Source organism: Paenibacillus agaridevorans (genome assembly GCF_003112455.1).
Taxonomy (GTDB): Bacteria; Bacillota; Bacilli; order Paenibacillales; family Paenibacillaceae; genus Pristimantibacillus; species Pristimantibacillus agaridevorans.
Genome location: NZ_BDQX01000286.1, coordinates 1 through 53,018, shown reverse-complemented (window position 1 = coordinate 53,018; position 53,018 = coordinate 1). Strand labels below are relative to the sequence as shown.

Below are 53,018 nucleotides of genomic sequence, written 5' to 3'. Positions count from 1 at the left end.
GCTTGTGTGATCTCGACGGGTAAGCTATTCATGCGACGTGAAAGCTGCGACTTGCTGATGCTTTGCACTTGAAACTCGGCCTGAAACTCTTCATCCGAGCGAATGGCACTCTCTATGGTACGAAGGGAGTCCCAGTTCAGCAATTGCGCGGTGATAAAAAGTTTGAGCAGATGAACCGTTTTGAGCTGTTTCCGATAATCCAGAAAAGGGGCAACAAAATCTTGCAAAGGTAAAAGAGAAAGACATTGACGAACGACCTGTTTATCCGCTACACTCATTACGGCTACTCCTTTGTATGGGTGTATGGATTGGTATCCTACCTCACTACAATGGAGTTTTATTTATGTCCCGTCCATGAAAAACGAACATAAAATTACAAATTTAGCTAATTTATGAAACTATATTTGAAGTGTAAGCTTTGATGCAACGCTAGTGGAAATCCTCCCTCTAATCAGCCCCAATCGCCGGACTCGGGGTAGTCTCACCCCGATTAAAGGGCACTTTTCCCTCTAATCCGGGCCATTAGCCTGATTCCCCCCCGATTATAGGGAGCTTTTCCCTCTATTTTGCTCTGCGGTATACGATTGGCCTCTCCTCGTACTCGCACTTGCACTTGCACTTGCACTTGCACTTGCACTCGTATTATCATCCGTTAAACCTGATATTTTATAAATGTTATACTAACAATGAAAAGCCTTCCGGCTCCAGCATCCGGAAGGCTCTTTGGTCTACACCAACTTATAAGTAACAAACTTCTTTGCGGCGATTGAACATGTAATCCGATTGTCCGCCGCATCAACCGCCCCCTGTTGCTCCTCAATGATATTGGTGATTATCGCACCCTTGATGGGTATCGGTGCAGACAGGATGACTTCCGAAGTTTGAGACTCCACATTGTATAACCGAATAATAGGTTGATTGCCGTCCTCCGACCATTTCTGAGCGGATAACATGACGTCGCCCGCCAGCTTGATCAGGCTGTCCTTGGTAGGGAGACGGGACTTCGACACGTTGGGATCCGGCAGCTTAAACAGTCCGCCATGCGATGTATCCTGCACCCAGGACCTTCCCTTGTTCCATTTGTCCTCATCGATCGGGAGCAGCTTCGTCAATAACCCTTGATGATAGAGCTCCGCCTCTTGATAAAGCCGGGTAGCGGATTCCTCCGCAAAAGGCCTCAATGCAAGCTCCAACCTATGTAGTCCGATGCACTGGGCTTTCGGCTGATAATCCTGCTCCATGTACACGGTCTCTCTCAGATGGATTGTTTCTACACTGCGAAGCAGCGTTACTCCAGCCGTTCTGCCCTCGTTCAGCATCTCATAATCATGCAGGCCTTTAGCAAAAATCGCCGAACCGCCGCTGTTGTACACAGGGGCAAACCACTTCCAAAACGGCTGCGAATTCGCATCCCGCTCCCATTCCTTTCCGCAGTCCCAGCTTCTCTTCACGACATCGAGCTGTCCGCCCGCCAGCACGTGCAGCGCCGCATCCTCCGACGGGAACAGCATTCGCAGACGATGATCCTTGACTCCGTTGTCTACCTGCACCCGTATGTCCAATCGTTCGGAAGCCGCGTCAAGCCTCAGCGTCACTTCGAAGACGCTAGGCGCCGTCTCCTCCGACATGCTCTCCTTCGAGGCATCCAGCCCGATAGGCAACTGCCAGACGAATCGGTAGACGGCTTCCTGATAAAGTGAATTGTCGGTTCTGGATACCCACTCGACGGGTCCGTCCCAAATCCGATCGCCTTCGCCGTCTTGCACCTTTTTAAACACGTACAAGTCCCCGCGGTCGCCGACGTTCTGTATTTGCCCTTGATTGCTGAGCCGGCGCCCCGACTTCTTGTGCAGCACATGGAACGTGCCATTGTCTTGCAGCTCGACCCTGAGCTGGTCGTTCTCCAGAATCGAAGGCAGCGGATTCGGGGCATCCTGCAGCCTTGCCGCCTCTTGATTCGACTGCCGCCGATCCGTGGCATCCTGCAGAACTGCCCCTTCCCGATGCTGGCGCACGCGATACGTCGCATACCCTAGCGCCGGCACGTGCGGCTGCCATTCGATTTCGCAGCGCTTTACGCCGATAACGCCGGGCAAATTAATGGGACTAATTACTTGCACGCGGCTTGGCGCTTCCGATACCAACCTATAGGGAATTCGCTGTCCGTTCTCGTCCTCGATGGAGAAGGACTCCACCTTCTCGTCTTCCAGGAAATAAACGGGCGTTCGGATGACCCTCGTGGCTTCCAACTGCGACGTATTGACGACGAGCAGCTTCTGGTCGTCCCGTTCGTACGCGTTGCCATCAACCTGCCTCGCGATGATCCCTAGCTTGCGGTCGATGATGGTTTCCGTCAGCTCCTTTACGCGCCGGAACCGGTCCATCATTTGATCGTGCACGGCGTCTTGGCTGCAGCCGCATATACTGTCGTGCGGGTGGTTCTCCATGTATAATTTCCAGACGTAACGGATGGCTTCCTTATCGTAAGAATCCAGGTCCAGCATGGCGCACCATGTCGACAGCGGCTCCAGCCACTTCTCGATTAAATCATGACATTCCAGATTCGCTTGCTTGATATAAATTCGGCTCGATAACGTGCCGGCAAGGATATTGTATTCGGGCGCTTCCCGAAGCTCGCCTTGCAGGACGGGATAAGTCCCTTCCGGCTGCTCTCCCATTTCCCGCTGTACGCTCTCTACATAATCCGGCAGCGTGCTATGCAAGACATCAATATCGTCGCCGTACAAGCTGCGCAGCCGCTTTAAAACCTCGGGGAGATTTTCCTGCGCCTCCAGATGATCGACTCCGTTCATCATGGGATAATGCGATGTCGGATTGATTTTCTCTTCGCGTTCCCTGATCATGTCGAAGACGGCTTGCAGCTGATCCGGATCGCTAGGCAAACGCTGCGCGCTGTTATACCAATAATAAAGCTGAAGCGCCGTTACCTCCGAGCCGTCAGGGGACTGCCATCGAAAGAACGGGCTGCCGTGCTTGCCGGCATCGTAGGCGCGGCCGAACACGCAGTTGTCGATGCCTATGTCCTTGAACAGTTGCGGCATCTGACCGATCAACCCGAAGTGATCCGGCAAATAACCGACCTTCATCTCTCCGCCCAGCCTGCGCGATGCGCTGATCCCTTCCATCAGACTGCGGATGGTAGACTCCGCGCTCGTCAAATACAAATCGTTCTGTTGATACCAGGGACCGATCAGAATTCGGCCTTCCCGAATCAACCGTTCCATACGCGGCTTCTGATGCGGACGCAGCGCGTAGTAATCTTCCAGCACGATCGTCTGCCCGTCGAGATGGAACGACTTGAATTCGGGATCGCGGTCGAGCAGGTCGAGCAGCTTGTCGATCAACTGGACCAAACGATATCGGAATTGTTCGAACGTCATGTACCATTCGCGGTCCCAATGCGTATGCGCGATGAAATGATAGGTTTTTTTCCGTGTCATGCCACTGTCCTCCATGGTTCGGAAACTCCGAATTAATGAACCGCTTCAATTGTAATGATCTGTTTGGGCTTAAAATGCAAGGTCGCGCCTCTGCCGTCCGACGCACCAATCTGAACGGGTTCCTTGCGGTTTTCCTCCAAATCCAGTACATAGGCTTCTTTGACAGGACGATCGAGCTGAAATGTCACAGAATGCTCGGATTCCGACGGGTTAAAGCCACGAAGAAGCGTTCCGTCGCGTCCTTCCGTCCTCTTAAGCGCGGACAGCACAATCGGGTTTTCCGGCGTATCGAGGCTGACAAAAGAGTGAACAAGCGGCATCGTTCCGGCATGCTTGCGCATCTGAACCGCGCGCGCCGGCAGATGATGCTCGGCGGATCGCTGCCAAGCTTCCCCGCTTTGCGCGCCGTCCCCCGCATGCGGGATAAGCGCCAGCCGGTACGTCAGCTCTCCCTGGCATTGCGCCTCCGGCGTCTTGAACATCGGACCTGCTCCGCCGCGGATGGTTCGCAGGTCCGGAGAACCCAGATAACCGACGGAACGGACAAGCGTGACGAGAATATCGCCGCTAGGCGTCACCTCGTATTCGGGAAGACCGTAAGGAGCAACCGCAAAGCCATACGATCCGCACGGACTCGTGACTCCCGCCAGACCTTGGTTTGGATGGACGCCGACGGCATCCTCAATCCAGCGATCATCGGAGGGCTGAGCAACCTTCGTTGACCGTCTAACCATATCGAAGGCAGAGGATGCCCATGATTGCGCGGCCCCAATGCCGGTCGCAATCTTCACGCGCAGGCGATGATCGCCGACCTGATTGTCGAAGCGCGCCGTCACGCCCACCCAGCGGTCGTGTTTGCCAAGGCTGAGCTCCGTCGTCAGGAGACATTCACGTCTGGTCGATAAACGCCGCTTGCGGTCGCTCTCCAGTCCGACAGGCAGCTGCCAGCTTTGCGCGATACGGAGAGCCCCCCTTGCCGGACCGTCTTCCGTCACGGAGATGGAAGCCTGCAGGCCCGCCGTAGAGAAGCGCTCGTCGAACAAAGGCGGCGAGAAGGTATAACCGTCGCCGATATCGCCTCCATCCTCGTATACGAGCACATTGTCGTACTGCCGTCCGCTTATCTTGTCAAGAAGCCGAACGCTTCCGTTCTGGCCGACCTCTACCCGAAGCCACTCATTCTCGAGCGCATGTCCATCCACTAACGTGCGTTCATCCAGGGAGGCCATCCGAACAGGCGTCGCGGTAAAGGTCCCGTAACCGAGAGCCGGCAGCTCATGGGGGACAAAGCGCACAGTCGCCTTGCGAACGAACGCCAGGCCGACCAGAATGCCCTTCTCCTCCGGCGCTACGGCGGCTTCCAGCAAGCCGAGATCCCGGACCTCGTCGTCGGGATGATTGCCGGCAATCAGCTCCCGCTTCATATCCACCCATTGCGAAGGCAGCACGCGGCCTTCGCTGTCGCGGATTTCGAAAAAACGAATATCCGCGTCGGCATCCGGAAGCATCAGCTCCACGGTCACCGTATCCTTGCGGCCGCGCTCCAGCGGGTTAAATACATGGAACACAATCGCCTCGTCCGGCAAGGCTGACGTATCGATTTCCGACGCGATATAACGGAGGGATTCATCCGTCAGCTGCCCCGCGATTTCCTGGGCCCATTCGAAGCGGGTCATCATCTGCCGATGCACTTCGTCGCGACTGCATCCGCATATGGAGTCGTGGGGATGGTTCTGGAGCAGGTATTTCCAGGACTGCGCGAGCAGCTTATCCGGATAAGCGCCTCCCATGCCGTGCCATATAGCCGAGAACGGCTCCGCCCATCGTTCCAGCTCAAACTGCACCTTCGCGTTGAACTGCTTGAGGGGCATTCTGGAGGATAACACATTGGCCAACAGAAAGTTGATCGAGCCGTCCACGGAGCGATTGGTATCCCTCAACTCGCCGACGGCCGTATACAACCCATCCGCTATGCTTTCCGTCTCCGCCTTCGCGGAGGCCAGAAACTGCTCCATCGTGCTGTGGATCAGCTTGTATCCCGGAAAGCGCGGCGCCAGCTTGTTTATGATTTCGCTCAAATCGTCCTGCGGCTCCATATGGTCCACGCCCACCATGACAAGAACCGACGAAGCTTTTGTCGGAGGCAGCAGATGCCCCTCAAACAGCTCCCGCAGCTGTCGTTCGGCTTTGTCTATGTCGGCGTGCAGGCGGAAAACGCTGTTATAACCGAGCGCATTCGGAAACCGGTAAGCAAACAGCGTCGTTCCGTCCGCGCCCTTCCACTTCAGCTCTGTGCCCGACTCCGGGACGACCTCTCCGAGCCCTCGCCAGAACACGGCCTCCTTCATGCCGAAACCGTCCAGAATTTGCGGCAATTGCGAGATATGGCCGAACATATCGGGCAAGTAGCCAAAGCGCTGGCTGCCTCCCATCTCCTCGGCGATCCGAATGCCCAATTGAAAATTCCGAATAAGCGATTCGCCGCTGACAAGCGATTCGTCAGGCTGCACATACCAGGGGCCCAGCTTGATCCTGCCCTCCGTTATATAACGCTTCAACTTTTCCCGGTCTTCCGGATGAATTTCCAGATAGTCGTCCAGCACGCTGCTTTGCCCATCCAGATGGAAGCTCGCGTATTCGGGGTCCCGCTCCAGAATCGCCAGCAGCTTGCCGACCAGCCGGGTAAGGCGAATGCGGAACTCCTGGTAAGGCAGATACCATTCCCGGTCCCAATGCGTATGCGGGACAATGTGTACGTTTATCATCGTTGCTCCTCCGATTGATATTGTTTTTTCATGCCGAAGAACGTATAAGGATCCAGAGGCTCCAGCGAAATTTCCGGCCGTTCCGCCGCAATCGTCTCCAGCAGCTCGACCAGAAACGACGGAGATGCCAGCACCGTGCGATAGACGATAAATTGCGGCTCTTCCGTGGCCGCCAGGCTGCCGTAGACGACATCCGCGGCTTCGCGTATCGTTCCATAGGGTCCAATGTTGTGAAAGAGCTGCTGGAACGGCGTTCCGTCCATCTCTCCCGGTCCTTGGTACTCCTGCGTAACGACGCCATCCGGCGAAAATTCGGCGTAGGCCCTCTGGACTTCCGTGTTGATGGAATCGTAGCCATTAAGCAAAAAGCCCGTTATCGTGAGGTCGAACCGCTCGTAATACCGCCGGTTATGCGCGATCCAGGCATCCATGCCCGAAGGCAGACCCGAATGAATTCTCGGCTCCAACAAGTGGGTCGGATTTAAGTAACCCGCCCCGGAATCGCCGGATACAAATACATCCCGGTCCGATTTCGTCCGGTAGACGTAATCGAAAACTTGCGGAACCCGCTCCGACAGGTTGGGATTGAAGCCCCAAGCAAGCGGAAGCTCCCCTCTTCGCGGGTCGTCCCACAGGACGCCGACATGGGCGTTCAGCCATGCCGCCGAATCGTAATCCCCCATATAGAACATGACGTAAACCTTTCCCCGCTCAGGCTTTCGTGCCGCCAAGGCCGATCTTGATTGCTCATACCTTTCCCTGAGCGGATAATGGCGGTGGATCGAAGCGTTCGCCATGCCGGACAAACCGTAAGCGTCCGCGTCCATGATCGCATTGTAGCAAGATAGGATTTCCGCATGCCGCCACTCCGTCTCGATCGCGCCGTGCTTGCCGGGCCAAAGGCTGGACTCCGTATATTTGACATACCAGGGGGTGAAGCCGCCGACTGTGAAGATGACGTTCCCGCCACTGTTGCGGTATTGGCTCAGCAAAATGTCCTTCATCGTTCGCAGGTCGGCGCCTGGCGGCTGGTCGGGATCATCGCCGGGCGTCTCGTCGTCCCATGGGCTGAGATCAAAGAAGAAGGCTTTGCGAGCGATATAATAGTCGTGATTGGAAAGCATCGTATTGTTCAAATCCGGATACCATTCCCCGTCCGGAATCCATCGATGGCCGTCCAGATAAAAGGCAAGCAGCGTCGGGTCGCACAATCCGGCGTCCAGGTAGTTCTCCTTGGCCCAAAGGTAGGCGTCGCACTTGGCGCTGCCCGTGCTAGGCGACCCGCTGCCCGGAATCGTGCCGGTTCCAGAGAATAGACCGACCAGGCTGCGTTTGACGGGAAGACGTCGATCCCCGGCAATAAATTGACTGTAGAACGATCCCGGCGACGGATCGTATCGTACCGGCAGCAGCCCTTCGACGCCGCAAATCGTAGCGGCTACATTCGATGTGGCCGGCACCTCGTCATCCCACAGCACGACGCCCTTCAACCAAGGCTCGAAGGCATCCAACAATTCATACCAGTCTTTCAGCTCGTGCCAGTCCTCTTCTGACAGAAACCCATCCGCGGATCGGTAATGCTTCAGCCAGTATTCGTCCGTCTCATCCATGAACGTCATATATAACCTGCAGCAATCCCGATTAACCAACCCCTGCAAGGCGGAAACAGCTTTCAATAAGTCGTATCTCAGCTTGCTGTTTTCGGGACCGGTGAAGGAATGGATATAAGCCGAGGCCTGAAAATGGTACATCGCGATCCTCCTCGTTGATTCCTTGCCGTTTGGAAACGGCAGCCCTTATGGGCATCTTTATTGTAGGATGATCGTCCGCAATTAGACATTGATTATCCTACACAAACCTTTCATTATCCTACGGCAACGCTTTCATTCCTTAAGGAAACGCAATTCATTGCAAGTTCCGCGAACTTTGTTGCAAGCGGATACAAACTGCGTAGAATTTTGAAACGTGTGCGTAGAATTCTGAATTTCGCAGCTGTCGCTCTCCTTTTATACTAGGGTCTATCAAGTTCATCTTTAAAAAATCAGCATTGACTCGGAAAGGAGGAATTTCATGGAATTAAAAGTCGTAGCAATCGGTCTCCGCATTCATGGAGAGTACGCGATTCAAGAAATACTGAAAGCCGACAATGTCCGACTGGTCGCCGTCATGGAGACGGAGGAACGCTGGCAGACCGTTGCGGATCGGTATGGGGTGCCGTTCTACCAGGATTATTCGCTGATGCTGGACGAGGTGGACTGCAATACGGCGATCGTCTGCTTGCCCAACGATCTCAAGACCGATGCCGTCATCGAATGTCTGAAGCGCGGCAAACATGTCATCTCGGACAAACCCGTCTCGATCACCGAAGAGGAGCTGGAGCTGCTGGAGCGGCAGATTGCGGTCTCGGACGCCGAGTTTTCGGTTCTACTGACCGAGCGGTTCAATCCGCTGTACGTGAAGGCCAAGGAATTGATCGATCAAGGAGCGATCGGCGATATCGCGGGCTGCATCATGATGCGTCCGCATGAATCGACGGCTCAGCGCGAGGAGCCCTGGATGTACGAGAACGCCCGCAACGGCGGCCTGATCGTGGATCTGATGATCCACGACATCGACCTGGCCTTGTGGATGAGCCGCGGCGAGGTACGCGAAGTGATGGCCCGTTCGCTGCATACCCGTTTTTTCGCGGACAAGCCGGATTACATCGACTTCGCTCAGGCGCTGTTCGTCCTGGAGGGAGGCGCCACGGTTCATATTGAGGCGGATTGGCTGACGCCGCGCAATACGTCATGGGATTGCAGAATGTTCGTCGTCGGTACGGACGGCACGATCGAAGTGCTGATCAAGACCGGCGAGGTGATCTTATGCACGCATGACCGGAATCACCGCAATGTGATGGAAGAGGTGCAAGAGTACGACAGCGTATGTCTGGACTTCGTTCGCAGAATCCGCGGCGAGCAGCCGCAGGTTCTATCCGCCGCGGACTGCATCGCGTCGGCAAGAGCCGTCTTGCTGGCGCGCAGATCCAGTCATTCGGGTCAATTGGAATCCGTTAGATAAAGCCTTACATTCGATCGTATCGGAGGGTGCTTTATGACAATGACAATGAACCGATTGCTTAAGCTGTTCCTAATATTTGCGCTCGTTATAACCGGCTTGATGACCTACCAGTCCAAGCAGGCCGACGCCGCTGCCTACCCGGTCATCTACACGTTCGATCTGCGGCAGATCTCGGGCTCGTTCAACACGGCCGAATCTTACGATATCAAGCTTTTTGTCACCACGCTGCAAGGGATTGTCAACCAAAAGGGGCCGCGGCTGTACGTCTACAATTCCTTTTACGTACAGACCCCGTCCATCACGTCCGTGCAATCGCTGCAGATCGACGAGAAGTGGCTGGAAACCTTTCGCAAGCCGGGACAGTGGTTGAGCGAATATACGGTAAGCCCGATTGCCACGCTCGAAGCGCTGGTCGATACGTTCCGGGCCGACCTGGGCGGACTTGTCGTCTGGGATCCCAAAGTCCATGCCACGGCCAACGTGGCAACGACCATCGCCGGCATCGAGCGGACGCCGGCCGTCATGGGAGGCGGGCGCCTCTACACCCGCTTGACCTCCGCGCCGAACGGCCTGACCGTCGCGCGCAATCTGGCCGGACAATTCAGCGGCGCCAATGCCAAGACGGACGCCTATGTGTGGGCAAAGCAGCAATATTTGGATACGGGACTTGCGAATGCAGGCGTGCTTGGCTACATCGAAGACGCGTACGCGATGCTGCCCGCCACTCACTCGCAGGAATACGTATCCGCAAGAGACATACTCGTCATGCGCAAGGGCTTCGTATTCGACCTGAGCCCTTGGGGCGACGAACGGCCTTTCGATGCCCCCAATCAGACGCTTGGCAAGGATCTGGAAACCTTCCTCGCCATCCTTCAGTCGGCGTACGCCTTGCATGGGAACAAAACCATGATCGAGGTTTACGGATTTTTCCCATGGTGGGACAAATATTCGACTTACGGCGGCAAAGGGTCCCATACGGAGTTCGAGGGCGAATGGAAGACGGTCGAGCTGCTCTCCAAGTACAACGCAGCCATCGTCAGCATCCTCGATACGATGGGCGACTCCAATATGTCCGTTCATTGGTGGTCGCCCGTCGCGACGAATTTAAAGCCGGCGAACGAGGCCGGCAGCCGTCCTATTCTCGCCAACAAAACCTATATCCTGTGGGGAATGGGCGATCACGACTCCTCGACCGTCCATTATCAATTCCCTTACGTGTGGAATGCGGACCCTGCCAGGGGCAAGACGCCGATTGCGTGGAATATCGTGCCTGCCACCCGAAACGCCGGGGACATCATGCAATTCCTCTACGATACGGCAACGCCGGGCGACTACCTGGTTGCGGGCGCCGGTGCGGGCGGGTATGCCAATCCGGACTTCATTAAGGATGTCTCCGTCTGGAAGGGTTGGAACGAGCAAATCTACCGCTCGACGGGCTATACGATGTCCGGATTCGTCCTGAACGGCAACGCCGGGGTCGTCTCTCCGTCCTCGGAGGAGGTATACCGCTGGTTCTCGAACGACCTGTCCCTGGTCTACAATCCCAATCTCAGCTCGCCCAAGCCGGATGTACGAAGCACGAACATGGTCGTGATGGGCGATAACGTGCCGATTGCCACCAACAACGTCAATGCGCAGGCCGCCCAAATTTACAGCGCGACGGCAGCGTTGACAAGCCCGGGAACGACGCCCAACTTCCTGTACATCAAGCCCGCTTTCACCTCAACCGAATATATCAGTCAGGTCATGAAGAAGATCAAGGCCGAACATCCGGAGTATAACTACGAAGCGGTTGATCCGTATACCTATGCTTCGCTGATCAGACAGAAGGTCAAGGGCAATGTGTCCAATGACGCCATTATCCTGGATCTCCAGCTTCCGGATCAGATGATCGCCGGCCAGAAGTATACGGCATCCGTCACCGTCCGCAATGTCGGCAGCGCCGCATGGACGGAGGCTAACCTGTTCAGATTATCCGCAACCGCGGACAATGCGCTCGTCTGGAGCGACTTTCCTGACGGCGGCTATTCCTTGGCTGCCGGCAATCAGCGTGTCTTTTTGGCATCGTCGGACAGCGTCGCGCCGCAGCAGACCAAGACGTTCACCTTTCAGGTGCAGGCGCCGACAACGCCCGGCAGCTACCTGTTCGGCACTTCGATGATTCGAGATGGCGTGGCCGCTTTCGGCGACAACCGCAAGAAGACGGTTCAGGTCATCCCGGTTCCGGCCAATGCGGCGCGCATCACAGCCGTCACCGTACCGTCAGTCATGAACGAGGAGCAAGTATCCGCGGTGTCCGTCACGGTAAAAAACATCGGCACCAGCACATGGACGGCCGCCAACAACTTCAGACTTGCCGCTATTCCGGACAGCAACCAGGTGCTGTGGAGCGGGTTCGGCAGCGGCGGCGGATACAGCAGCGGCGTCAATAATCAGCGCGTTTACCTAGGCGCCGCGGACAGCATCGCGCCAGGCGGGAGCAAGACGTTCAGCTTCTCCATCGCGGCGCCGCGAACGAGAGGCGTCTACAGCTTCGCGGTCCAGATGATCAAGGACGGCACCGCTCTCTTCGGCGATACGGGGGTATACGACATCCGTGTCACGCCGGGCGGCGCTTCCGCCAACGATGCGGTTAGCTTCCATGACAATATCCCCGAATACGTGGCGCCAGGCGACGTCGTCCCCGTCTCCGTCAGCTTCAGGAACACGGGAACGAACGACTGGACCCGCGCGGGCAACTACACGCTAAAGAGCGCCAGTACCAATCAATTGACCTGGAGCCGCTTCCCTTACGGCGGCACGAGCGTCAGCGCAAGCAATCAGAGCGTATACATGAGCTCGTCGGAGCGTATTAAGACCGAACAGGCGAAGACCTTCTCCTTCTTCGTGACCGCGCCGAGCACGCCGGGCAACTACACGCTTTCGATGCAGTTAAACAACGGCAGCGCAGGCTTCGGCACCGCGAAGACCTTCACCATTCGCGTCGCCGACCCAAGGGATGCGAAGTTCGCGGGGTGGGAAGTGCCGACCGTTATGGCGGCCGGCAGCAAGGCCGGTGTGAGCATCGATGTTCAGAATGCCGGGGCGAACGAGTGGACGGAAGCGAATATGTACAGGCTTTATGCCGGTCCAACCAATCAATTCGGCTGGAGCGACTTTGTCAGCGGCGGATACAGCCTGAGCGCGACCAATCAGCGCGCCTTTGTGCCCGGCTCGGAGACGATCGCAACCAGCCAGCGCAAGAGCTTTACATTCAGCATCCAGGCGCCGGCAACACCAGGTACCTACACCTTCAGCGCAGGCATGATTCAGGACGGAGTCGCGACCTTCGGCACCGTCAAGACCTGGACCATCAACGTGGTCGACGCTTACGAGCAACGAGTAAACGTAGGGGCATCTACGGCCTACAGTGATACTGCCGGACTCGTCTGGGCTGCCGATCAGTCTTACACGGGCGCCAATACATGGGGTTATACGACAACCACGACATCCGTTACCACAACGACGGATACGATATCGGGAACGAGCGACCAGGCGCTGTACCGCACTCAGCGTTTCGGTAGCGGAGGCAACGCGTTCGCTTACAAGTTCAACGTTCCGAACGGCACTTATAAAGTAAAGCTCGACTTCGCGGAGATCTACTACAATGCCGCCGGTATAAGGATATTCGACGTCGACATCGAAGGCGCAAACATGCTGTCGGGCTACGACAACTATACGGGAGCGCTCGGACATGACAAGGCACGCAGGTACGGCTTCGGCAACATTACCGTAACGGACGGAGTGCTGGACATCGACTTCAGCGCTCTAGCCGATGCGGCAGCCGTCAACGCCATCGAAGTGGTGCGCACGCGCTGATGATCAGGCCGACGTATTCTTTTCAACCACCATTCGTTTCAGCAGAAAGAGGGTAACTGGCAAGGAGATCGTATTTGATTAAGCAGCTATAGCCGTTGATCTTTGGAATAGCAAGTCAACGCTTCAAGCCCGTCAGGAATTGTCCTGACGGGCTTGTCGAGTTCTATGGGCGTCCGGACGCCAGACGGTGGGCCTTTCCGATCAAGACCCTATGGTTTCCAACTGTCAATTAACAAATAAATGCCTGTAAACAACAAAATGACATAGGTGAATATCCGAAAAAACCTCTGATTAACCCTGTTAAATAAAAGTTGACCCAGATACAGACCTAACCCTACAAGAGGTAGAGCCAGACCGCTTGATAGCCAGACGGTTTTACTTGTTCCGGCAAAAATGATTTGGATAAATAAACTCATTAAATAGATAAACAAATAAAAGGCCAGCGTCGTGCCTCTCAGCTTTTCTTTTGAAGTATCTGTTCCCGAAAAATACAGCAAAACGGGCGGTCCGGGCATGCCTATGCTTGCTGTCAGGGAACCTGATAATCCTCCGACAAACAAATCCTTGCCCTTATTTTGTTTGATACGAAACTTAAGTATTAATAACATGGTTAACAACAAGATAATGATGCTTATACCCATTTTCAATTTATTAATGTCTAAAAACAGAAAGGTAACGATCCCCAATGGTAGACCAATAACACTCCCCGCTATTAACCTCTTTAAAATGCCAAAATCTATATCCTTTTTTATTTTAGTTATTAGGGCCAACGATATAATGAGCGATAAAATCAAATTGATTTGAATCGCTTCCATTGGTTCGAACAAAAGAAGAAGAAATGGCGTGGCTAGAATAGAAAAGCCAAACCCCGTGCTGGTTTGCAATATGGAAGCCATCAAAATAATGATAATAAATAGAAGGATCGACATCTATTTATTGTAACAGTTTGCAATTCCGATTAAAAGAATCGCACAAAAAGCGAGGCTGCCCCGTAGATGGACAGCCTCGCCGATCAGGATCGTTTATTTGGAATCTTTGTACTGTTCTCCGCTTTCGCCTTCAAGCTTCGTATAAAAATGATTGCGGGAAGCTTCCTCAATCGCGCCATATGCCCAATGTTTGTGATCGACATCCTTCCAGGAAGGAGCAGGAACGTGAGTCAGCGGTCCGCGATTAAGAACCCGATTAATGATCGTTACGGCCTCCGCTCTGGTCAAATAACGATTCGGCTTGAAGTCGCCCTCTTCGTAACCGATCATGTATCCCGCATTCGACACGGCTGAGATTGCTTGATTTGCCCAATGTCCCGCGCCTACGTCATCGAAGCCGGATTGCGGTTCCGACGGCAATTCGAGCTCCAGCCATCTGGCAAGAATCATTGCCATCTCCGCTCTCGTAATGCCAGACTCCGGACGGAAGTTCCCTAACGTATCGCCAATCATCCACCCAAGCCCATTGAGCCGTTCAATGTTGAGCGACGCCCAGTGGCCTGCATTTACATCCGGATACAGCTGCTTAAACGAAGCCTCCGCTTCAAGCTCATTCACTCTAAACAGGATAGATGCCATCTCCGAGCGCTTAACGGATGCATTCGGTCTGAAAGTGCCGTCCGTATATCCTTTCATATAGGCGGAATGATGAGCGGACTCCGGTGTCTCCTCTTCAGCCTCTTCTTCCTCGTCAACTGGATTGACAGGGAAAATAATGACTGGAGCGCTCTTTAACTGAATAATCGTAAATGTACTGAACTTGTTGATTTCGATTTCCAGTCCGACCGGCACGCCATCCTTGTAGACGACAGTGCCTTGCTGAACAACCTTTTCCCCATCGCTGTGTTCAATGTAAATCCGCAGCGAATCAAGGAAGCTTGCTGCATTGCCAGTCGGCACTACAATACCGTTCTTGGCGAAAGGAATAAACAGCTTTGTATTGTAGTTGCTGTAGTTAGTCTCGATCTCCAGCGAGGAGCCGAGCACCTCAACTTGACGACCGCCTGCCGCAGTCCGAACGACAGATTCATTCGGAATTGCATCGTTGATTGCTTTCTGTTTGTCTGCATTTTTAACCGGTACAATACGGAAGAACAGATCCAGGAAGCTTTCATTCATTTGCGCCAGCATATCGTTGCCCATGCTCAGATGCGCAAAGTCGGTTTGAATTTCAAGCGAATTCCCGTGATCCGCCAACAAGGACATAGACTGCTGCGGAATTTCGATCGCGTATTCATCAGCCGGATCTGTATCTTCATTGACGTATATAACCGCCGGGTTGTCGGCGGTCAATGGATTGCCGGCAAACGTACCCGCGCTGGCTGCATCGAATATCGCCTTATCGATCTTGGATCCGTCGGACATTGTAATACGGTTAACGTCGACTTGCTGCTCTTGCTCTTGTTGTTCTCCGCCCTTGATATCGACTTGGCGTCCAACGGACTCGCTTATTTTGTCCAGGCTTTCGGATTTGACGATCAGCAGGAAGGTTCTGCTCTTCGTCATGCCGTTCTTGGAAATTTCGGCGGTCAGAATGACACTGACATCGTTAGCTTGACGGGCAACCGTCGCTTCAATCCGGTTGTTTAATGGCGAGTTGATCGCTATAACGTTCGGTTTGGCGGATTGCCATTGTACCTGCGTATCATGCGCTCCTACCGTTAGAACGAATACGTTGTTCGTCACGCTTTCCCAAGTATCCTGACCCTGGTACTCTACTGACAGGCGGCGCAATGCATTGTTAATCTGCTCCTCGGTCGTCAACAGCAAATCCACGATCAGCTTATCGCTTTCCAGCTTGCCTGACTCAATGATCGTAATTTGCAGCTCGTTTGTCTTAATCGGTCCCTTGACCGTAACCTCTCCGTTCGAACCCGAAGTGTTCGTCGCTCTGCCTGCTTCTTTGCCCTCGGCATCGTAGACGACGACCGTCGCGCCGTTCGGAACATCCTTGACGACGATCGTATCCTGTTGAACGCTGATACTTTCAATCTGTTCGTTCGTTGGTCTGGAGGATTGATCGCGCGCAATAAAGCTGTTTTTCTCGCTTTCCAGCTTATTCGGCTCCGTGACGCTGATCAAATATTGTACTCCCGCATCAAAGCCCGGATTCATTGCAATAACCAGATTTGTACTTCCGGATGTTGTGTTCTTCCTGGAAATAAGCAGCTTGCCCGTCGAGTCGTACACTCTGACGGTTGCTCCAGGGGCAACATCCTTAACGGTAATAACATCCTTGCTGGCGTTAACGATTGCCTGTTCCTCTCCAAGAGCAGTTGTCTGCTCCAATCCGGCAATGACCGATACAGTGCTGCTCTCCAGTTTGTCCTTCTCCTTAACGGACACCTTCACCGTATCGCCGCCGGCTATGCCCGGTGCTAGGATCGCAATCGTCAAGTCCGCGGAATCAAGGCTATCGTTGGTTATCGTGCCGATCAATTGATTGCCGGCATTATAAATATAAATCGTTGCGCCTGCGGGGACCGAAGCAACTTGGACCGTATCCTTCGTCGCATTGGTCGTAATACGATCAACCGTCAACGGGTCGGACATCACCAGAATGTCTACCTGAACAGCCAGACTTTCGAGCTTGTTCGGCTCCGTAATCGTTACATGAACCACTTCCGCTTCGCCAAATCCGTCGATAATCGTGACGGTTACCGTTCCCGCTGTATCGCTGTTGTTTGTCGCCGTGCCGATTTCGCCTTTGTCATCGTACACCGTCACCGTTGCACCCGGCGGAACGTTCGTCACCGTTACGGTATTGTTCGTCGCATTCGCCGCAACGTAGACTGGCTCAGCGCTTTGTTTGGCGGCTGCCTCTACGGTTGTTTTCGGGCTTTCCCCTCTGTTTCGTTCCGTAATCGTAACATCAACCTTTTGCTTGTCGCTCAGACCGCCGGGCAACGGAATCGTTACGACGACCGGACCCGCCTCGTCTTCTTCGTTCATTGCCGTGCCGATCGGATCGCCATTTGCAGCATACACCTTGATTACAGCCCCTGCCGGAACGTTCGTTACTGTCACCGTGTCGTCCGTCGCGTTGGCGGTTATTGCCGGTCCATCAAGCGCAACGCTTGGCAGGTAGTCCACAACCGCTTGCTGCGGCGAGCTCTCCAGATACCCGTCGATGACGATGCTGACTTGAATCTTATCGCCCAGACCTTCCAGGTTCTCCAGCGTCAACGGTCCCGCTGTTTCGCCTTGCGTAAGACGGCCCAACTCCTTGCCGTCCTTATCGTATACGATGATCGTCGCGCCAGACGGCACCTTCGTCACCGTTACCGTGCCTTCCATGCCATCCGCCTCGATGCTGGATTCGCTTGGCCATACCGCCTCGATTTGCATCTCCGCTTTGACCTTCTCGCTCTCCAGCTTATTCGGCTCCGTAATTGTTACATAGACGGAGTCCGACTCGTCATACTCTCCGCTGATTGTGACGGTTACCGGTCCAGCTGTATTACCGTTATTAGTAGCAGTGCCGATTTCGCCTTCTTCATCGTACACCGTCACCGTCGCTCCTGGCGGAACATTCGTTACCGTCACCGTATTGTCCGTCGCATTCGCCGTAATGGACGATTCCAACAGCGGCGGAACGCTTTGATCAGTGGTTGACGTAACGTTTGTTTTTTCGCTTTCCGTCTTGTCCGGCTCCGTAATCGTGACATCAACCGCTTGCCCGTCCGTCAGACCACCGGGCAACGGAATCGTTACAACGACCGAACCCGCTTCATCCTCTTCGTTCGCTGCCGTGCCGATCAACTCGCCATCCTCATCGTATACCTTGATTACAGCGCCCGCCGGTACGTTCGTCACCGTCACGGTGTCGTTCGTGGCATTGGCGGTTATCGCTGAATCCAGAAGGGCAGCGCTTTGCGTGTAGACCACGTTCGCTTGCTGCGGCGCGCTCTCCAACTGTCCTGCAATTACGATGCTGACTTGAATCTGATCGCCCATGCCTTGCAAGTTTTCCAGCGTCAACGGTCCCGCTGTTTCGCCTTGCTTAAGGCGGCCCAACTCCTTGCCGTCCTTATCGTATACAATGATCGTAGCTTCAGCCGGAACATCGCTCACCGTTACCGTGCCTTCGGTTCCGTCCGCCACGATACTGGAATCGTTTGGCCATACCGACTTCGTTTGCGTCGCAGCTTCGGTTTCCTCGCTCTCGGACATGTTCGGCTCCGTAATGGTTACTTTTACGATAGTCCCGTCGTTAAGGCCGCCACCGATCGTGACGATTACCGTTCCCGCTGTTTCGCCATTGTTTGTCGCTTTGCCGATTTCGTCGCCCTTGTCATCGTACACCGTCACCGTTGCACCTGGCGGAACGTTCGTCACCGTTACAGTATCCGTCGAGGCATTGGCAACGACAGTGACCGGCTTGGCGCTCTGCGTATACGCAGCGATTACCGCAATCGGCTCGCTTGCCGATTTGTCGCTGTCTTTCTTCGATACGAATACACTGTCTCCATCCGCAAGATCGATAGAAAGCTCGACAATAACCGTGCCAGAGGCATTGCCTGTATTTGTCGCAGTTCCAATTACTTTGGGTTGATCGTCATAGATGATAATCGTCGTGCCCGGAGCCAGATTCGTTACCTCAACCGTATTGTTGGTCACGTTCGCAGACACCTGATCCGCCGTTAGCGGTTCGCTCTGCTCATAAGTTACCAACTGAGAAGCTTTATTGCTCTCCAACTGCCCATCGATCAAGATACTGACATAAATCTCCTCGCCCATGTCTTGCAAGTTTTCCAGCGTCAACGGCCCCGCTTTTTCGCCTTGCTTAAGGCGGCCCAATTCCTTGCCGTCCTTGTCGTATACAATGATCGTCGCTTCAGCCGGAACATCGCTCACCGTTACCGTGCCTTCGGTGCCCTTTGCTACGATGCTGGTATCATTCGGCCATTCCGATTGAACCAGAACCACTGCTGTAGTCAGCTCGCTTTCGGACTTGTTCGGCTCCGTGATCGTTACTTTTACGTTAGTCTTATCGTTAAGGCCGTTTTCGATCTCTACGATAACCGTTCCCGCCGCAGCGCCGTTGTTTGTCGCCGTGCCAATGACCTCGTCATCTTCATCATACACCGTCACCGTCGCGCCTGCCGGAACGTTCGTCACCGTTACGGTGTCATCCGTCGCATTCGCCGCAACGTAGATTGGCGCAGCGCTTTGATCGAAATGCGCAATAACGCTCGTCTTCGCGCTTTCGAGCTCGCCCGCTACTTGCTGCGTGACGAACAGTTGTTGTTTATTGGCAAGATTCGTGTCGATTGCAACAACAACATCGCCTGCCGTGCCGCCTTCGTTAACCGCTTGGCCTAGCAGAACGCCATTCGCATCGTAGACGCGAACGATCGTTCCTGGAGCAATGTCCGCCGCCGTGACGGTATCCGTCGTCGCATTGGCGGCAAGCTGATCCGCCGCTAGCGATTGGCTCGGCACTTTGCCGTCGACGCCGACTTTATCGCTCTCGTATTTTTTTACTTCAATAATAGAAACCTCATAATGATCGCCGAGTTCGATTCCCGGAGGGAACATGTCGATGACCATGTCGCGCGTATTGGCTGTCCGGTTATAAATCGAGGCGATCTCATCGCCATCCTTGTCATACACGATGACCTTTGCACCGCTCGGCACATCCTCGACCGTAATGATGTTTGTCGCGCTATTCGCCGTAACATGGACCGGCTGATCGCTTGTTTCCAGACGGGTCGTTGCCGAAGTTCGATGGCTCTCGATTTCGTCATGGTTCTGAATCGTCGCTTCTACTTGCTGCAAGTCCAGCAGTCCGTCCGCAATCGTGACAGCCAGAGGGTTCGGGTCGGCAGCCGCAGCGGCTTCGCCGATTAACTCACCGGAAGCAGGATCATAGATACGAACCGTTGCTCCTGCTGGCACATCCGCTACATAGACCGTGTCCTTCGTCCCGTTGGATACAATCCGCCCAACTGCGAGCGCTCCGCTGCGCACCTTCGGCCTTATCGCCGTTTTGTCGCTCTCAAGCCGGATTCCGGTTTGATACGTAATGTAGATATTTTCTTCGCTGCTTAAGGAGAATGACAGATCCTCCGCTATGAGCTCGACGGTTCCGCCGGTCACTGACGTGATTTGCAGCGGCTCACTGTCGCTTTCGCTCCGGTAGATCGAAATTACCGCTCCTGCAGGCACTTTGCTCAGCGTTAATTGCTGATCCGTCGCATTGGCGACAATATCTTGCGCCAAAGGCGCAGTAGACTTGCCCACCAGTGTTACTTCAGTAGTTGTAAATATGCCGCTTGGACCTTCCGCCTTCACCGTAGAGGGACCCGACGTCCCGGAAGACGAAATGTATACCACGGCTTTGCCGTCAGCATCCGTTACAACCGACGACGGTTCGACGATTGCATCGTTCGTAGCCGTCACCGTAATCGGAATTTCATTTTGCCTCGTGCCGCCCACCGCTGTAATATCCAGCTTCCATCTGCCGTCCTCTTGCTCCGTCTTTGCGATCGTGTATCTTGTCGGCGCTTGCACATACGTATTATTGCGGACATCGATCGGGGCAAAATCGTTGGTGAAATACCATTTGGTAATATCGTGATTCTGATAAGCGCCGCCCGTTGCGGCCGTAAAACCTACATAAACGTCGCTGGAATTCAAAATCGATGTCAAATTTACATTTGTCTGAGTAAGATTCGCCGCTGTCGGCCTTGTATCGGAATTTTTGTTGACCCGCACTTCGATTTTCTTATTGAGGCCATCATAATCAACCCAGGCGTGAATCGTGCCGGATTTCATGTCCAATGTCGAAGTTGACAGCGACTGTACGTTACTTCCCCCCAGCACGCCGTTGTAATTGATTCCAATATGGTTGCTGCTGGGATCTCCCAGACCCGTTCCATTGTTCCACGTATCGAATTCGATGCCTACGCTTTGCTGAATGCCTTGGTAGCCCATTCCCCCGCCAGCCGCTCCCGCGGCGTTCGAGAAGGTTTGTACCGTAAACACGATACCGTCAGCCCAGCCCGGAGAAACTCCCCCGCCACCAGACAATTCAAACGTAAAATAAGAACTGAAGGAACGATTGTTTTTCAACGACACGCGCTCCATATTAAAGGCTGTTCCCCATTTTTGTTCAGCTGCGGGCGTCAATCTTAATCGGCCATTATTGTAGCTCGTAACGCCATTCGTTTTCAATCTGTCGTCATCGCTGAAAGAATCGTACTTAAACGTAATAAAATTGTCATCCGCCGCATAGACGCTGCTTCCGACTCCTGGAATTGCCACCTGAATGATTAATAGCAACGCCAACAACGATAATTGAAATCTTTTCAAGCTTAGCATGCATACCTTCCTCCCTGGCATCTAGTTAAACTGCTGATCCATAAACATATAAGTTTTTTCCAAACATTCGCTAATCGAGTATCTTTCGACACGAGTAAAATAGACTATGAATTATGTTATTTCGTCATAGAGCCTCCCTCTCGTAGGTAACATCTAATAGGATTGCATGCTCATCTGACAGCGAATTTCGACAATATCTACTAAAATAGTACCATTGCCCTCTGAACAAACGCTGAACAAGTTCTGTTCGTCACGCCATGGCTCCGAAAAGCACAAAATCGCCTGAAGTTGTTTCAAAAAAAACAAAAACATCCAGTCACTCACTGCCTAACGGACATAAATAACGTTATTCTTCGATTTTTTAGACTTTCGAAAATCTAAAGGACATGTACGACATTATTGGCATCATCACCGTGCAAATCGGCTCCATTACTACCCAATAGTGTTTTTCCCGTCCGTTAGATTTTGTTTGAGGTTAAAATCGGACAAATAGCGTCGCTGGTGTCTGTTAAATTTTTCAACCTGTTGTTCACAAGTCTTAGAGCCGCAAAAAAAAAAAAAGGAACCCCTCTTCCACTTTAAAGTGAAAATCGGGTTCCTTGTCGCGTTTATTTATTTGATTTGTAGTCTAGCGGGCTAATTCCGATATATTTTTTGAACACCTTGGAAAAGTACGTCCGATCCGAGTATCCCAGCTTTATGGCGACCATCTCCACCGACTCGCCCTGTTCAAACAATTGCTTGGCAATATCCATCTTGTACCTATGCACATATTCGGTAAAGTTAATGCCTGCAATCTTCTTGAAATAACGCGAAAAGTAGCTCGGATTCAGATACAGATGGTTGGCCACGGAAACCGAAGACACGTTCTCGGCCAAATGGGTGCTGATATATTCATTGATTTCGTGCAGTCTTGGCTCCTTCATGGTCTCCCCGCGATCTTGCATGCCGCCCAATTTGCCTACATGCTGCTTCGCAAGCTGGAGTGCCTCCCGAGAAGAAATAATATGCGGCAACAGCGCATGCAGATGCTCCTTTTCGTGTTGGATATTCCATTCGTAGTCCAACGACCGCAGCATTTGGGACAGATGATACACATATAATTGCGGCTTCAGCATGACCGTCCGGGCATAGTTCTCCATTCGCTCCAATACCGCTTCTAACGAACTCAGATCCTGCTTTTCATTGGCCTGCAGCAGTTCATCCTTATACCTTTTAAACTCTTGATCGTTGACTGTCCATATAGAGGGAGCATCATCGGACAAGTGGGATATGGTCCATGGTTTGTAATAAAGCGCCTGTTGGGCTTCCATTAATTGTTCATGAACCGTCTTGATTGCGCCGAGTCCATTTAGCTCGCCGCTAATGATGCCTCTCATCTCAATCTTTAGATAACTTTTGATTTTTTCGCGGAGCTTCTCCAAATAAGCTTCAAATTCCTTACGGATGTTAACGGCCAGGTTGGGCCTATAGTTCAAAATAAATACGAACTTGCCTGCTTGCTCCTGCGGAATAATAAGGACCGGCGCCCAATCGGCAGCCGTCTCTTCCGCAATGTTGTAGAAGGCATAGTGGATCAGATCCAGATCCTCATAGTGATAATGTTCCAGCAGAGAGGCGTAATCTACCGTTGCCGCAGCCAGCATAAAACGCGGCTGTTCCCAGCGCATTCCAATCTTCTGCAATAATTGCGACACCTTCTGTTCATCGAGCTTGCCGCTGAGCAGACGCCACAATTGTTTTTTGATTTGGTCCTTATGGTGTTCCAGTTCTTCCCTGAAGGACAACTGATCGATACGCTCCCGCGATTCGTCGGCCAATTTGGATGCTTTCTGCAAGCTGCCCATTAATTTCTCTGTCGTTAATTCATACTTGATCAAATAATCATCCGCTTGCAGGTGCATGGCGCTTCTGGCATAACCAAAATCCTCATGGCATGTGACAAAGATAAGCCTTACAGCGGGGTTGATCTCGCGGACACGAGTGGCCAGCTCGATTCCGTCTATTTGCGGCATCCCGATATCCGTAATGACGATATCGGGGTCCTTCTCGCGAAATAACTCCAGCGCCTTGACGCTGGAGAAAGCGGTTGCCACAACCTGCAAATGCAAGGACTCCCAATCGATCATCCGTTCCAAATAACGAAGCATCGGCACATCATCGTCTATAATCATCACTTTTCTCATTCGAATCCCCCCTTTTCGCCATCTTGCAATGGAATACGCATGGAAACCGTCAAACCTTTATCCGCATTTTCATAGACCCGAATGGAAGAAGATTCGCCGAAAGTCAGTTGCAGCCTGCGCAACACATTAGGCAATCCGATACGTTGGTTGGAAGCGGTCGGTTCCTTGTCCTTTTCCAGCGTGGAGTGCAAGTTTGCCAGCGCAGACGCAGGTATTCCTTTTCCATTATCTGCAACATCGATCACAAGGTCATCTCCCGAAGCATAGACCTCTACCCGGATCATCGGATCCGCAGGGAAATCGGGAAGTTTCGAGAAGCCGTGAATAATTGCATTTTCTACCATCGGCTGCAACATCAGTCTGGGCACCATGAACCCTTTCCATTCATCGGGAATGTTAATGTGAAACTGAAAGTCCATTTCGGTACGCATCTTCATGATCTGGGTGTAATCGACCAGCAGCCTGCACTCGTCTTCCAGCGTGCTCATTTCATTGACTCTCATATAAGCGCCCAGTAAGCTCATTAATGAGCCAATCTGCCCGCTATGAATCCGATCCCCGCCCAGCGCAAGGTTGCACTTGACTGAATTTAAAGTATTAAGCAGGAAATGCGGATGAATTTGCGCGAACAAGGCCTGCAGTTCGATCACTCTTTTTTCTTCCTGTTCCTGCTCGATGTTCAAGAGCAGACGATTGATTCTGTCCAGCATATTATTGAAAGCGATCCCGAGAACGGACAGCTCGTCCCTGCCTTTTACCGGGAAACGGACGACGCGATCGCCCTCGCCGAAATTCTCGGCCACCCGGCGAAGCTTGTCCAGCGGGCGATAGAGCTGCCTCCCGATAAAGATGGAGATGAATAAAAATAGAATCAAGCAAACGATGATTAATAGAATATGGATACGGAAAACGTAAGTCAGTTCCTTGGTAATTTCTTTGTAAGAGAACCGATAAATCAGCTCCCACCCCGTAATAGGCACTTTAGACCGAAGCTCTACCTGATTGTTTTGCGCAATCGCGGCCGTTCCCTCCATAACATGGGAGAAAACCTTTGCCCCGTTCTCATTGACCAGTTCGATTTGCCCAAAATTGACGGTTGACATCACTTCCTGGAAATAATGGTTCGGAATGCCGATAAACAGGGTTCCCAGCCGCTCGCCCGTATATAAATGATTGACGGGACGCATGGCCATATAAAAGGTATCCGATTTCCGCCAGTTGCTTACCTTAAGATCGTCGGCCATCATCCATTGCAAACGGTTGGGATTCGCGTTGGTAATCCAGTCGGAAACCTCTTTCTCGGCCACCCATGTTTTGAGCGAGCGAAAATCAAGCTCATTATTGTTTCCATAAACAATATAACCCTGCTGATTCAGATAAAAAATAGAGGCGTTCATCCCCGTCGTTTTGGAAAATACCAGATCGATATATTCCGAAATCGCCATCAAACTTTCGTAATCCTTTAAGGATTGCAGAACCGATACATCCTTGAAATTTTTCAGAGATTCCAGAAAGGCCGAGCTTTTGTTAAAGCTGACCAGATTGTTGGAGTAAATAACATCCTCGACCGATTTGGACAAATCGTGGGCAATCATATTGATCACATTATGCTGGGAGGCCTTTACCTTATCCAACGTAATATCTTTGATAACGATGTAGGCAAGCAAGCTCGCGCTGAAAAGGGGGAGCAGGATGAATAAAAGAAATGATAACTGGATGCGCAAATAAAACGAATATTTATGAAACCACTTCATCATGCCCTGCTCCTCCAATTTACGCTCATTATAATGTGACGACATGATACCCTTAAAACACATAATAAGGCAACCTTCAAAGGTTACCTTATTATACATTTTCTATAAGCAATCTTTATCACTTGGATTGTTTGATAATTTTGTTGGCTTCCTCTACCATCCATGCTTGCGCGTCCGCAGCCGATGTTTTATCCAGCAAGAACATGCTCAGGCCGTCCTCCAACACTTTCTTTAATTGGCTGGAATAAGCCGTGGAGAAAGTCGGATCGTAAGGGATATGGACACGGCTGTCGTATACCGTATTTTTGAGGGATTCCACATCGATCAGGTCCTCAAAGCCGCCTGCCATGCTGGAGATGACGAGTTCCGCATCTACGCTTTTGGAACCTGGGAAGTCGGTAATAACGTCCGTTTGTTGCGCCAGGAATTTGATAAAGTCATACGATTCCTTCTTGTGCTTGGAGTTGGCTCCGATCGCATTGTAATGGCCGCCTACATAGGAAGAACCGATTTCTACGCTTTCCGAAGAACGCGGCAACGGCGCAAACACCGTTTGGAAATCATGCGGATATTTTTCCTTGTCCTTGATCATGCCAACCAGGAAGGAGCCCGCCGGAACCATGGCAGCCTCGCCGTTCAGGTACTCGGATGCATAATGCAGCTTGGATGCAACGACATCCGAGAATGGCTTAACTGATTTGCTGTCTTCCAGCGCACGGCGCATATCGAAGAAGTCTGCAAACACTTTTTCGTCAAATACCGGCGTTTCGTCTTCTTTCAGGTAAGGATGCGGCAATTCGTTATAAGCCGGGAAGTTTGCATATTCGCCCCATGTGTGGAAATAGGTGCCGTATTGCGCGTCCTTGGTCATCTTTTGCGCATACTCGCTGAAGTCATCCCATGTCCAACCCCAAGTCGGAGCCTCGAGCCCAGCCGCATCCAGAGCTTGTTTGTTAATCGCTACAAGCCACGGCTGCGCCAAATCCTGAATGCCGTATACCTTGCCGTCATAGATCGGATTGATAAAGAACTCGTTCTCCGGTTTAATGCCGTCAGCGCCCAAATATTCGTCGATCGGAGCCAATATGCCGCGAGCTGCGCGTTCAATCAAGAAATCGACATGCGAGAAAGCGACAACGTCGATGGCATCGCCCGTACCTGCCATAATGTCAAGCTTCTGGTAAAAATCCGTGCTGCTTGCATTCGTAACCAGCTTTACGTATTCCACTTTGACGTTAGGATTCGCTTTCTCGAAGTTGGCGATTTTTTTCATCGTATTTTCTTCGGCCGTTCCATCTTCCCAGCTATAATACTTAATCGTAACGTCTTCCTTCTTTTCGGTTTCCTTGCCGCCCTGCTCGTTCGAAGCCGTTTGCTTAGGCGTTTCCGTAGCTGAGTTTCCGTTATTGTTTGGCGAGCTGCATCCTGCTACCAGTGCCAGGCTGAGCATGGCGGTCGCCAACACTTTTACCGTTTTCATTTTTATTTCCTCCCTTTTTGTATACCAGTCGTTCTTCATTAGTATCTTACAATGCCGTTTACCCGGACACCGTGTACAATCTTTGCATTTACGTGCACTTATTTGACCTTATCCCTTTACTCCGCCTACCGCAATTCCTTTAATGACTTGTTTCTGCAAAATGATAAAGACCAGCAGCAATGGCAAAATAGCCGAGACGGCAGCCATCATGATCGCCGCGTAGCTGGTGCTGTACATTCCCTGGAACGATTGAATGCCTAGCGGGACCGTGTACAGTTTGCTGTCTACCAGGAAGATCAGCGGATTCTGATAGTCGTTCCAGGACCACATAAACTTCAGAATGCCGGCGGTGGCCAAAATGGGCTTGGCCATGGGCAGGACAATCTGCCAGTAAATCCGGAACAGGCCCGCTCCGTCTATTTTGCCTGCTTCGATAAATTCCTGGTTGATGCCTAACATGAACTGCCTCATCAGGAAGGTCAACGGGATCGAGAATGCGGTCATGACAATAAGAGCCGCATGCGTATTGTATAATCCCAGCCATTTAATCAGCACGTAACGAGGCACCAATGTCGATTCCGCAGGAATCATAAAAAAGGTCAGCAGCATAAAAAACACGATGTTTTTGTAACGGAACTTCATTTTGGCGAACGAGAAACCGGCCATCGACGAGAAAACCAGCGTAAGAGCGGTTGTAATCAAAGCGATCTTAATGGAATTCATGTAATAATGTCCGAACGGAACTTTTCCGTACCATACGGTTTGAAAGTTATTGATCAGGTTCCAGTCGGTAGGTATCCATTGGACGGGAAACTTCATAACATCCTTTTCGATTTTGGAGGCTGCCGACAGCATCCAGAGCAGCGGAGAAAGGAACACCAAGGAGAGGAGCCCCATCAACAATGTAACGATAATTTTTGATATTTTTAACTGCGCCATGGACAACACCTTTCCTTAATATTGATTGCGCTGCATTCTGACCGTCAACAAGGTTATAATGCCAATCACGATAAACAGCACCCAGGATAACGTAGCCGCGTATCCCATGCGAAACTTCTGGAACCCTTCTTCATAGAGATAATAGACCAATACATTCGTCGCATTTCGCGGTCCGCCGCCAGTCAGGAAGGCAACCAGGTCAAACACTTTAAATGAATTGATGACCGAGGTGATCGTCAGGAAAAACGTCGTCGTTCCCAGCATCGGGACGGTAATGCGGGTAAACTGCTTCCATTTGTTGGCCCCGTCGATTTCCGCGGCCTCGTACAGATCATCCGGAATAGCGGTCAGGCCCGCCAAGTAAATAACGACATTGTAGCCAATGACCTGCCATACCGCAATAATGATAATGCTCCACAACGCGAAATCCGTGCTTCCCAGCCATTTGGGCGGGTCCATAATCCCGAAAGACATCAGCAGGTTGTTGATAACGCCTTGCGACGGGTGGAACAGGACGGAGAATACAGCCGCTACCGCAACTGTCGTCGCGATATAAGGGATAAAGAAAACCACTTTAAAGTATCCTTTGAAGTAAAGAACCGAATGAATCACGACCGCAATAACCAAGGCGATTATAATACTGAGAGGCACGGTCGCTGCCGTATACAATAAATTGTTTTTCAGCGTAATATAAAATTTCGATTCCTGAAACAATTGAATATAGTTGTCAAAGCCGACATAGTTAATGCCTTTAAGCCCTGAAACCAGATCCCAGTCGGTGAAGCTTAGATAAAGCGAAAAAAGCAAAGGAAAAGCTCCCAGTACAACAATACCGATCGTCTCGGGAGCAATAAATAGCCACCCTAGCAACGTTTCTTTCCGAGAACCCGTCCAATATTTTTTTTTCAATGATTCCGATTTGGGCAGCGAGATTCGGGATTGAGAATTCCCTTGCATATTGTTCTCCCCTCATTCTGTTGTTGTATGATTATGACCCCATTATAGTACGCCTACGGCAGCCAAAATGCTGACGATTTATACTACAATGTGCACTTTTTTGACCTTAACGTACCTGCAAAACGCCGCCCCCGTCTTCCTGACGCTCGTGCCCGCGTATCGCTGACAAGCCAAAAACAAAGGCACAATAGGGAGCTGACGCCCTCCTATTGTGCCTTTATACCAAAAACTAAATTATTGTTTTTCCAATATACGCAAGAGCACCACTACCGCTTCCGCCCTTGTTGCCTGAGCGTTTGGCGCAAACGTGTTATTGCCCCGGCCTGTAAGCAGGCCCGCATTGCGCAACTCTTCAATAGCAGCCTTAGCCCATTGCGGTATGCTGGTATCGTCTGCAAAGCTGCTGCTATCGACGTTTGTCGTATTCAGCCCAAGCGCTCTAGCCAGCATGACGGCCATCTCGGCCCGCGTAATTTGCTGATTCGGACGGAAGGTGCCGTCGGTGTATCCTTGGATAATCCCTCTCTCAATGCCTTGCGCAACCGCTCCCGCGGCCCACGAGCCGATCTGTCCGCTATCCGCGAATGCAGGCGACGATTCCGCTGCCTCCCACTTGAACAGGTTAGCCAACATCGTGATAAATTCCGCACGGGTAGTTGCGGCATCGGGCTTAAATACTTGGTCCGGATGCCCCTTTACAATGGCCAGTTCCGCTGCGCGTTTGATAACAGCTTCTGCCCAGTGGCCTGCCACATCCTTGAATTCTACCTTAGGCGTCTCTTCGCCCGGTTCTTCCTGTTCTTCTTCCTCGACAGGTTGTTCCGGCTCTTCAACAGGTTTCTCCGGTTCTTCGACAGGTGTAGTCGGCTTCTCCGGAATGATGATCGGATCGCTGCCATTTGTGGTTGCCCTAACGCTCGGGCCATTGGCGCTCCGGTTGCCGGCTGCGTCCAATGCCTCCACCTTAAACGTATAGCTTGTGCCTACCGACAATCCGGTTACTTGGACGCTTCTGGCATCGCCTGCAGCTTCCTTGCTTCCGCCTGCCCACGATACGACATATTTCGTAACGCCTACGTTGTCTTCTGCCGCCGTCCAGGACACAGTCAGGCTAGTTTGCGTAATACCCGACACGGTTGCCGCGCTGTTGTTTGGCCAAGTTGGAGCCAACTCATCGACTGCAGGTGCAGGAATTTCGGAATCCTTGAATGCTTCAATCGCTGCCGTCAGATCATCCCATGCTTCATCCACTGCTGTTTGCGTCGCGGCTTCATTGCCCGCAGTCTCATTTGCAGCTAGGAGCGCAGCGTCCAGTGCTTCAATTGCGGCTTGCAAGTATTTGCCTGGCGTTGCGGCCGCATCGGCAAGGAGTTCTTCTGCCATCTCGATCGCAAGATTTAGATCCGTTTTGTCCACTGGACCGAGTTCATGCGCGCCGATGTCAGGCGCGTCTCCGTAATAAAGCGGCGTACCGTATATATCATGCTCGCCCGGATTTGCAATAGGCGTTCCTGCATCAATGGCCGGAGAGCCTGGCTGCAGCTTGAACTTGGCAATGTTGCGATCCCAAATTTTCTGATCCCATGTATCCATGACCTCATCCGCCGCCGCTGGGTTCGTCAGCATAGGATTGCCCGTAACGAGGCTTGCATAGGCTTTCGGACTGCCCGGCAAGCTGGCTATTGAGGCGGGATAGAACAGATTATGAGACACGTTAGGCGCATCGTACCCCGCAGTGAGCGGCGAATATTTTTCCAGCGTGCCGTCCACCTGTACGATATTATTTTTAAAGATCATGTTGCTGACGCGTCCCTGATTGCCTTCATTGACCAAATATTTGACCGTATAACCTTCGCCAATATAGATCGTATTGTTATAAATGGCGGTATTCGGTTGCATACAGAAAAAGATTTCCGTGCCTTGACCGTCATTTTTACTAATATTGTAGCGGAAAATATTGCCCGCTCCCGCGCTTGTCATCGTCAGCAAAAATCCGCCGCGATTATGATGGCTGTAGTTGTACTGATAAATATTGTTGGTTACGTTAATGTCGAAATCAAATGCTTCGCCGTCATTGTAGCCGTGAACGCCATCATACACTTCGTTGTATTGGATGACTACCGCGTTCGTCTCATACAACCAGAGGCCCGCATAGTTGGTAGAAGACGGATTTTTGCTATGTTTTCTGACGATATTTTTTTCGATCAGACCTCCGGACGATACTTCGGCCATCACGATTCCGTCACCGTACACCTCTTCGATCAAGTTGTTTCTAAACACAATGTCCGTACCTTTTATATTCGTGGTATCCTGGCCGTTGCGATGGATTTTGGTCCGCAGACCTTCGATTGCTACGTCCTTTACATGCGAATTTTCTACCAGAATACGATTAAAGCCGGACGGGATATTCGTCACCTTGCCTTTTTCGTCCACCGTGTCGCCCTTAAACAAAATGCCGCCCGAGAACTTCGCTGCGCCCGTGCCGGAATTGACGTCATGGACGTACACATTGCTGATCGTAATATCATTGACATCGCCCGCTCCGCCTGCGACAACCATAATGCCGGCGCGCAGGGCATTGTTAATTGCTGGCCCCGTATTCGTCACTTCCAGGTTGCGCAGCTCCCAGCCGGACAGGTTGTACAAATGTACGGCGCCTTCCGCAATCATGTTGCCGGTATCCAGATGAGAGATGCCGTTGCCGTTAATGATCGGTTTGCCGGCCGAAGCTTCGCCGTAAGCATCTACGACGATCGGCGCTTCCGCCGTACCCGAGCCATGCGGTCTGAACTGGCCGTTCCAGATCGAGCCGCGTTTGAACAAAATCGTGCTGCCCGCCTTAAATTCGGCCGCATTTAATTTCTCCAGCGACTTCCACGGCGTTGCTTCGCTTGTGCCGTCGTTATTGTCATTACCGGCTGCGCTGTCTACATAATAAGTGCCGACCGGCGTATCAACAAGCCTGGTGAGCGTATATTCCGCTCTTGTTTCATTTCTTTCGGAATCCGTGGCTACGATCGTAATTTTATTTGTGCCTGTGCGCAGCGAAATGTCGTACAGATCGTTGCCCGTCGAGGTTACGGTTTGCCCATTGACCGATACCGCCAACGTTACATCGACACTTTCGCTTACCGACTCCGCCTTAATTTCTACATTGGACAAAACATCGGTAAAATAAATGTTTTGGTTCTCGATTCCGTTTACAGTTAAAACAGGCGCCGGCACGCCCTCGGTAATCAATAGTTTGGCCGCATTTGCAAGATCGTTTTCTTTGCTGGCCATAAAAATGCCCTTCTGGTCATGCCCGTTGTCCATCTGCAGGACAAGGTTTATAGTTCCCAGTTGCTGCCCGGGAGCCAACGCAGCCAGCTTGCGATTGATGTATTGCGAAATATCCAAATAGATCGGCTGGTTGTGACCCTTTCTTTCGTAAGTCGCATCGGTGGCCTTATCGCCATTTGCCGGGGCGTTGCCGGAAGTCAAGGTCTGTTCGTTAAACGCCGGCACTTCGTAAATGCCAATGACGTCGCTTGTCCGGTCCGTACCCATCAATTCCTTTGCAAAAAGCTGAATGACCGCTTTTTTGGCATAAGGCTTGGTATTGGCGGACAAGTCGAAGGATAGATACACTTTACGGGTAGTAGGAGTCCCCGATGCCGCCGTTTTTAAGTGCAATCCGCCTTTTTCGGCGGAGCTGTTATAGTTCGTATTCGGGTACCTGATATCCGTATACACGTCGGCAACGACCGGATAGGCGGTCACTCTCTCATATTCCACCACAAACACTTGCGAAGCGGATCGATTGCCGGCGGCGTCTACTGCGCTGACCTCGATCACATTGCGCCCGGCGAGCAACGAAACCGTATTGGCGCCTCGAAGGGCAGGAATCGGATCTCCCCCGTTAACGATCAACGAAATTGCCGGATTCGCGTCCACATTGTCAATCGCGTTAATAGTAAATGTCAGTTGCTCGCTTGTCACCTGCTGGCCGTTCGTTAAGCCGGTCACGGTTACGTTCGGCGGAAGCTTGTCCACATATTGTTCGTAAATCATAAGATGCGGCGTATATTTTGCATTCTCGCGGTACTGCGACGCAAAGACCATCCCGGCCTGATCGTCCACGGCTCCGGAATAAAGAGCAAGAAACAGCTCCGATGCGGCGTTTCCGTCGATAAATCGATCTTTTACATTCGTAATATCGATTTCGACCCAAGTGCCGTTAAGCGAGCCGCCAAAGCTCTGCCCGCCCAACAAAACCTTGCTGTCGCCCATTAAAGGATCCGTGTTATTCCATGTCCAGTTTTCTTCGCTAATGCCTGGATTATCGGTGCTGAACACGTTGATCGTGTCCTGATTGCGGGTTCCGAAACGATCCGCCACATACAGAACGAGCATGACCTTCTCCACATCGGCCCAATTTACAGCGTCCGGGCCCGGCATATTAAATTGCAGATGGCTTCTGCGGCTGGCGCTGTCGTTGGCGGACCATTTCACTTCGAGCCTTTCTTTGCTGCTCGCTCCTCCGCTAACCGTTAAGTTTGCATAGTCGCCGCCGCGCACCGCCGCGCCATACGCGGAATCAACGCGAATTGGCTCGCTCACGGCAGCCTCGCCTTCCGGCAGTTCATCGGCAAATGCCTGCGGAGCTTGCATGGAAGAAAAAATCTGGAAAACGAGCATTGCGATTAACGCAAGGAGTAATGGTTTTCGCATCTTCTTCAACCCAATCATCCCTTCATCATCATCATTATTTTTATCTCTTGCATCCTTGCATCTGCACTTGGACCTACTTCATTTGCAACTCATTCCACTTCGCTTCATCTTTGACGATGGCCGCTTGGCTCACCGCCTGGTCGATCTGCTGCTCGAATCGTTCCTCCTTGACCGCATCCTCGATCAACAGCTTGACTTCATCGAACGTCCCGCCTTCTCCCCGGCTCCTTTCCGTACAAAGTACAACAAAGTGCTGGTTGCCGTATGACATCACTTCACTCGTTTGATTGGGGCTTAATTGATACGCTTGCTCCTTCAGCATCATCCCCAAATCCGATGAATTCTCATCTTTTCCTTCCTGTTTTCCATACTGTTTTTCCTGGATTCGCAACGAGTGTAAGCGCTTGTATTTTGGTAAAAGCTGTCCGGCGGGAATGCCGTTTCGAATGTCCTCTGCCAGCTTGTAGGCCGCTTCCTGTTCCTCTTCCGTATTGTCGCCCGTCCAGCTCACCTGCCATGCCGTTAACTCGTCGGGCGCTTGGAACAGCTGTCTATTCGCCTCATAACGCTCGAGCAATACTTCTTCTGGAACCGCCTTCAATTTTTCCTTAAATTGATTTTTGGCCTCCAGCACCAGCTTGCCGTGAAACAGCATGTATTCCTGAAGCGGGCTCAGGCTCTCCGCTCCGTATATACTTTTTTCCGCTTTGCGCATCGCCTGCTGCACATCCTGGAATTCGGCGCTTTTGATCAGACGATACCCGGCGGCCACTTGCTGCTCCGCCTTGATCCGTACAAGCTTGTCAAGCGCATTGCTGCGGGCAACCTCTATCGGCACCTCATCGCCGTAGGCCGTTTCCCAAAAGTCGCCGCTATACTCCGCGCTGTACTGTCTGGCAAAATAGCTCGCCGTCGCCGCCTTTTCATCCTGAAGGAACAGCTCGAACTCCTCTTGATCTACGGGAATGCCATCAACCGACAGCAGTGCCGGTCCAGGAGCTTCGTCCTTTCCGTTTGCCATCTGGGCAATGCCAAAAATCAATAGTATCGTTCCGATCATAACAATGGATAGTCCGACTTTTAGATAAGGGTGCATGTTGAGCTTCACCCTGCGCATACCCACTTACAATCCCCCCTCCCTTGTTGAAAATAACCAAAGTCTCCGGACCGGACACTGCCTGGAGAATCTCTATGATTCCAATCATATCTTTTGCAATCGGGCTTTATTGTGCGTTATTTTGATTTGCTTGTGCAGTTTTTTTACACGTTCTCGAAGATATGTGCAGAAAACTCGGGAACAACCAAGGCGAATCGGCTGCGTTACGACTCAACAGTCTTTTTCTGAGGCCGTCGATTCATTGTGTGTAACTGGGCTGAAACGTTCTGCTTTCGCTAACGGACCTCAGTGCCTCTATGTGCAGCATTTTTACGATATTGAAAATCTAACGGACTCAGATAACGCTATTTGGTACAATTCCTCCCATTCTATACGGTTTTGACGGAAGTAAGGTCGTGAGTGTCCGTTACAATTTGAACAGGCCTCATTTTTGCGAAATAGCGACTGTGGTGTCTGTTAGATTTTTCAACCTTTTGTTCGCAAGTCTTGGCGTCGCATCATTTCTTTTGCAAGAACAAATAGGCCCATGCGCGATTGCATGGGCCTTCTTATTTCCTTTATTCCAGCTGTATCGTAATAAATGACGATGAGCTGCTATTTAAATCAGGCAGGAGCCTTGAGGTGGCGTAATATCTCGGTGTTATGCCTTGGTGTTTTGCATTGGTGTTTTGCATTGGTGTTATGCCTCGCTGTTATGCCTTGGTATTAGATCCCAGGCTTCTGCTGACGCTCCATGCCGATCCACACCAGGCCGAGCGCGATGCAAATGCCGCCGCCGAGTTGCAGCATCGTCACCTGCTCATTAAACATAATATAGCCGACAACGACGGCGGATGCAGGAACGATGTATCGGAAGAAGTTCGCGCGAGCGGCGCCGATCTTGAACATGCAGGCGTTCCAGACGACGAAGGCGAACAGCGTGCAAATCAGAATATTATAACCGATCGCCGCGTAATGTCCCGCGCCGAGGCTTGCCCACTCCACCTTGCCCCAGCTCCCAAGCGTCAGCGGGAACATAAACAAAGCCCCGAACAGGATAAACCACGCGCTTACGCGCAACGCGGAATACTGTTTCATCAGCGGCATGCAGGCAAGATTAAACAGCGCGCCGATTATGCTGACTCCCAGGGCGAGCAAATTGCCAATCATATGCTCCGAAGACAGATCGAGGCCGTCTCCTCCGCCCGTAATGATGAGCACGACGCCGACGGCCGCGGCCGCTCCCCCGACCGCCAGCCTGCTCGTAATTTTTTCTTTCACAAACAGAGGCGCGAGCAGCGCCGCGAAAATCGGCCAAGGCGCTACATTGAGCAGCGACGCATTGGCCAGCGTTGTGTACTTAATCGAATACATGACGGCAATCTCAAGCACCGTAACTCCGATAAGTCCGATCACTGCGAGCTTTAGCGCCGATTTCCACGTAATGCCGACGCTGCCCTCCCTGAGCTTTAGAAGCAAGAAAAAGAAGGGAATCGCGCCTCCGAACCGGATAAACGTAAACAATATCGGATCGAACGTCTCCATCGCCGAGCGCGAAACGCCGAAGTTGGCTCCCCAAATAATCGAAACTAAACCAAGACCCACATAATAAATCCATTTTCTGTCCATCTAGCGTCATCAACCTGCCCCGTTGCCCTCTAAGTTCCACCTTACATATTGAAGGAAAACGCGACAATATTCAATATTAATTTTCACCGCCGGCCGGGCAGCCGCTAACCTCCTTGATTACCCGAATCCCGAGAATCCGCAAACTCTGCGCGCAGCCGAACGGAGACGGTCGTTCCCGCTCCAAGGCGGGAGGAAATCGCGAGTCCGTACCCCTCGCCGGCGTACAGCTTGATCCGCTCGTTGACGTTGTACAAGCCGTAGGAGCTTCCGTTGCCGGCAGGATCGCCGGTCCCCGTCCGTTCTTCCGTCAAAAGACGGCGCGTCAGCTCCTCTTCCATGCCGATGCCGTTGTCCGAAACGGCAAAGACGAGATCCTCCCCTTCCGCCCGTGCCGTAATGTTAATACGACCTTTGCGATCCTTTGCCTTGCGGATGCCGTGCAGCAGCGCATTTTCAACGATCGGCTGCAGGATGAGCTTGGGCATCCGATACTCTTCCAGCCCCTTGCCCGCGTCCACCTCGAAGTCAAACGAGCCGAGGAAACGGCTTTGCTGAATTTCAAGATACACCTCGGCGAGCCTCAGCTCGTCCGTCGCGCTGACGACGCTCTTGCCCTTGTTTAAGCTGAGCCTGAAATATTTCGCCAGACTGTCGATCATCCCGCTGATATCCGTCGCTCCCTTGCCGATGGCAATCCAGTTGATCGTATCCAGCGTGTTGTACAAGAAATGAGGATTGATCTGCGCCTGCAGTGCCTGTAGCTGAGCTTCGCGCTCGCGCAGCTCGGCGGAATATTTTTCTTCGACAAGCGTGCGCACCCGAAGGATGAGATGATCGACGCTTCGCTCCAGCATATGAAAATCACCGCTAACCGCCGGCAGCTCATGCAAACCCTCTACGCTCTCCTTGCCTTCCTTCTCTTCCTTCCGAATGACCGTTATCACTTGATTGACCCGCCGATTCATGCCTCGCACGATGATGGCCAGCAACACGAACGGCAGAATAAGGAACAAGGCGACGTATTCGATAAGCGAACGACGTTCGGACTGCCTTGTCAGTTTGACGGTAGCAGGCGACAACTGGGACTCCGAGCCCTGGGCCACCAGCTTCCAGCCCGTCGGCGGCAGAGTCGTGTACAGCACGTCATGCCTCTCGTTGTCCAGCCGGATCGACGCCGTTCCTTCCGAACCCGCGCCAATAACGTCCTGTACCGCCGGATCTACCTGCGTTCCGATCCGCAACGGATCGGAATGATATACGACGGAGCCATCGGGCGCGACGAGGTATACCTCTGTGCCAGGGGAGAATTGCAGCTCGGACAGAATGTTGGACACCAAACTCTGCTTGACATCGATCATAAGCACGCCGGACACCTTATCATAATCACCGGGATCCCGCAGCATGCGCGCTGCCGACAGTATGGTCTCGTCATCCTCCCCGAGAAAAGCTTCCTGGTAGACGCCCGTCCAGACGATGCCGCCGTTGCCCGCAATAATGGTGTCGAACCAGGGCCTGCCCATCAAGCTGTCCAGCGCAAAGAAGTTGACCCGTTCGCCCGCGTACAGCTTGGACTTGTCCACAAACAAACGAACCCGGAACACGTCGGAGTTGGATTGCACCGTCTCCACCAAATAACGCAGATCCTCGATGACCTTAATCTGAGTGCCAATCGACTCGTCGTCCGAGCTGATGGACAAATAAGAGTGCAAGTTCGCGTTCATGAGCGCAGCGTTGCTAATATCTTCGATGCGTTCCAGCCGATAAGAAAGGTTGCTGCCCGCCTGGTTAAGCGCCTGACCCATCGTACGAACGACCTCGTTCTTCAATATGGTGGCGGAACGTTCGTAATAGCCGTACAGGAACACGCCCGCCGGAAGCACGATAAGCAGCAAGTACGCGACTAGCCAAGGCCGCGGGATCGAGAATCGGCGAAAGGAGATCGATCTTTCCAGCGGCGCAAGCAGTCGTTTAACGGCGTTAACCGCTTTACGCATGGCCATCCCTGTAGGCGCTCGGCGTGACGCCCGTCACCTTCTTGAACAGCTTCGTGAAGTAGCTGGGGTCGGTGTAGCCGATGGCGTGACATATATCGTAGAACTTATACTGCGGATCCCGCAGCAGCTCCTTCGCTTTATCCACGCGCACCTGCGTCAAATATTCGCCGATCGTACCGCCGGTCTCTTGCTTGAACAGGAGGCTGACATAGGTCGAGGACAAGTAGACCGCCTTGCCGATGTCGGCTACGGTTAGGCCAACTTCCGCATAATGCTGATCGATGTACGCCCGCACGCGCTCCACGACATTCGCCGTCTTGCCCAATCTTTTTTCGCGGATTCGGCCCAGCGCAGCGAACAAATACTCTTCTATTAATTGGTGCATATCCCCGAGCGTCTCCTTCGCGTACAACGCTTCCGTCAGCTCTGTCTCCATCGCCTCCAGCTCGGGATCCGCCGCTCCAAGCTCCATAACGTGCTGCCCGACCGCAAGCACGAGCTGCAGACACAAATTGCGTCCATACTTAAGTCCGTCCGGACGTCCATGGGACATGCTGGCAAAAATTCGCTTAACGGCTTCGCTCAGCTTCTCCGCATCATCGGCCTTAAGCGCGGAGATCAGCTTTTCATTTAACTCGTAATCGTATTTGGGCAAGGAGGAGCCGTCCCCCTGCCCTGCACTCTCCAAACTATCCATCGTAATGATTCTATTTTTGCCAAGATACCACTTGTAGTCGGCGGCTTCGCGGGCCTGCTTGTAGGCCAAAGCCAGGCCGCTCAAGCCGGCTGCCATATCTCCGATGCCGATCGTGACGCCGATTTTAAGCCAACGCTCCAGATTGGAGCGAAGATCGCCGGCCAGCGCGAACAACGCCTCAGCGGTGTCCGACATCGAGTTGCCGCCATGCTCGGGGCGCAGCACGCCGATAAACTCGCCTCCCCGGCGTTCGAAGGCGTAGCCCCGCATATACGTCCCCAGCAGCTCCTGATAGATGTTTAGCACAGAATACCACAACAATTGGCGGTCCCTCTCGGATCGGCTGGCCATGACGTCGGCAAGATCGTCGACGGAGACGACCATGATCCAATAGGGAGACTCCACGGGCAGCTCCAGCCCGAGGAAGGAAATTCGCTCCTCCAATTCCGTCTTGGGCGCGCCTTCCTCGATGAGGGAGAGCAGGAACTTCTCGCGAAGAAGCGGCATGCCCTCCTTGAGCTTGACCAGCAGTTCCTCTTTATTACGACGCTCGATGCGTTCCGCGTCCAAGTCTGTCACGACGCGCTTGATGACCGCGCTCAGCTCCTGCAGATTAACCGGCTTAAAGATATAGTCGACGGCGCTTACCTTCATCGCCGACTTTAAATAATCGGCGTCGTCATGACCGCTGACGAACACGATTTTGACATCCGGATATTCCGCAGATATGCGCTGCGACATCGTGATGCCGTCCAAATTCGGCATCCGGACATCCGTCAAAATAAGATCGGGAGTCTGGCGGGCGATCATCTCCAGCGCGACGTCGCCGTCGTCCGCTTCTCCCACCACTTCTATGCCGTAAGCTGTCCAATCGAAATACATCCTCAAGCCCGCCCTGACCGTCGGCTCGTCGTCTACAATGAGCAAGGAATACATCGCCGCGCCCTCCTTATCTGCATGCTGAATGTCCCTTAATAATAACATCCCCGTGGCCATATCGGCGTAACCGGATATGTCGCTGCTTCGCGCCTATAATCTTCCTTAGATAGAAGGAAGCGACTGACGATCTTGCATGACCGCCGTCGCTTCTACTTTCATTGCACCACTATTTTGCTAATGTTGCGTACCATTCGTTAACTTCCTTGGAGCTGGCTTCTCCGCCTGCCGCCATATATTTTTTCTGGAAATCCTCGAGGCCGTCAATGGATTCCGCGCCTGCGATCAGCTTGACCGTATAGTCGCCGATCATCGTGTTGAGCTGCTGGTTGTTTTTGGCATATTGCTGCATGTATGGCGCCAATCCCAGCAAATTCGTTACCTTCGCTTCGGCCGGCTGCTGGTTGTTCAAGAAGTCAAACGCCTCGAACATAACAGGGTTCTTGCGAACGCGAGCTTGCCAGTACTGCGGATAATTCGTCTCGTCCGTGCCCGCCATGAAGTTGTTCGCCAGATTGCGCTCGTCCGTAAAGATCGGTTGGATCGGCTCGTAAGCGCCGTCCACAACCTTGTAGTGCGTGCCCTCTACGCCGATCGCCATGTTCTTGAACGTCTCCGGCTCCAGGCTGGCATTGATCCACTTAATAGCTTCCTCCGGATGCTTGGAGGACTTCGGAATGTAAGAAAGTCGGTCGAAACCGGCATTTGCCGCGAATCCGAATTCGCCGTTCGGCCCTTTGAGCGGTGGAACAAAAGCAAATGTCGCTTCGGGCTTTGTTTTCGCCAAGGATTCGGACAACGCGGGAATATCCGCCCAATGTACGACGATCGCGCCGGCTACGCCGCTCGCGAATTTCTCCTTGGCCGTGGCATCCTTGTTCGCGACGAATTCGCGGTCGATCAATCCGTTTTTGTACAAGCTGCCGGTATAGGCTACATAGTCCTTGTACGAAGGGTCAAGCACGCGAGGTACGAGCTGCCCGTCGACATCGTTCCATGCATTCGGCATCCCGAATGCGCCTACGATATTGTCGATGATGGATTGATCGCCTTTGATCGTGAGTGGTACGTTGCGATCGCCGTTGCCGCCGGGATCCTTTTCCTTGAATTGCGTCAGCACGTTCGTCAGCTCATCGGTTGTCGTCGGCATCGACAGGTCCAGCTTCTCGAGCCAGTCCGTCCGGATCAAAATGGAGCTGTTGATTTCGTAAGTGACGGTTGTCGGAATGGCGTACAGCTTGCCATTTACCTTCAACGCTTCGATGGACTCGGGCTTCAGCGCCGCCTTGATATTGGGCCCGAATTCCTCGATGAGCGGACCCAGATCGACAAGCGCGCCTTTCTGGGCATAGTCGGAATACAGCGCCATATCGCTGTAGGACGTTACGATGTCGTAAGCCTCTCCCGAAGACATAATAAGGTTAAGCTTCTCCGCCCATTTGTCCTGCGGGAGCATATCTGTTTGCATTTTATAACCCGTGTTCTCCTCCAGCAGCTTCGCTACCGGATAAACGTTGTAATCCTCGCCCGCCCAGACGTTCAGACGTTTTAGAGCCGGCTTCGGCGCATCCGGTTTGGCTGTCGCTTCGCTGCCGGTTTTTGGGGCATTCGTGGAACCGGACTCGTTGTTGGCGGTACCGTTATTTCCAGAGCATGCCGCCATTACCGAGACCAGCAGCGCAGACATGGCGATTGTCGAAATCAGCTTAAATGGTTTTGTCATAGTGAGACCCTCCTGCTTGTATTGTAATCTATATCATTAATTTTCCACAGAAGCCCGCCCGCCGCCGCATCGCCGCGCTCCGGTACCTGGATTCGCTTGCGTTCGGCGCGAGCCTGCCCGTGAGAAAAGTTAATGCAAGGTTTTCCATCAACCCTTGACGGAGCCGATGAGCACGCCTTTGATAAAATATTTCTGCAAGAAAGGATAGACCAGCAAAATCGGAATGGTCGACGCGATGACGGTAGCCGACCTAACGCCTTCCGCCGGCACGTTCATGAGATCGTCGGCCGTCTTGTCGAGCGCCGAGGATGTGTCCGCGTTCATGACGATGTCTTGCAGGTACAACTGCAGCGGCTTGAGCGACGTGCTGTTGATGTACAGCATCGGGTGGAAATAATCGTTCCAGTAGTACACGGCGTAGAAAAGTCCGATTGTCGCGAGCACGGGACCGCTGAGCGGCAATATGATTCGGAACAGGATCGTCAGGTTGCGGGCTCCTTCGAGCTTGGCGGACTCCTCCAGGCTGGCGGGCAAATTTTCGAAGTAGCTCTTGATCACCAGCATGTTGAATACGCTAATCAGAGCGGGCAAAATCAGCGAGCCCAAATTGTTGATCAGGCCCAGTTCGCGGACGAGCAAGTAGTTCGGAATAATGCCGCCGTTGAACATCATGGTAAAGATGAACAGGACGATGATGAAGCCCATGCCGGGCAGCTCCCGCTTCGACAGCGGGTATGCCGTCAATGCCGTGATAAGCAGCGAGCCGAGCGTGCCTGCCACTGTGATGATCACGGAGATCCAGAGCGAATTCAAAAACTGGGAGCTCGTGACGACGAATTTCATCGTGTCGAGCTGGAACCCGACGGGGAAGATTCCCACCTGGCCCGACATAATCGCCCATTCCTCGCTGACCGACTTGGAGAAGACATTAACGAAGGGGAGCAGCGTGATCAATCCCATCGCGATCAGCACGATGTAGATGGTGCCGTCGAGCATATAGTCTTTTGCTGTTTTTCTGTACATGAACGTCCCTCCTTACCAAATACTGCGACCTATAAATTTGCGGCTGAGCATGTTGCCGATTATGATCAGCAGAAATCCTACCGCGGAGTTGAACAGACCGACCGCCGTGCTGAAGCTGTAGTCCTGCTGGCCGAGACCCATCCGGTACACGAAGGTGCCGATGACGTCCCCCGTCTCGTAGACGAGCGGATTGTACATCGTCAAAATCTGCTCCGTGCCTGCCTCCAGGAGGCTGCCGATTCGCAGGATGAACATCAGGACGATCGTGGGCAGCATGCCCGGCAGCGAGATCGACCACATCTGTCTGATGCGCCCCGCTCCGTCGATGGCTGCGGCTTCGTATTGCTCTTGCTCGATGCCCGCGAGGGCGGCGATAAAGACGATGGCATTCCAGCCCATCTCCTTCCAGCCTGCGGTAAACACGACCAAGCTGCGGAACAAGCTGTTGCTCGTAAAAAACGAGATCGGCTCTCCGCCGAAGGATCGAATGATTTCGTTGACGATGCCGCCCGACGGCGACAGGATGTTGATAAATAACCCCGAGATAATGACCCAGGAGAGGAAATGCGGCAAATAGATGATCGTCTGGATCGTCCGCTTAAAGAACATGCGCCGCACTTCGTTCAGCATAAGCGCGATGACGATCGGGATCGGAAACAGAATGGTAATTTTGTACAAGCTGATAAGCAGCGTGTTGGTCAGTACTTGCATGAATTCGTCGGATTGCAGCAGCCTCTCGAATTGAGCCATCCCGACCCATTCGCTGCCGGATATGCCGCCGAAGATGTTGAAGTCCTGGAAGGCGATGATGATGCCGTACATCGGCGCGTATTTGAACAAGAATAAAAAAATCAAACCCGGTATGAGCAGCATATACATATCCATATTGCCGCGGATCAGCTTCAGGCGCCGTCTCCCGGTCCCCAGCGAAACACCTTCTCCTCCGCGAGGTTTGCTCATGTTCTCCACCTACTTTTCTCTGTCTTGATCCTTATTGTAGAGGCTGAGGACGGGGGGCGAGTAGCGGACGATCCTTTTATTTCTGGTCTAATCCGACACAATTTTCGTCATGTACAAGGGAAGAGTTACGGCCTAACGGACAAAATGAGGCTGTCGATTCATTGTGAGTAACGAAGCTGAAACGTTCTGCTTTCGCTAACGGACCTCAGAGCCTCTAATTGCAGCATTTTCGCGATATTGAAAATCTAACGGACTCAGATGACGCTATTTGCTGCATTTCCGCCCATTCGATGCGGTTTTGAAGGAAGTAAGGTCGTCTGTGTCCGTTACAATTTGAACAGGCCCCATTTTTGCGAAATAGCGACTGTGGTGTCCGTTACGATCAGCCTTTTACTTAACTGCGCTGCCGTCCACTTTTTTGTTCACAATTCTGGCAGATGAATAGTTTCCTAAACAAAAAAAGACGTTGAGCCGTCGGCCCTACGTCTTTTTTCTATATTTTACTTTCCCGCTATTGAGGCGAACCCGGCCCTTTTATGCCGTAAATATTAAATGAGGTTTATTGTTTCGTCCTTACAGTAAGTTACTGAATATCCTGCAAGCGGAATATGCAGCCTATCACTTGTGTGCGCGCCCGCTCGCCGCTCCCTGCTCCCGGAACTCGGCAAGGCGGACGGGATCGCCGTCGCGAAGGCGGGAGTGTTCCGCCGCAAAAGCGATGAGATGGCTCTGGAGCGACGCGGTTGCAGACGTTAGTCCCTGCGACGGATTGCGGTCGAAGCTCCGCACGTCTCGCAGAAACGCGGCTACCATCCGCTCGTCGCCGCCGCCATGCCCGTCGCCTTCGACGCTGCAGCGATGTTCGATGCGTTCGTCCGTCGCGTAGCGATATAAAACGAACGAGCCCTTGTCCATGTCGCCGATAATCTCGCCTGCCGTGCCCATGATCTGTACGCGGCGAGTTCCGCTCTCGGTAAGCCCGGACATAATAAACGACGCGTTCGCCCCGTTCTCGAAGGCCATATTGACGACCTGATGGTCCACGACGTTGTTGTCGCAGCGATAAACGCAACGCCCGAACGGCCCATCCTTCAACGCCGCAATGATTCCTTCCTGAGTAGGGTCATCCGTCATATAACGAGCCCATTCGTGCGACGGCTGCCGCAAGTACAGCTTAACCGCCGAGAACGGGCAATCCCGCTCTACCGCGCAGCCGTCCATGCAGCGTTCCGTCGAGCCCGCCGGCGCATTCTCCGGCCTGAAGTGCAACAAAGAGCCGTAGGAGCTGACATTCGTGCATGGCTGTCCCATCATCCACGAGACGAGATCGAGATCATGGCACGACTTCGCCAGAATCATCGGGCTCGTCTCCTCCGCCTTGCGCCAGTTGCCCCGCACGTAGCTGTGCGTCATATGGCGGTAGCCGACATTCTCCGTCAGTTGGATCGTTCCCACCGTGCCGAGCTCCCCCTCGTCGATGCACCTCTTGATGCCCGACCAGAAAGGCGAATATCGCAGCACATGCGTCACGGCGAGCAGCCGCCGCAAGCGAAGCGAGGCCTCCTCCAGCCGAATGCACTCCTCCATGGAGGGCGACATCGGCTTCTCGAGCATGACGTGGTACCCCAGCTCCATGGCCTTCATGGCCGGCTCGTAATGCATTCGGTCCAGCGTGCATATGATCATCACGTCCGCGATTCGCCCCTCGTCGAACGCGCGCTCCCAGCTCGTGTACGTTCGCTCGGGAGCAATACCGTGAAGCGCGGCAAATGAGCTTCTGCGTTCCGCGTCCGGCTCGGCCACGGCAACGATCCGGAGTTCGTGCGGATATTTCTCCGCGTATGGCCCGTAAATGTATCTTCCCCTGCTGCCCGCGCCGAGCAGGACGGCTGTTAATGGTTTCATCTGTTCTGTTCTCCTCCTCGCAAACCCTCGTCTGTAGTTTCATTGTAGAATCGCCGGGGGACCCGAGAAAGAGATCGTTGATTACTTTCCGTATACAGTTATTGACCATGTCCGGACGGCTGGCTTCGCGACGAACGGAATTCGAGCGGCGTGGCGCCGTTCTGCTTCTTGAAAAACCGAATAAACGCAAGCGCCGAGTTGTAGCCCAGCGCGCCCGCGATTTCGTTGACCTTCATCGACGTGTTAAGCAGCATGTCCCGAGCCGTCATGTTCCGGTAATCGTTAATGTACTTGGACAGGCCGATGCCCGTATTCTGCTTGTACAGCCGGGACAAATACGACGGATTGAGCCCGACGCAATCCGCCAGCGCGTTCAACGAAATGTCGGTCGCAATATGCTTCTCGATGTATTGATGGACTTTGCTTACCACTTCGGAAGGAATGACCGCGCCGTTAAGCTCGTTCCACTCGAAGCAGCAATCGGCCAATTGCCTGTAATACAGAATCAGTTCCGGCCACGGCAGCGCATCTCCGCGGCCGAAGAGCGGAGCCAGATCGAGCTGCGTATTGGCATAGTCGCATACGTCCCGGTTGCGCTGCAAATGGAACAAAAAGACGGCGGACAAAGAATGGTACAGCTCCGTCTTCCTCTCGTTCGACGCGCCGGACTCGTTCCAGATGGAAGTCAATTCGGCATACAGCTTATAAAAAGGCTCCCGCTGACTATTCTCCAGACAGCCTGCAAGCATCTGCACCCGGGCATGGTAAAATCCGTCGCTGACATCCGCCGTTTTCCCCACGAACCCTTCGGCAGGCACGGAACCCTCCCGCTCGATCAGAATGGCTTCATGCAGCAAGCCCTGCCCCTGCGCCAGCTCGTACTTCACCGCATAAAACCGCTCCGCAACGCCGTCCCACTCCACAGGTTCGGCGCCTAGCGCGAACGACACCGACATGCCGAGCAGCTCCTTGCAGGTTGCCTGAATGGACTCCAGCACGCCGGCAGCGTGACCGAGACAGCTGATCTTCCCGCCAGAGCCATTAGCGGCTGAGTCGTCATCGACACCAGCAGTCTCGACCAGCGGCTGGATCAGCCAGACGATCTTGGCGAACTCGAACGGGGCGGAGTAATAACGCGCGCCCCTCGCCAAATATTCGTCGCCGATGTTCTGGAAAGCCGACGTCAGGAGCGCCTTGTCGGGGGCGGACATCATCTCCTTCCAGCCGTCGACGCGGCCGATTAACAGATAGACCGGCTCCTCCGGGTCAAGCGGGATGTCCATCTCGCGGAACAGCCGCTCCAACCCGCTTCGCGTTGCCGTCCTCCCTTGCAGAAGCCCCAGCATATATTCTTTCTGCAGCGATGGGAGCGCCCGTCTCATGCTGCTCTGCGCCTTCGTGACGATTCGTTCCCGGTCCAGCTCCTCGTCCAGCTTGGCCATGGCCCGCTCCACCGCGTCGATAATCTTGTTGTCGCTCTCCACCTTTAGAATATAATCGAATCCGCCGTAAGTTACCGCATCGCGCGCGTACTGGAAGTCGTTGTACCCCGTCAGGAAGATGACCTTGCAGGACGGCCATCGGGCCCCGATCTCCTTCAGCAGCTGAATGCCTTCGATGCCGGGCATCTTGATGTCGGAGAGCACGATATCGACGCGGTGCCGGTTCAGCAGCTCCAGCGCCTCTTCTCCCGAATAAGCGATCAAAACTTCAAGCTCCAGCCGTTCCTGCCCTTGGAACAATTCCAGCAAGCCGTCCACAATAATCGGCAGATCGTCAACGATAAGCAGTCTGTACATATGTCTCCTCCCCCGTTCGTTATCCTTTAGGGCGTGTCTGAAAACCCGCTCGGGGGCATCTTTCACCGCCTTTCCGCCCCCTGCTTCGTCACTTTTGCTTGATGTACCCCCGGTACACCTTCACAAAAGTTCCTTGCATGGAACGAAAATTCGGCAAAATCTGCTCCCCTCGGAGTATTCAGACACGCCCTAGCCAGCGCTTAACCGGATCCGCACCTGCAGCCCGCCCAGCTCGGAACGCGCGACCGCCAGACCGTACTCCTCGCCATAACGCAGTTGAATTCGGCGATGCACGTTCAGGAGACCCGTCGTCTCCTCGATCCGGTTTGCGGAATAACGCAGCTTCTTCCTGAGCGCTTCAATCTCCTCGTCCGTGATCCGGTCGCAATTATCCTCGACATAGAAGACGAACGAACCTTCGTCCGGCTCGCCGCGCAGCCATAATTCCCCGGGGCCAGGCATACGATCAAACGCATGTTTATACGCGTTTTCGATGACGGGTTGGAGAATGAGCCTCGGAACAAGGATGTCCGGCAGCCGATCCTGGCCGTCAAACGCAACCTGTATCCGGTCTCCGTAGCAGATCGACTGCATCTCGACGTACGTGCGGGAATGCTCCGCCTCCAGCTTGAGCGGGATATCGTCTTCGTCGTTGCGCGTGATGAACTGGAAATATTGTCCGATATGCAAGCAGAAGCGATAGGCCTTCTCCTGCTGGTTGCCGGACTTGATCAGCCTGCATAACACGAAGAAGCAATTATATAGAAAGTGGGGATTGATCTGCGATTGCAGCCGCTTCAGCTCCGAGCGCTGATTGCGGATTTGCCCCTCGTAGTTTTCTTCGATCAACGTTTTCAAATGCAACACCGTGTCGTTAAACGCCTCGTACAAATAACCGAATTCGTCGGCTCCGCGATCGACGGCGATCGTCTCCAGCCGGTTCATCTGCACGCGGCGGAAGGAATGCACCAGCTTCATCAGCGGGCGGTAAATAATCCGAAGCAGGAAATAAGTGAAGAACAGCACGATGACGACCGCAAGCCCGCACGCCCACCAAAATAACGTCCGGTACACCTCAAGCGAGCCCAACACTTCGGCTTCGGGCACGTACGTAACGGCATACGCGTTCCAGACGGCGGAATACGTATAGATCGCCACATATCGCGCTCCGTTATACGCAATCGTCTCGCTGCCTTGACGAGCGCCGGCAGCGCTCTTTTGGCGCGAGAACTCCTGCATATGGCTCGCCATGTCGGCATCCGCGCCGCTCTCCACGCTCCATCCCCGATCCAAATTGATCATGGCGCTCCCCCCGCCGCGGGAACCGCGAATTTGCGCGAGAGTCCCTCTTATTTCCGGTACGGATAACTCCACGGCGACGATATACAACGGCTTCGAGGTCGTGCCGGTCGGATATTGCATGGACATGAACAGCCGGTCGCGCCAGATAATAAACGGCTCTTCGTACAGCTTCCCGCTTTGCCGCATGGCCGCGTATTCCTCCAGGTCGAGGAACGTCTCGAAGCTGTGGGAGAGCACCGTCCGGTCGATGACGGGAATATAGGCTTTGGTCTCCCGGATGAACGGGCTGGAATTGCGCATCAGGTCAAGCCGCTTCTGAATATCCAGAATGCTGCTTGACCTCTCGTAGGAGCTCATATGATCCCCCGTCGCGGCGATCTCCATGAGATCCTGGTCCATGACGTAGTTGGGCAAATATCGTTCGATTCGATCCGCTTCCTTATCAAGCGAATCCATATAGTACCGCGCCGTATTCAGCACGGATTCGGATATTTCTCCGCGAATACGGTTCGAGCCCTGCTCGACGATCATCCACGTGATCGCCAGCAGCGGCAGCAGGGCGGCCAGAAAGGCAACCAGCATTTTCTTGAAAATGGAGGAGTCACGCAGGAACAATAAGCTCTTCATCTCTCGTCCCCCCGATTGATTGAGTCAACTCCTATTCCTTCACGCTGCCCATGACGATGCCCTTGATGAAAAACCGTTGAAGAAACGGATATACGATCAATATCGGAAACGCCGCCACGAATATTTGGGCCGCGCGGCTCGTCCGGTCGGACAGCTTCAGCAGCAGCTCGGCATTTTCCGCCTTGATGAAGCGGAAGTCGAGCTTGATAATGACCGTCTGCAGGAACGTCTGGAGCGGATAATTCTCAGTATGATTCATGTACAGCATGCCGTCAAACCAGCTGTTCCAGTGCCCCACCATCGTGAACAGCCCCGTCGTCGCTAGCGCGGGCAGCGACAGCGGCACGTAAATCTGCCACAGCGTGCGGAAGTGGCCTGCTCCGTCGATACGCGCCGATTCCTCCAGCTCCTTTGGCAAGTTGCGGTAAAAGTTCAGCAGAAGAATAATATTGAACACCGGAATCGCGGTCGGCAGTACAAGCGCCCACATCGTATCGATCATGCCAAGAGACTTGACGGTCAGATAGGACGGAATCAGCCCTCCGCTAAACAGAATCGTGAAGACGAACAGCCAGGCATAGAAGGTGCGCAGCCTAAGCTGGCGGTGATCCTTGGAGAGCGGGTACGCCGTGATGATCATAAGCACCATGCTGAGCGACGTGCCGAGCGCGACGCGCTGGACGGATACCCAGAACGCGCGCAGGTACTCCGGCTTGCCGAAGACGTTATCGTAAGCGGCCGTCGTAAAATCGACCGGCCACAGCGCCACTTGTCCCGCGGCCGCCGCAGCCCCGGAGCTGAAAGACATCGCCAGAATGTGCACGATGGGCATGAGACAGAGCAAGGAGATAAGCAGCAGGAATGCGTAATTGCACCCCGCGAAAACCGTTCTGCCCCAAGTGCGATAGTTCGTCATGATGATGCTCCCTTCCGTAGAATTGGCGACGGGTCAGAAGATCCGGTAGTTCGCCAATCGGTAAGCCAAGAAATAAGAAAACGAAATAAACAGGAACGATACGATCGACTTGAGCAGTCCCACCGCCGTTGCGAAGCCGAACTGCGCTTGCTGCACGCCCATCCGGTAGACGAACGTATCGATAATGTCCGCGCTTTCGTAGACGGGCGGACTATACAGGTTGAAGATTTGCTCGAAGCCCGCGTTCAGCACGTTTCCGATATTGAGCGTCAGCATCAGTACGATAATCGGCATCATGCCCGGCAGAGTTACGTGGAACGTTTGCTTTAGTCGCCCCGCCCCGTCGATCTCTGCCGCTTCGTACAGCGACGGATTTATGCCCGTCAGCGCGGCCAAATACACGATGGTGCCGAAGCCGAATTCCTTCCATACGTCGGAGATGACCATCGCGTAAGGAAACCAGTCATTGCTGCCGAGAAAAAAGATCGGCTTCGCGCCGAAATACCCAAGCAGCTGATTCACCACGCCCGACGTGGGCGACAGAACGTCGACCAAAATGCCGCTGAGCAGCACCCAAGACATGAAGTGCGGCAAATACACAAGCGTCTGGAACGTGCGCTTTACCCATTCGCGGCGCAGCTCGTTCAGCAGGATCGCGATGGTAATCGGGACAAAAAGTCCCGCAACGATTTTCATCACCGCAATGTAGATCGTATTAAAAAAAATGCGCCCGATATCGGGATAATCCATCAGCAGCCGGAAATTCCGCCAACCGATAAACGGGGAGCCGAACAGGCCTTTGTTCGGCACGTATTTCTGGAACGCCATGACGATGCCGGCCATCGGCACGTAGCTGAATATGACGACCAATACGATGGCGGGCAGCAGCATCATGTGCAGAGGCCATTCCCTCTTCCACAGCCTTGTTATTCCGTTCAAGCCGATCACCTCGCTGTTTCACTAAATCGACAGTCCTCCGCAAGCAATACGGGGGTGAGAGCAATGCCCCCATCCCCCGACTCCTTCGTGCTATCGATTATTGATGGGTGGCGTACCACTCGTTCACTTCTTTCGTAATTTCGTCGCCGCCAAGCTTCTTCCACTCCTGCACGAAATCGTCGAACGCGTCGACCGGCACCTGGTTCATGATGATTTTGAAATAAACCTCGTCCCGCTTCTTGAGCAAAATTTCCTGGCGCTCCGCCATTGCCGGCGTCGGCGCTCCATAGAACTTGTTCTGTAAATATTGTTTGTTATCCTGAATGGCAGGCACCAGCGAGAATGCGCCTTTCGGACCGGAGATCAAATATTCCCACCACATGCTCGTATCGCCGTCGACGTATTTCATCGCGCGTTCGTACCGCGTCCGGTGATCCTTCGTCTCCAGGATGCTCGGATCTTTGTTCTCGATCGCTTTCGGCAGAATTTCGCCGTTGTTGTCCTTCTGCTTGCCGACTCTGAGCGGGCTGAGCAGCCAATAGTTGTTGCCTTTCTCCTTGAGATCCTTGCCGAACTCGTATACCTTCTGCTCGTCGGTCGGATGGTTGTCGACCGCGATCCAATGGTTGAGCAGCTTGATGACGCCTTCCGGATGTTTCGCTTTCTTGGAGATGACGTAATATTCGTCTACGCCAAGGCCGATCTGCGACAGCGCCGGCTTGTCGTCCGCCGTCGGGATCGGGAACACGCCCCACTCCTGCACGACCTTGCCGTCCTTCACCGCGCCCTTCGCAAGCTGGGCAGGCGTCCACGATGCGCCGTATACGATGCCGACGCTGTTATCGTAGAGAAGCTCGGCCGCTTTCTCCGTATCCTTGACCGCGAACTCCGGATCGATCAGCCCTTTCTTGAACATATCCTGCAGCGCGGCTAGCGCCTGCTTCACTTCCGGCTGGATGTCGCTGTTTACGAGACCCCCGTTGCCGTCCTCGATCCAGATATTCTCGTATGCGTGGTAACCGTTTAAGAAAGCGCGAAGACCGGTCACGCCCGTATCCATGCTGAACGGGTTTTTGCTGACCGCGAGACCGTACGGCGTTTTGGTTCCGCCCGGATTTTTGGTTTTGAAAGCTTCCGCGATCGCCATGATGTCGTCCATCGTCTTAGGCTCCGGCAGGTTCAGCTCCTTCAGCCAATCCGTGCGCACGTATAAATATTGATACTGATATGGATTGTACGAACTCGGAATGCCCATCAGCTTGCCGTCGAACGTTGCCGTCTTGAGTTGCATGCCGCCATCCATCGTCAGGAACTTTTTCGTCTCTTCCGTGGCGTGCTGGTCGTACACTTCCGTAATATCCATAATCATGTCCGCTTCGGTCAGCTCCTTGAGCTGCGTTGCGTTCACCAGCAGGAAGTCGGGCAGATCGTCGGAAGCGATTGTGATTTTCACCTTTTCCTTGAACTGGCTGACGTCGGCGATCCAATTGTTTTTGATCCGGACGCCGATGTCCTTCTCGTAAGCGTCGTACACGGCGTTTTTATCGAAGCTTTCGCCTTCGTCGAACTTCAGGTACGGATCGCTTGGCGATACCGTCGTCACCTCGATCACTTCATTCGTCTCGGGCGGCTGTTCTTGCCCCGCTTCCGCGCTTGGACTCGGCGATGCGGCCGGCTCGTTTCCTCCGTTGCTGCAAGCGGACAATGTCAGGCACGCTAGCGTTGCTGCAATGGTCAACATTTTGTATCTCTTCTTCATGCTACTACCCCTCCGTCTGGTCTTGATATGGATCCATCCGCCGCCCTGCAGCGCGGCTTGTCGTCCCTGTTTTCAGTATAGAAAGGACCCAGCGCGCCAGCCATATACTACTGTTTACTTTCGTATACACCTTTTGAGAAATGGCCGTCCAATCGATTGTAATGGCAAGCCGGAGACCCGCTCGCGACGGACATTATGCAAGAAGCGATTGCCGCGCTGGGGGCG

General features: G+C 53.2%; 26 protein-coding genes and 1 pseudogene. 2 read left to right on the top strand and 25 right to left on the bottom strand.

Annotated features, from left to right (window positions below; translation table 11 throughout):
* The 4 genes and pseudogenes from PAT3040_RS23635 to PAT3040_RS23620 all read right to left on the bottom strand — a co-directional run.
* Positions 1–278 (bottom strand): annotated as a pseudogene (locus PAT3040_RS23635) (IS4 family transposase); the annotation flags it as partial.
* A gap of 450 nt (positions 279–728) precedes the next feature.
* Positions 729–3,461: a glycoside hydrolase family 38 N-terminal domain-containing protein gene (locus tag PAT3040_RS23630; protein ID WP_181376796.1), complete on the bottom strand. Its 2,733-nt coding sequence runs from the start codon at positions 3,459–3,461 to the stop codon at positions 729–731.
* A 32-nt stretch (positions 3,462–3,493) separates the two neighbouring features.
* Positions 3,494–6,226 (bottom strand): alpha-mannosidase, encoded by a 2,733-nt coding sequence (locus PAT3040_RS23625; RefSeq protein ID WP_108994618.1) that lies wholly within the window; start codon positions 6,224–6,226, stop codon positions 3,494–3,496.
* Positions 6,223–7,977, bottom strand: coding sequence for a GxGYxYP domain-containing protein (locus tag PAT3040_RS23620; RefSeq protein ID WP_108994617.1), 1,755 nt, complete (start codon positions 7,975–7,977; stop codon positions 6,223–6,225). Before PAT3040_RS23620 ends, PAT3040_RS23625 begins: the two co-directional genes overlap by 4 nt.
* Positions 7,978–8,296: 319 nt before the next feature.
* Here PAT3040_RS23620 and PAT3040_RS23615 point away from each other — a divergent pair, with 319 nt between their 5' ends.
* Together PAT3040_RS23615 and PAT3040_RS23610 are read left to right on the top strand one after the other, a co-directional pair.
* Positions 8,297–9,286: a Gfo/Idh/MocA family protein gene (locus PAT3040_RS23615; protein WP_108994616.1), complete on the top strand. Its 990-nt coding sequence runs from the start codon at positions 8,297–8,299 to the stop codon at positions 9,284–9,286.
* A gap of 33 nt (positions 9,287–9,319) precedes the next feature.
* Positions 9,320–13,144: a malectin domain-containing carbohydrate-binding protein gene (locus tag PAT3040_RS23610; RefSeq protein WP_108994615.1), complete on the top strand. Its 3,825-nt coding sequence runs from the start codon at positions 9,320–9,322 to the stop codon at positions 13,142–13,144.
* A 209-nt stretch (positions 13,145–13,353) separates the two neighbouring features.
* Here PAT3040_RS23610 and PAT3040_RS23605 read toward each other — a convergent pair whose 3' ends face one another.
* The 21 genes from PAT3040_RS23605 to PAT3040_RS23505 all read right to left on the bottom strand — a co-directional run bounded on the left by PAT3040_RS23605 (position 13,354) and on the right by PAT3040_RS23505 (position 52,793).
* On the bottom strand, positions 13,354–14,073 hold the full coding sequence (locus PAT3040_RS23605) for a sulfite exporter TauE/SafE family protein (RefSeq protein ID WP_108994614.1): 720 nt from the start codon (positions 14,071–14,073) through the stop codon (positions 13,354–13,356).
* Positions 14,074–14,166: 93 nt separating this feature from the next.
* The gene (locus PAT3040_RS23600) at positions 14,167–21,459 is read right to left on the bottom strand and encodes an S-layer homology domain-containing protein (protein WP_181376795.1); all 7,293 of its coding nucleotides are present in this window, start codon (positions 21,457–21,459) and stop codon (positions 14,167–14,169) included.
* A gap of 608 nt (positions 21,460–22,067) precedes the next feature.
* Complete coding sequence (locus PAT3040_RS23595) at positions 22,068–23,645, bottom strand: response regulator (protein WP_108994612.1); 1,578 nt, start codon at positions 23,643–23,645, stop codon at positions 22,068–22,070.
* Positions 23,642–25,402, bottom strand: coding sequence for a sensor histidine kinase (locus PAT3040_RS23590; protein WP_181376794.1), 1,761 nt, complete (start codon positions 25,400–25,402; stop codon positions 23,642–23,644). The genes PAT3040_RS23595 and PAT3040_RS23590 overlap by 4 nt, the downstream gene beginning before the upstream one ends.
* A 115-nt stretch (positions 25,403–25,517) precedes the next feature.
* Positions 25,518–26,879 carry an ABC transporter substrate-binding protein gene (locus PAT3040_RS23585; protein ID WP_181376793.1) on the bottom strand — a complete coding sequence of 454 codons (1,362 nt, stop codon included), beginning with the start codon at positions 26,877–26,879 and terminating at the stop codon, positions 25,518–25,520.
* Between the two features lie 108 nt (positions 26,880–26,987).
* Positions 26,988–27,818: a carbohydrate ABC transporter permease gene (locus PAT3040_RS23580; RefSeq protein ID WP_108994609.1), complete on the bottom strand. Its 831-nt coding sequence runs from the start codon at positions 27,816–27,818 to the stop codon at positions 26,988–26,990.
* A gap of 15 nt (positions 27,819–27,833) precedes the next feature.
* Positions 27,834–28,775 carry a carbohydrate ABC transporter permease gene (locus PAT3040_RS23575; RefSeq protein WP_108994608.1) on the bottom strand — a complete coding sequence of 314 codons (942 nt, stop codon included), beginning with the start codon at positions 28,773–28,775 and terminating at the stop codon, positions 27,834–27,836.
* 234 nt (positions 28,776–29,009) lie between these two features.
* Positions 29,010–33,488: an S-layer homology domain-containing protein gene (locus tag PAT3040_RS23570; protein WP_181376792.1), complete on the bottom strand. Its 4,479-nt coding sequence runs from the start codon at positions 33,486–33,488 to the stop codon at positions 29,010–29,012.
* Between the two features lie 73 nt (positions 33,489–33,561).
* Positions 33,562–34,611 (bottom strand): hypothetical protein, encoded by a 1,050-nt coding sequence (locus tag PAT3040_RS23565; protein WP_146200527.1) that lies wholly within the window; start codon positions 34,609–34,611, stop codon positions 33,562–33,564.
* A 699-nt stretch (positions 34,612–35,310) separates the two neighbouring features.
* Complete coding sequence (locus tag PAT3040_RS23560; RefSeq protein ID WP_108994605.1) at positions 35,311–36,213, bottom strand: DMT family transporter; 903 nt, start codon at positions 36,211–36,213, stop codon at positions 35,311–35,313.
* A gap of 104 nt (positions 36,214–36,317) precedes the next feature.
* Positions 36,318–38,213 carry a cache domain-containing sensor histidine kinase gene (locus PAT3040_RS23555; RefSeq protein ID WP_258235123.1) on the bottom strand — a complete coding sequence of 632 codons (1,896 nt, stop codon included), beginning with the start codon at positions 38,211–38,213 and terminating at the stop codon, positions 36,318–36,320.
* A complete protein-coding gene (locus tag PAT3040_RS23550; RefSeq protein WP_108994604.1) occupies positions 38,200–39,840 on the bottom strand; it encodes a response regulator in 1,641 nt (546 codons plus the stop codon). Before PAT3040_RS23550 ends, PAT3040_RS23555 begins: the two co-directional genes overlap by 14 nt.
* Before the next feature lie 169 nt (positions 39,841–40,009).
* A complete protein-coding gene (locus PAT3040_RS23545; protein ID WP_108994603.1) occupies positions 40,010–41,563 on the bottom strand; it encodes an extracellular solute-binding protein in 1,554 nt (517 codons plus the stop codon).
* Positions 41,564–41,710: 147 nt separating this feature from the next.
* Complete coding sequence (locus PAT3040_RS23540; RefSeq protein WP_108994602.1) at positions 41,711–42,586, bottom strand: carbohydrate ABC transporter permease; 876 nt, start codon at positions 42,584–42,586, stop codon at positions 41,711–41,713.
* A gap of 12 nt (positions 42,587–42,598) precedes the next feature.
* A complete protein-coding gene (locus tag PAT3040_RS23535; protein WP_108994601.1) occupies positions 42,599–43,546 on the bottom strand; it encodes an ABC transporter permease in 948 nt (315 codons plus the stop codon).
* 618 nt (positions 43,547–44,164) lie between these two features.
* Positions 44,165–45,451: a Gfo/Idh/MocA family protein gene (locus PAT3040_RS23530; protein WP_108994600.1), complete on the bottom strand. Its 1,287-nt coding sequence runs from the start codon at positions 45,449–45,451 to the stop codon at positions 44,165–44,167.
* 98 nt (positions 45,452–45,549) lie between these two features.
* Entirely contained in the window at positions 45,550–47,250 is a 1,701-nt protein-coding gene (locus PAT3040_RS23525) for a response regulator transcription factor (protein ID WP_108994599.1), read from the bottom strand.
* A 189-nt stretch (positions 47,251–47,439) separates the two neighbouring features.
* Positions 47,440–49,179, bottom strand: a complete 1,740-nt coding sequence (locus PAT3040_RS23520; RefSeq protein WP_108994598.1) for a sensor histidine kinase — start codon at positions 49,177–49,179, stop codon at positions 47,440–47,442.
* Between the two features lie 31 nt (positions 49,180–49,210).
* Positions 49,211–50,095, bottom strand: a complete 885-nt coding sequence (locus PAT3040_RS23515) for a carbohydrate ABC transporter permease (RefSeq protein ID WP_087567416.1) — start codon at positions 50,093–50,095, stop codon at positions 49,211–49,213.
* A gap of 33 nt (positions 50,096–50,128) precedes the next feature.
* Positions 50,129–50,989: an ABC transporter permease gene (locus PAT3040_RS23510; RefSeq protein WP_087567417.1), complete on the bottom strand. Its 861-nt coding sequence runs from the start codon at positions 50,987–50,989 to the stop codon at positions 50,129–50,131.
* A 142-nt stretch (positions 50,990–51,131) separates the two neighbouring features.
* Positions 51,132–52,793, bottom strand: a complete 1,662-nt coding sequence (locus tag PAT3040_RS23505) for an extracellular solute-binding protein (protein ID WP_108994597.1) — start codon at positions 52,791–52,793, stop codon at positions 51,132–51,134.
* Positions 52,794–53,018 lie beyond the last annotated feature (225 nt).

Excerpts from the sequence above, each read along its gene's own strand:
- PAT3040_RS23630 (WP_181376796.1), bottom strand. The coding sequence starts at position 3,461 with ATGACACGGAAAAAAACCTATCATTTCATCGCGCATACGCATTGGGAC.
- PAT3040_RS23625 (WP_108994618.1), bottom strand. The coding sequence starts at position 6,226 with ATGATAAACGTACACATTGTCCCGCATACGCATTGGGACCGGGAATGG.
- PAT3040_RS23620 (WP_108994617.1), bottom strand. The coding sequence starts at position 7,977 with ATGTACCATTTTCAGGCCTCGGCTTATATCCATTCCTTCACCGGTCCC.
- PAT3040_RS23615 (WP_108994616.1), top strand. The coding sequence starts at position 8,297 with ATGGAATTAAAAGTCGTAGCAATCGGTCTCCGCATTCATGGAGAGTAC.
- PAT3040_RS23610 (WP_108994615.1), top strand. The coding sequence starts at position 9,320 with ATGACAATGACAATGAACCGATTGCTTAAGCTGTTCCTAATATTTGCG.
- PAT3040_RS23605 (WP_108994614.1), bottom strand. The coding sequence starts at position 14,073 with ATGTCGATCCTTCTATTTATTATCATTATTTTGATGGCTTCCATATTG.
- PAT3040_RS23600 (WP_181376795.1), bottom strand. The coding sequence starts at position 21,459 with ATGCTAAGCTTGAAAAGATTTCAATTATCGTTGTTGGCGTTGCTATTA.
- PAT3040_RS23595 (WP_108994612.1), bottom strand. The coding sequence starts at position 23,645 with ATGAGAAAAGTGATGATTATAGACGATGATGTGCCGATGCTTCGTTAT.
- PAT3040_RS23590 (WP_181376794.1), bottom strand. The coding sequence starts at position 25,402 with ATGATGAAGTGGTTTCATAAATATTCGTTTTATTTGCGCATCCAGTTA.
- PAT3040_RS23585 (WP_181376793.1), bottom strand. The coding sequence starts at position 26,879 with ATGAAAACGGTAAAAGTGTTGGCGACCGCCATGCTCAGCCTGGCACTG.
- PAT3040_RS23580 (WP_108994609.1), bottom strand. The coding sequence starts at position 27,818 with ATGGCGCAGTTAAAAATATCAAAAATTATCGTTACATTGTTGATGGGG.
- PAT3040_RS23575 (WP_108994608.1), bottom strand. The coding sequence starts at position 28,775 with ATGCAAGGGAATTCTCAATCCCGAATCTCGCTGCCCAAATCGGAATCA.
- PAT3040_RS23570 (WP_181376792.1), bottom strand. The coding sequence starts at position 33,488 with ATGCGAAAACCATTACTCCTTGCGTTAATCGCAATGCTCGTTTTCCAG.
- PAT3040_RS23560 (WP_108994605.1), bottom strand. The coding sequence starts at position 36,213 with ATGGACAGAAAATGGATTTATTATGTGGGTCTTGGTTTAGTTTCGATT.
- PAT3040_RS23555 (WP_258235123.1), bottom strand. The coding sequence starts at position 38,213 with ATGGCCATGCGTAAAGCGGTTAACGCCGTTAAACGACTGCTTGCGCCG.
- PAT3040_RS23550 (WP_108994604.1), bottom strand. The coding sequence starts at position 39,840 with ATGTATTCCTTGCTCATTGTAGACGACGAGCCGACGGTCAGGGCGGGC.
- PAT3040_RS23545 (WP_108994603.1), bottom strand. The coding sequence starts at position 41,563 with ATGACAAAACCATTTAAGCTGATTTCGACAATCGCCATGTCTGCGCTG.
- PAT3040_RS23540 (WP_108994602.1), bottom strand. The coding sequence starts at position 42,586 with ATGTACAGAAAAACAGCAAAAGACTATATGCTCGACGGCACCATCTAC.
- PAT3040_RS23535 (WP_108994601.1), bottom strand. The coding sequence starts at position 43,546 with ATGAGCAAACCTCGCGGAGGAGAAGGTGTTTCGCTGGGGACCGGGAGA.
- PAT3040_RS23530 (WP_108994600.1), bottom strand. The coding sequence starts at position 45,451 with ATGAAACCATTAACAGCCGTCCTGCTCGGCGCGGGCAGCAGGGGAAGA.
- PAT3040_RS23525 (WP_108994599.1), bottom strand. The coding sequence starts at position 47,250 with ATGTACAGACTGCTTATCGTTGACGATCTGCCGATTATTGTGGACGGC.
- PAT3040_RS23520 (WP_108994598.1), bottom strand. The coding sequence starts at position 49,179 with ATGAAGAGCTTATTGTTCCTGCGTGACTCCTCCATTTTCAAGAAAATG.
- PAT3040_RS23515 (WP_087567416.1), bottom strand. The coding sequence starts at position 50,095 with ATGACGAACTATCGCACTTGGGGCAGAACGGTTTTCGCGGGGTGCAAT.
- PAT3040_RS23510 (WP_087567417.1), bottom strand. The coding sequence starts at position 50,989 with ATGATGCTGCTGCCCGCCATCGTATTGGTCGTCATATTCAGCTACGTG.
- PAT3040_RS23505 (WP_108994597.1), bottom strand. The coding sequence starts at position 52,793 with ATGAAGAAGAGATACAAAATGTTGACCATTGCAGCAACGCTAGCGTGC.